At 59.9% G+C, this 55,020-nt stretch carries 60 protein-coding genes and 1 tRNA gene (2 of these 61 running past the window's edge); 24 read left to right on the forward strand and 37 right to left on the reverse strand.

Going from position 1 to position 55,020, the window contains the following annotated elements:
• Positions 1-90 carry the 5' end (the start) of an RNA polymerase sigma factor gene (locus BFN10_RS19325; protein ID WP_071491015.1) on the reverse strand. 462 nt of this gene lie to the left of the window's left edge, so 90 of the gene's 552 nt are visible here — the first part of the coding sequence; its start codon is at positions 88-90; its stop codon lies beyond the left edge, outside the window.
• 95 nt (positions 91-185) lie between these two features.
• Positions 186-353 (reverse strand): hypothetical protein, encoded by a 168-nt coding sequence (locus BFN10_RS29505; RefSeq protein ID WP_156792152.1) that lies wholly within the window; start codon positions 351-353, stop codon positions 186-188.
• Between BFN10_RS29505 and sctW the strand changes: the two genes are divergently transcribed.
• The 11 genes from sctW to sctU are packed head-to-tail and all read left to right on the forward strand — an operon-like array spanning position 352 to position 10,456.
• Positions 352-1,401, forward strand: a complete 1,050-nt coding sequence (sctW, locus tag BFN10_RS19330) for a type III secretion system gatekeeper subunit SctW (protein ID WP_071491016.1) — start codon at positions 352-354, stop codon at positions 1,399-1,401. The two genes, BFN10_RS29505 and sctW, sit on opposite strands and share 2 nt — an antisense overlap.
• Positions 1,398-3,491, forward strand: a complete 2,094-nt coding sequence (gene sctV / locus BFN10_RS19335; RefSeq protein WP_071491017.1) for a type III secretion system export apparatus subunit SctV — start codon at positions 1,398-1,400, stop codon at positions 3,489-3,491. The genes sctW and sctV overlap by 4 nt, the downstream gene beginning before the upstream one ends.
• 37 nt (positions 3,492-3,528) lie before the next feature.
• Positions 3,529-4,428, forward strand: coding sequence for an FHA domain-containing protein (locus tag BFN10_RS19340; RefSeq protein ID WP_071491018.1), 900 nt, complete (start codon positions 3,529-3,531; stop codon positions 4,426-4,428).
• Positions 4,425-5,783: a FliI/YscN family ATPase gene (locus BFN10_RS19345; protein ID WP_071491019.1), complete on the forward strand. Its 1,359-nt coding sequence runs from the start codon at positions 4,425-4,427 to the stop codon at positions 5,781-5,783. The genes BFN10_RS19340 and BFN10_RS19345 overlap by 4 nt, the downstream gene beginning before the upstream one ends.
• A complete protein-coding gene (locus BFN10_RS19350) occupies positions 5,770-6,198 on the forward strand; it encodes a type III secretion protein (RefSeq protein ID WP_071491020.1) in 429 nt (142 codons plus the stop codon). The genes BFN10_RS19345 and BFN10_RS19350 overlap by 14 nt, the downstream gene beginning before the upstream one ends.
• Positions 6,195-6,632 carry a type III secretion system HrpP C-terminal domain-containing protein gene (locus BFN10_RS29510; protein ID WP_071491021.1) on the forward strand — a complete coding sequence of 146 codons (438 nt, stop codon included), beginning with the start codon at positions 6,195-6,197 and terminating at the stop codon, positions 6,630-6,632. Before BFN10_RS19350 ends, BFN10_RS29510 begins: the two co-directional genes overlap by 4 nt.
• On the forward strand, positions 6,629-7,642 hold the full coding sequence (locus tag BFN10_RS19360; protein ID WP_071491022.1) for a FliM/FliN family flagellar motor switch protein: 1,014 nt from the start codon (positions 6,629-6,631) through the stop codon (positions 7,640-7,642). Before BFN10_RS29510 ends, BFN10_RS19360 begins: the two co-directional genes overlap by 4 nt.
• Positions 7,639-8,292, forward strand: a complete 654-nt coding sequence (gene sctR, locus BFN10_RS19365) for a type III secretion system export apparatus subunit SctR (RefSeq protein WP_071491023.1) — start codon at positions 7,639-7,641, stop codon at positions 8,290-8,292. The genes BFN10_RS19360 and sctR overlap by 4 nt, the downstream gene beginning before the upstream one ends.
• A 7-nt stretch (positions 8,293-8,299) precedes the next feature.
• Positions 8,300-8,563: a type III secretion system export apparatus subunit SctS gene (gene sctS / locus BFN10_RS19370; RefSeq protein ID WP_071491024.1), complete on the forward strand. Its 264-nt coding sequence runs from the start codon at positions 8,300-8,302 to the stop codon at positions 8,561-8,563.
• A 10-nt stretch (positions 8,564-8,573) separates the two neighbouring features.
• Positions 8,574-9,362, forward strand: coding sequence for a type III secretion system export apparatus subunit SctT (sctT, locus tag BFN10_RS19375; protein ID WP_071491025.1), 789 nt, complete (start codon positions 8,574-8,576; stop codon positions 9,360-9,362).
• On the forward strand, positions 9,359-10,456 hold the full coding sequence (gene sctU / locus BFN10_RS19380; RefSeq protein WP_071491026.1) for a type III secretion system export apparatus subunit SctU: 1,098 nt from the start codon (positions 9,359-9,361) through the stop codon (positions 10,454-10,456). The genes sctT and sctU overlap by 4 nt, the downstream gene beginning before the upstream one ends.
• A 53-nt stretch (positions 10,457-10,509) precedes the next feature.
• Here the strand turns inward: sctU and hrpT are convergent, their stop codons facing one another.
• The 17 genes from hrpT to BFN10_RS19460 form a co-directional block, all read right to left on the reverse strand.
• A complete protein-coding gene (hrpT, locus tag BFN10_RS29770; protein ID WP_083351535.1) occupies positions 10,510-10,713 on the reverse strand; it encodes an HrpT family type III secretion system protein in 204 nt (67 codons plus the stop codon).
• Positions 10,710-12,845, reverse strand: a complete 2,136-nt coding sequence (sctC, locus tag BFN10_RS19385; RefSeq protein ID WP_071491027.1) for a type III secretion system outer membrane ring subunit SctC — start codon at positions 12,843-12,845, stop codon at positions 10,710-10,712. The genes hrpT and sctC overlap by 4 nt, the downstream gene beginning before the upstream one ends.
• Before the next feature lie 147 nt (positions 12,846-12,992).
• Positions 12,993-13,229: a hypothetical protein gene (locus BFN10_RS19390; protein WP_071491028.1), complete on the reverse strand. Its 237-nt coding sequence runs from the start codon at positions 13,227-13,229 to the stop codon at positions 12,993-12,995.
• Between the two features lie 102 nt (positions 13,230-13,331).
• Positions 13,332-13,922 (reverse strand): type III secretion system stator protein SctL, encoded by a 591-nt coding sequence (sctL, locus tag BFN10_RS19395; RefSeq protein ID WP_071491029.1) that lies wholly within the window; start codon positions 13,920-13,922, stop codon positions 13,332-13,334.
• Positions 13,900-14,472 (reverse strand): hypothetical protein, encoded by a 573-nt coding sequence (locus BFN10_RS19400; protein ID WP_071491030.1) that lies wholly within the window; start codon positions 14,470-14,472, stop codon positions 13,900-13,902. The genes sctL and BFN10_RS19400 overlap by 23 nt, the downstream gene beginning before the upstream one ends.
• Positions 14,465-15,247 carry a type III secretion system inner membrane ring lipoprotein SctJ gene (gene sctJ, locus BFN10_RS19405; RefSeq protein ID WP_071491031.1) on the reverse strand — a complete coding sequence of 261 codons (783 nt, stop codon included), beginning with the start codon at positions 15,245-15,247 and terminating at the stop codon, positions 14,465-14,467. Before sctJ ends, BFN10_RS19400 begins: the two co-directional genes overlap by 8 nt.
• Before the next feature lie 7 nt (positions 15,248-15,254).
• Positions 15,255-15,617 (reverse strand): hypothetical protein, encoded by a 363-nt coding sequence (locus tag BFN10_RS19410; protein ID WP_071491032.1) that lies wholly within the window; start codon positions 15,615-15,617, stop codon positions 15,255-15,257.
• A 72-nt stretch (positions 15,618-15,689) separates the two neighbouring features.
• Positions 15,690-15,878, reverse strand: a complete 189-nt coding sequence (locus BFN10_RS19415) for a hypothetical protein (protein WP_071491033.1) — start codon at positions 15,876-15,878, stop codon at positions 15,690-15,692.
• Between the two features lie 174 nt (positions 15,879-16,052).
• A complete protein-coding gene (locus tag BFN10_RS19420; protein ID WP_071491034.1) occupies positions 16,053-16,967 on the reverse strand; it encodes a sigma 54-interacting transcriptional regulator in 915 nt (304 codons plus the stop codon).
• A gap of 278 nt (positions 16,968-17,245) precedes the next feature.
• On the reverse strand, positions 17,246-18,346 hold the full coding sequence (gene ychF, locus BFN10_RS19425; protein ID WP_003171595.1) for a redox-regulated ATPase YchF: 1,101 nt from the start codon (positions 18,344-18,346) through the stop codon (positions 17,246-17,248).
• 21 nt (positions 18,347-18,367) lie between these two features.
• Positions 18,368-18,952 (reverse strand): aminoacyl-tRNA hydrolase, encoded by a 585-nt coding sequence (gene pth, locus BFN10_RS19430; RefSeq protein WP_071491035.1) that lies wholly within the window; start codon positions 18,950-18,952, stop codon positions 18,368-18,370.
• Positions 18,953-19,119: 167 nt separating this feature from the next.
• Complete coding sequence (locus tag BFN10_RS19435; RefSeq protein ID WP_071491036.1) at positions 19,120-19,716, reverse strand: 50S ribosomal protein L25/general stress protein Ctc; 597 nt, start codon at positions 19,714-19,716, stop codon at positions 19,120-19,122.
• Positions 19,717-19,853: 137 nt separating this feature from the next.
• On the reverse strand, positions 19,854-20,795 hold the full coding sequence (locus BFN10_RS19440) for a ribose-phosphate pyrophosphokinase (RefSeq protein WP_003208392.1): 942 nt from the start codon (positions 20,793-20,795) through the stop codon (positions 19,854-19,856).
• A 46-nt stretch (positions 20,796-20,841) separates the two neighbouring features.
• A tRNA-Gln gene (locus BFN10_RS19445) sits at positions 20,842-20,916 on the reverse strand.
• A 36-nt stretch (positions 20,917-20,952) separates the two neighbouring features.
• Complete coding sequence (ispE, locus tag BFN10_RS19450; RefSeq protein ID WP_071491037.1) at positions 20,953-21,804, reverse strand: 4-(cytidine 5'-diphospho)-2-C-methyl-D-erythritol kinase; 852 nt, start codon at positions 21,802-21,804, stop codon at positions 20,953-20,955.
• A gap of 1 nt (position 21,805) precedes the next feature.
• Entirely contained in the window at positions 21,806-22,423 is a 618-nt protein-coding gene (lolB, locus tag BFN10_RS19455) for a lipoprotein insertase outer membrane protein LolB (RefSeq protein ID WP_071491038.1), read from the reverse strand.
• Positions 22,424-22,427: 4 nt separating this feature from the next.
• Positions 22,428-24,152, reverse strand: a complete 1,725-nt coding sequence (locus BFN10_RS19460) for a tetratricopeptide repeat protein (protein ID WP_071491039.1) — start codon at positions 24,150-24,152, stop codon at positions 22,428-22,430.
• Positions 24,153-24,334: 182 nt separating this feature from the next.
• Here BFN10_RS19460 and hemA point away from each other — a divergent pair, with 182 nt between their 5' ends.
• The 6 genes from hemA to BFN10_RS19490 all read left to right on the forward strand — a co-directional run bounded on the left by hemA (position 24,335) and on the right by BFN10_RS19490 (position 29,701).
• Positions 24,335-25,624, forward strand: coding sequence for a glutamyl-tRNA reductase (gene hemA / locus BFN10_RS19465; RefSeq protein ID WP_058423108.1), 1,290 nt, complete (start codon positions 24,335-24,337; stop codon positions 25,622-25,624).
• Positions 25,621-26,703 (forward strand): peptide chain release factor 1, encoded by a 1,083-nt coding sequence (gene prfA, locus BFN10_RS19470; RefSeq protein WP_071491040.1) that lies wholly within the window; start codon positions 25,621-25,623, stop codon positions 26,701-26,703. The genes hemA and prfA overlap by 4 nt, the downstream gene beginning before the upstream one ends.
• Positions 26,704-27,534 (forward strand): peptide chain release factor N(5)-glutamine methyltransferase, encoded by an 831-nt coding sequence (prmC, locus tag BFN10_RS19475; protein WP_071491041.1) that lies wholly within the window; start codon positions 26,704-26,706, stop codon positions 27,532-27,534.
• A complete protein-coding gene (gene moeB / locus BFN10_RS19480; protein WP_071491042.1) occupies positions 27,528-28,283 on the forward strand; it encodes a molybdopterin-synthase adenylyltransferase MoeB in 756 nt (251 codons plus the stop codon). Before prmC ends, moeB begins: the two co-directional genes overlap by 7 nt.
• A complete protein-coding gene (gene murI, locus BFN10_RS19485) occupies positions 28,276-29,070 on the forward strand; it encodes a glutamate racemase (protein WP_071491043.1) in 795 nt (264 codons plus the stop codon). The genes moeB and murI overlap by 8 nt, the downstream gene beginning before the upstream one ends.
• Positions 29,071-29,182: 112 nt before the next feature.
• On the forward strand, positions 29,183-29,701 hold the full coding sequence (locus BFN10_RS19490) for an acyloxyacyl hydrolase (RefSeq protein ID WP_071491044.1): 519 nt from the start codon (positions 29,183-29,185) through the stop codon (positions 29,699-29,701).
• 58 nt (positions 29,702-29,759) lie between these two features.
• Here the strand turns inward: BFN10_RS19490 and BFN10_RS19495 are convergent, their stop codons facing one another.
• The 12 genes from BFN10_RS19495 to BFN10_RS19550 form a co-directional block, all read right to left on the reverse strand.
• Positions 29,760-30,065: a YkgJ family cysteine cluster protein gene (locus BFN10_RS19495; RefSeq protein WP_071491045.1), complete on the reverse strand. Its 306-nt coding sequence runs from the start codon at positions 30,063-30,065 to the stop codon at positions 29,760-29,762.
• Between the two features lie 54 nt (positions 30,066-30,119).
• Entirely contained in the window at positions 30,120-30,599 is a 480-nt protein-coding gene (locus BFN10_RS19500; RefSeq protein WP_071491046.1) for a DUF2878 domain-containing protein, read from the reverse strand.
• Positions 30,592-31,863 (reverse strand): SAM-dependent methyltransferase, encoded by a 1,272-nt coding sequence (locus tag BFN10_RS19505; RefSeq protein ID WP_071491047.1) that lies wholly within the window; start codon positions 31,861-31,863, stop codon positions 30,592-30,594. Before BFN10_RS19505 ends, BFN10_RS19500 begins: the two co-directional genes overlap by 8 nt.
• Positions 31,850-32,659, reverse strand: coding sequence for a DUF1365 domain-containing protein (locus BFN10_RS19510; RefSeq protein ID WP_071491048.1), 810 nt, complete (start codon positions 32,657-32,659; stop codon positions 31,850-31,852). The genes BFN10_RS19505 and BFN10_RS19510 overlap by 14 nt, the downstream gene beginning before the upstream one ends.
• Entirely contained in the window at positions 32,656-33,903 is a 1,248-nt protein-coding gene (locus BFN10_RS19515) for an NAD(P)/FAD-dependent oxidoreductase (RefSeq protein WP_071491049.1), read from the reverse strand. The genes BFN10_RS19510 and BFN10_RS19515 overlap by 4 nt, the downstream gene beginning before the upstream one ends.
• Positions 33,900-34,682 (reverse strand): SDR family NAD(P)-dependent oxidoreductase, encoded by a 783-nt coding sequence (locus BFN10_RS19520; RefSeq protein WP_071491050.1) that lies wholly within the window; start codon positions 34,680-34,682, stop codon positions 33,900-33,902. Before BFN10_RS19520 ends, BFN10_RS19515 begins: the two co-directional genes overlap by 4 nt.
• Entirely contained in the window at positions 34,679-35,101 is a 423-nt protein-coding gene (locus BFN10_RS19525) for a nuclear transport factor 2 family protein (protein WP_071491051.1), read from the reverse strand. The genes BFN10_RS19520 and BFN10_RS19525 overlap by 4 nt, the downstream gene beginning before the upstream one ends.
• Positions 35,094-36,539: a deoxyribodipyrimidine photo-lyase gene (phrB, locus tag BFN10_RS19530; protein ID WP_071491052.1), complete on the reverse strand. Its 1,446-nt coding sequence runs from the start codon at positions 36,537-36,539 to the stop codon at positions 35,094-35,096. Before phrB ends, BFN10_RS19525 begins: the two co-directional genes overlap by 8 nt.
• Positions 36,540-37,469 (reverse strand): MerR family transcriptional regulator, encoded by a 930-nt coding sequence (locus tag BFN10_RS19535; RefSeq protein WP_071491053.1) that lies wholly within the window; start codon positions 37,467-37,469, stop codon positions 36,540-36,542.
• 3 nt (positions 37,470-37,472) lie between these two features.
• On the reverse strand, positions 37,473-38,432 hold the full coding sequence (locus tag BFN10_RS19540) for a YbgA family protein (RefSeq protein WP_071491054.1): 960 nt from the start codon (positions 38,430-38,432) through the stop codon (positions 37,473-37,475).
• 112 nt (positions 38,433-38,544) lie between these two features.
• A complete protein-coding gene (locus tag BFN10_RS19545) occupies positions 38,545-38,760 on the reverse strand; it encodes a TIGR02450 family Trp-rich protein (protein WP_071491055.1) in 216 nt (71 codons plus the stop codon).
• The gene (locus BFN10_RS19550; RefSeq protein WP_071491056.1) at positions 38,757-39,743 is read right to left on the reverse strand and encodes an NAD(P)/FAD-dependent oxidoreductase; all 987 of its coding nucleotides are present in this window, start codon (positions 39,741-39,743) and stop codon (positions 38,757-38,759) included. The genes BFN10_RS19545 and BFN10_RS19550 overlap by 4 nt, the downstream gene beginning before the upstream one ends.
• A 211-nt stretch (positions 39,744-39,954) precedes the next feature.
• Between BFN10_RS19550 and BFN10_RS19555 the strand changes: the two genes are divergently transcribed.
• Both BFN10_RS19555 and hemH read left to right on the forward strand, forming a co-directional pair.
• Positions 39,955-40,854, forward strand: a complete 900-nt coding sequence (locus tag BFN10_RS19555; RefSeq protein WP_071491057.1) for a TIGR01777 family oxidoreductase — start codon at positions 39,955-39,957, stop codon at positions 40,852-40,854.
• A gap of 14 nt (positions 40,855-40,868) precedes the next feature.
• Positions 40,869-41,894: a ferrochelatase gene (gene hemH, locus BFN10_RS19560; RefSeq protein WP_071491058.1), complete on the forward strand. Its 1,026-nt coding sequence runs from the start codon at positions 40,869-40,871 to the stop codon at positions 41,892-41,894.
• A gap of 60 nt (positions 41,895-41,954) precedes the next feature.
• Here the strand turns inward: hemH and BFN10_RS19565 are convergent, their stop codons facing one another.
• Positions 41,955-44,051 carry a TonB-dependent siderophore receptor gene (locus BFN10_RS19565; protein WP_071491059.1) on the reverse strand — a complete coding sequence of 699 codons (2,097 nt, stop codon included), beginning with the start codon at positions 44,049-44,051 and terminating at the stop codon, positions 41,955-41,957.
• A gap of 112 nt (positions 44,052-44,163) precedes the next feature.
• Positions 44,164-45,318, reverse strand: coding sequence for a Do family serine endopeptidase AlgW (gene algW / locus BFN10_RS19570; protein ID WP_071491060.1), 1,155 nt, complete (start codon positions 45,316-45,318; stop codon positions 44,164-44,166).
• Between the two features lie 101 nt (positions 45,319-45,419).
• Between algW and BFN10_RS19575 the strand changes: the two genes are divergently transcribed.
• The 3 genes from BFN10_RS19575 to cysN all read left to right on the forward strand — a co-directional run bounded on the left by BFN10_RS19575 (position 45,420) and on the right by cysN (position 49,261).
• Positions 45,420-46,178: a Nif3-like dinuclear metal center hexameric protein gene (locus BFN10_RS19575; protein WP_071491061.1), complete on the forward strand. Its 759-nt coding sequence runs from the start codon at positions 45,420-45,422 to the stop codon at positions 46,176-46,178.
• 257 nt (positions 46,179-46,435) lie between these two features.
• A complete protein-coding gene (gene cysD / locus BFN10_RS19580; RefSeq protein WP_005784641.1) occupies positions 46,436-47,353 on the forward strand; it encodes a sulfate adenylyltransferase subunit CysD in 918 nt (305 codons plus the stop codon).
• Between the two features lie 9 nt (positions 47,354-47,362).
• Positions 47,363-49,261, forward strand: coding sequence for a sulfate adenylyltransferase subunit CysN (cysN, locus tag BFN10_RS19585; protein ID WP_071491062.1), 1,899 nt, complete (start codon positions 47,363-47,365; stop codon positions 49,259-49,261).
• A 175-nt stretch (positions 49,262-49,436) separates the two neighbouring features.
• On the opposite strand, the gene BFN10_RS19590 is transcribed toward cysN, so the two are convergent.
• The 3 genes from BFN10_RS19590 to BFN10_RS19600 all read right to left on the reverse strand — a co-directional run bounded on the left by BFN10_RS19590 (position 49,437) and on the right by BFN10_RS19600 (position 52,806).
• Complete coding sequence (locus BFN10_RS19590; RefSeq protein ID WP_071491063.1) at positions 49,437-50,336, reverse strand: acyltransferase; 900 nt, start codon at positions 50,334-50,336, stop codon at positions 49,437-49,439.
• Positions 50,337-52,436, reverse strand: coding sequence for a phosphate acetyltransferase (pta, locus tag BFN10_RS19595; RefSeq protein WP_071491064.1), 2,100 nt, complete (start codon positions 52,434-52,436; stop codon positions 50,337-50,339).
• A 79-nt stretch (positions 52,437-52,515) separates the two neighbouring features.
• On the reverse strand, positions 52,516-52,806 hold the full coding sequence (locus tag BFN10_RS19600) for a DUF3565 domain-containing protein (protein WP_071491065.1): 291 nt from the start codon (positions 52,804-52,806) through the stop codon (positions 52,516-52,518).
• Here BFN10_RS19600 and BFN10_RS19605 point away from each other — a divergent pair.
• Positions 52,805-53,290: an FKBP-type peptidyl-prolyl cis-trans isomerase gene (locus BFN10_RS19605; protein ID WP_027606858.1), complete on the forward strand. Its 486-nt coding sequence runs from the start codon at positions 52,805-52,807 to the stop codon at positions 53,288-53,290. The genes BFN10_RS19600 and BFN10_RS19605 overlap by 2 nt on opposite strands.
• A gap of 176 nt (positions 53,291-53,466) precedes the next feature.
• On the opposite strand, the gene rpsT is transcribed toward BFN10_RS19605, so the two are convergent.
• Positions 53,467-53,745: a 30S ribosomal protein S20 gene (gene rpsT, locus BFN10_RS19610; protein ID WP_016976313.1), complete on the reverse strand. Its 279-nt coding sequence runs from the start codon at positions 53,743-53,745 to the stop codon at positions 53,467-53,469.
• A 253-nt stretch (positions 53,746-53,998) separates the two neighbouring features.
• Between rpsT and murJ the strand changes: the two genes are divergently transcribed.
• On the forward strand, positions 53,999-55,020 hold the 5' portion of the coding sequence (gene murJ / locus BFN10_RS19615) for a murein biosynthesis integral membrane protein MurJ (protein ID WP_071491066.1). Its footprint extends 517 nt past the window's final position; only the first 1,022 of its 1,539 coding nucleotides appear in the window; the start codon lies at positions 53,999-54,001; its stop codon lies beyond the right edge, outside the window.

The raw sequence follows: 55,020 nt of genomic DNA on the forward strand, positions 1-55,020 counted from the left end.
AAGTTTTTTTTGCTGGTCGTCTGTCAGGTGAAGCATGAATTGAGGCGAGCTGCCAACCAGGTGCGCTAAAGCATCAATAGGGATATTCATGGATTTTTCCTTGGAGTAGACGCAGTCGAAAGGTGTCGACGAAAACCCCATTTGCACTGGCTGTGCCAGGCGGAAAAATTTCATAATCTATTGATTTATATGGATAAATATTTTTTGTTGGCGCGCTTTTGTGCAAGTGCTTGCAGAAAGCGTTGAAGGCTTGTGCAAGTTTTTTCAAATGTGCAGTGGGCCATTTGTTGATGGAACTGCTTTGGCTGCTTTTGCCACACAGGGAAATACTCTTCCTGTTCAGGTCCAGTCATGGTTGATTTCCCTTCCGAACTGCAAAAAATTCGCAACGAGGATCGGCAAAGTGTCAGTCATACCTCCACACCTACTGCAAGCCAGGTAGCCGATGACCTGGCTCTTCTGTTCAACGAGGAAGTGGGAGCCAGCAGCCGGGCACTGAATCGGCGGCAGCTCATCCTGCCTGTGGCTGCGGTTCAGTTGCTTAACCAGCTTTATGATCAATGGGGTCATCCCGCCAAGAAGACGTTGGCAATGGCCACATTGCAATTCAAGCAGCAGCTGCGAATGCTTGTCGGGGTTGAAAAGTTGCTGGGGCTTTGCGAGGGCGACCCCGCTCTCACCTTTATTGTGCTCAAGAATGTGGAAGCCCAGTCGGGCACCGAAGCAACCTTGGCACGCGATGCAATCATCAAGCTTGAGGCGCGTTTCAGAGGGGAGATCCAGGCAGGTCTGAATACTGCGGCTGCACTTCGGGCGGGATGTGCCGACCTGCAAGAGCGTCAGGCGCTGCGAATGCTCTATTACACCAACGTGGTTTCGCGCCAATCCCTGGTGAAGATCCTGCAGGCACTGCTGGATGTATACGGTGACGAACGGTTTTCAAAAGGGCTCAAGGTGATGCAAAAAGCCTTGGCGGACGATATCGCGGCGAAGGTGTCATCATTGCCCTCGGCGCATTTGCGTACCTTGCTCCTGGGCCTGCAAAGCTGTTGGCAGTTGGGTGGAGTATTTGCCCTGTGCCAGGCATTGATCGAGCGTCTGAGGATAGAGCGCGTTACGTCGAAGCTGATGCAGCGCTTGTTGGGCTACACCACTACAGGCATCGACTCCCAGGAATTTCAACGACTGTTGGAAGAACTGGAAGCGGGCAGCCAACTCAGCCGCACCTTGATAGCCCTCAATGCCATTTACGCGGTATTCAACAAGTTCCCTCTGGCGTTGTGGTTTGACAACCGGACACGTGAGGAGCTTCTGCACAACCTGTTGGTAAGAGCGGGGGAACTCACGAAAATGGAGCGTGAGTACCTGCAAGCCACGGCAACGCCGGAGACTCTTGCGTGACTGCGCTGTCGGCCATCAACCGTTTTTTGCTGAAAGTCGCGCAGCGCGCCGAAGTGCTGGGCGCCGTGGTGGTGATGGCCATCGTGTTCATTTTCATCGTGCCGCTGCCCACCTGGCTGGTGGACATTCTGATCGCGCTCAACATCTGCATCTCGTGCCTGTTGATTGTGTTGGCGCTTTATCTGCCGGGCCCGCTGGCTTTTTCCTCTTTCCCGTCGATTCTGCTGTTGACCACCATGTTCCGCCTGGCGCTTTCGATTGCGACTACACGCCTGATCCTGCTGGAGCAGGACGCTGGCGACATCGTTGAGGCGTTTGGCAATTTTGTGGTCGGCGGCAACCTCGCCGTGGGGATGGTGATCTTCCTGATTCTGACGCTGGTGAACTTTCTGGTGATCACAAAGGGGTCCGAGCGTGTGGCCGAGGTGGCAGCGCGCTTCAGCCTGGACGCGATGCCTGGCAAGCAGATGTCCATTGACAGTGACCTGCGTGCCGGCTTGATCGACGGTGGGCAAGCACGGGACAAGCGCGAGCAATTGTCTCGCGAGAGCCAGTTATTCGGCGCTATGGACGGGGCCATGAAGTTCGTCAAGGGCGATGCTGTTGCGGGCCTGATCATTGTTGTGGTCAATCTGCTCGGTGGTTTTTCGACGGGTATGTTTCAGCACGGTTTGAGTGCGGCCGACTCCATGGCGCTGTATTCGGTACTGACCATCGGCGACGGTCTGATTGCTCAGATTCCCGCCCTGCTGATCTCCTTGACGGCCGGCATGATCATCACCCGCGTAGCGCCGGACGGGCGCAAGGGCGTCAGTAATATGGGAGCCGAAATCGCCCGGCAAATGACCAGCGAGCCCAAGAGCTGGGTGATTGCTTCGGTGGGTATGCTCGCGTTCGCGGTGGTGCCGGGCATGCCCACCGGGGTGTTTATTCTTATCTCAATGATGACCGGCTCCTTGGGTTATTACCTTGTGCGCCAGCGTCAGCAGCAGGAGGCCCCATCGGCCGAACCGGGCACCGCGGCTCGCCCGGAAGATAACGGCGATGCAGACCTGCGCGGCTTTGATCCTTCCCGGCCTTACTTGCTTCAATTCAACCCGGCGCTGTATGGCACGCCACAGGTCATTGACATCGTGCAGAGGGTGCGCAAGGCGCGAAATGCGCTAGTAGCCAACATCGGTTTGACATTACCCCCCTTCGAAGCGGAGTTCAGCGATTCACTGGCCCTCGACGAAATGCGTTTTTGCGTCCACGAAGTTCCGGTAATGAAGGCCACCTTCAGTGAACGAGTCGCCGTCGAGAGGGTGACGCTGGCCGAGCCTCCGGAACATGCTGAGCTGGGCATGGTCGAGCGGGATGAACAGGACTGGCTGTGGTTCGCTCCGGATGATCCATTGCTGGACGACCCTGCGGTTGAACACTTCAGCGCCCAAAGCCTGATCATTGAGCGCATGACTAGCGCAATGATGCTCAGTGGGCCCCGATTTCTTGGGATCCAGGAGAGCAAGGCAATCCTTAGTTGGCTTGAACAGAACCAGCCCGAACTGGTGCAGGAGCTGCAGCGAATCATGCCGCTATCGAGGTTTTCATCGGTGTTGCAGCGTCTGGCCAGCGAAGGCGTTCCGCTGCGTGCGGTGCGCTTGATTGTTGAGTCGCTGATCGAGTACGGCCAGCATGAACGTGAGCCGGAAGCGCTGGCCGACTATGCGCGCATCGCCCTTAAGGCGCAGATTTTCCACCAATACAGCGAACCTGACGGTCTGCATGCCTGGCTGCTGTCGCCCCAGACTGAAAACATCCTGCGTGAAGCACTGCGTCAGACTCAGACCGGAGTGTTCTTTGCCCTCGACAACGACAGCAGCGCATCGCTGGTCAACCTGCTCAATCAGGCGTTCAGCCAGCGCTCCAAGACCAAGAGCGTGATGTTGGTGGCGCAGGACCTGCGCAGCCCTTTGCGCACTTTGTTGCTGGACGAATTCAACCACGTGCCGGTGCTGTCCTTTGCTGAGCTTGGAAGTACTTCCAAGGTCAGGGTACTGGGGCGCTTTGATCTTGGTCAGGAAGAGTTGATGCGTGGGGCAGTGGCATGAGTCGGTCGTTGCAGTGCGCACGGGGAGAGGCGCGATAATGTACGAGCTACGAGTTCTGGACGGCTTGCACCAGGGCGCGGCACTGCCACTGTTCGGTGAACAGTGGAGCATCGGTGCACACGCGGATGCGGACCTTGTACTCAGCGATCCGGGAATCGCCGAGCACCATGCGCACCTGCATCTGATCGACGCCTGTTGGTCGGTGCAAGCCAAGGCAGGGCTGTTGTCTGATAGCAATGGGCAGGTGCTGGCGCAAATCGGTCACTTGCCACTCAATGCCTTATTCTCGGTGGGTGGGGTGTGCTTGTGTGTAAGCCTGGCCGAACAGCCCTGGCCTCAACCATCGGTTCCCCGCGCCGTGCCGCCTGCATCCAGCATTGAACCGCCGCGGCCACTGATGCTGTCTTCTATCTCTTCGGTCCAGCAAAAACGTTTGCTTAGCCTGGTGCTGGTGTGTGCGGTCGTCATCATGGTTGTCGGCATGGTCTCTTCCGGGGAACGCACGGCCCAGGCGTCGCTGATGCCGAGCGCGCCGAGCAAGACCGAGCTCGCGTCACCGTTCGAAGTGCGCCAGATACTGCTGAAGATGCTTAACGAGCGTGAGCTGGGCCAGCACATCAGTTTGCAAGTGATCAACGGCCAGATTGCACTCGACGGCTTAGTCACTCAAGACGACGTGGAGCTGGTCGCACGCATGCTCATCCGTTTTGGCGAGCAGTTCGAAACCGCAGTGCCCGTCATGAGCCGTGTACGGGTACGTGACAGCACGATTCCGTTCAAGATTTTGCAGATTGTCAGCGGACCCAATGGTCACGTTGTGCTGGAAACCGGGGATAGATTGTTTGTAGGCGATGAGATTGACGGCTTGCGCCTGGTATTGATCGATAACAGCAAAGTGGTATTCGACGGCGAGCAACGCTACGAGGTGCGCTGGTGAGCGACCTGCTGCGGGAGCGCCTGGAGGCTTGGCAGTCAAGGCAGTCGGAGGCGCTGACGCGTTTCGCGCCTGTTTCGATGCGGGGGCGGGTCCAGCGCGTCAACGGCATGCTGTTGCAGTGTCGTTTGCCCCATGCGCGGATTGGAGATCTGTGCCAGGTCGAGAAAAATCCAGGTGAGAACATGCTTGCCGAGATCATCGGCTTTGACCATCAGGACGCAGTGCTCAGTGCGCTGGGCAACCTTGAAGGTGTGCGTGTGGGGGCCAGTGTGGAGCGGCTCGGCGTACCCCATCGGGTACGGGTCAGCGATGAGCTGCTGGGTCAGGTGCTGGATGGGTTTGGTCGACCCATTGTCGGCGACGGCCCGAGTGCCTTCGCCGGCGTCGATACGCCCGACGCAACAACCGTATTGTGCGAAGCGCCGTTGCCTACGGAGCGGCCCCGGATCAGTCGGGCGCTGGCCACCGGAGTGCGTTCGATTGATGGCTTGATGACCCTGGGCGAGGGCCAGCGTGTGGGATTGTTTGCCGGTGCCGGTTGCGGAAAAACCACGTTGTTGGCCGAGATCGCGCGCAATGTGGAATGCGATGTCATTGTGTTCGGCCTGATCGGGGAACGAGGTCGTGAGCTGCGTGAGTTCCTCGACCATGAGTTGGATGAACAACTGCGTGCCAAGGCGGTGCTGGTGTGCGCTACCTCGGATCGGTCCAGCATGGAGCGTGCCCGTGCCGCTTTTACCGCCACCGCCCTGGCCGAAGGCTTCCGAAGCAAGGGCCAACGGGTTTTGTTGCTGATCGACTCCTTGACCCGGTTTGCCCGGGCCCAGCGCGAAATTGGCTTGGCGGCCGGGGAACCACTGGGGCGCGGTGGTTTGCCTCCGTCGGTGTACAGCCTGTTGCCGCGTTTGGTGGAGCGCGCCGGGCTGACACGCAACGGCGTGATTACCGCGATTTACACGGTGCTTATCGAACAGGACTCCATGAACGATCCGGTGGCGGATGAAGTCCGGTCGCTGTTGGATGGACATATCGTGCTGTCACGTAAATTGGCCGAGCGGGGACACTATCCGGCGGTCGATGTGCTGGCCAGCCTGTCGCGAATCTTGAGCAATGTGGCCGATTCTGCAGATATCCAGGCCGGTACGGCATTACGGCGCCTGTTGTCGGCGTATCAACAGATCGAGCTGATGCTCAAGCTGGGTGAGTATCAAGCCGGCAGCGATGCCCTGACTGATATGGCGGTAGACAGCCGCCAGGCGGTCGACAGCTTTTTGCGCCAGGACCTGCGCGAGCCGTCACCCATCGCGACGACCCTGGAGCAACTGAAGGAGCTGACGGCTTATGTGCCCTTCTGAATCGCTTATCGCTGAAGTCGAGATATTGCGACGCTTGCGCAGGCATCGGGCAGACCGTGCCGAGCGAGCACTGAGTGCCGCCAAGAAAGCCCAGCGTACTGTGCTTCGACAGATCGAACAGGCTGAAGAGGCGCTTGAGCAGAGCCGACGCGAAGAGGCGCGGCAGTGTGCGCAGTTGCTCAAGGAGAATCAGGGCCAAGTCATGACACTGCAGGCACTGAAAGCCTGGAGCACCCAAGAGCACAACCTGTCTGCCAGCACCCGACGAGAGGAGAGCCAATTGCAAGCGTTGCACGTGCAAAAAGACCAGCAGACGCTGGCGGTAGGAGATGCCCAGAAGCACGTCACCCGCTGTTTGCTCGAGGTGGAAAAACTTCAAGAGTTATCCGGTTTATTGGCTCAGGAGCAAGCATGACCCAGGTTTCAATTGGCAAGACTGAGCGCATGCGTGAACTCAGTGATACACGTGAGATGGGAATGAGCGCCGTGGTGCCCTTGGAGCAGGCGCTGCGGTTTGCGTTGCTGGTCACCACCGACGTTGGCAGCTCTGCGGCGAGCACGAAAATGGCGAACGATAGCCCCCTGCTCGAATCGTTGACTGAACAACTGGCCCCCCATTTTCAAGGATCATCGCAGTGGCCACTGCAGGTGGTGCTGTACGTGCCTCGTCTAGGGCGCATCAAAGCCAGTATCCGGCGCGAGCCGGGAGTCTGGAGCGTCGAACTGGACGCTGAGTGCGATCGCACGACGAACTGGCTCTGCGGCATGCGCCAGCGTTGTCAGGAGCGCATCGCCAACACGTTGGGACAGCCGGTCGATCTCACGTTGGTTCATATGGCCTCGGCATGATGATGCCGCTGTTGGCGTTACGTCAGGTCAAGGCTGAGGCCGTCGCGGCCCGGCGCCGGTTGGGCTGTGGCATACGTATGCCGTTTCAGGTCTCAAGCCAGCAGGGTGAACTCTTGCTGGAGCCTGGGCGACCACCAGGAAGTGCTACACCTGTCTGCTTCGAAACGGCCTGCGGCGTGCTGGGTTTCAGTGAGCCCGGTCCGCTGTTGAGCTTGCTGGGAGAGTGCCCTGTGACGCTGGCCCTGGCCGACAACGATCCGGATTCGTGGTTCTGGGATCTGTTCCTGTACCACCTCAGCCCGCAGGTCAGGAAGCTGTTGGGGCACCTGCGATTGCTGGGAGGTAGTCACTCATTGCCATTTGGCTGCCGGCTTACTGTGACCTTGGGGATGTCCCAGGTTTCGGCATACCTGTGGCTGACTCACGAGAGCTTTCTGGCGGTGTGTGATGCCGGCCCATGGCGCTCGATCGCCGCTCCGCTGCCTGAGCGTTTTCAGGTGGCAATCGCCGTAACGCTGGGGCGGCTGCAACTGTCCATTGCTCATTTGCGCACCGCTCGGTCGGGCGATGTCGTGGTAATCGAACAGGCCTTTTTCAACGCGCGGGGTGTCGGGTATCTGCAGGTGGGTGAACGCCGCCTGCATGGGCATATCGACGATGCATCCGGGCATTTGTGTTTGACACTTGCATCTCTTGAGGAAACCTCTGTGGACGAGGACTTTGCAGTACACGACTTCCCGAAATCCGGGGATGAACAACCGGTAGCGGACGTATTTGGCCATGAGCCGTTCGATGAATTGAGCATGGCGCTCAACGTGCGGTGTGGAACCTTGAACCTGACGCTGGGGGAGTTGCGCAACCTGTCCCCCGGAGCCGTGCTGGGTATCTCCGGCTATGCACCCGGCATGGCCGGGCTTTACTACGGTGATCGCCCGATTGGCGTGGGGCAGTTGGTCGAGGTTGACGGGTGCCTCGGCTTGCAACTGTCCCGCATGACGTTTTCCCGATGACTTTCCAGGGAGTGGACCCGCTCGTACTCGCCCTGTTTCTCGGTGGGCTGTCGCTGATGCCGATGTTGCTGGTCGTGTGCACGGCGTTCCTGAAAGTTGTCATTGTGCTGATGATCACCCGCAACGCCATCGGTGTGCAGCAAGTACCGCCGAGCATGGCAATCAACGGCATTGCCCTGGCGGCAACGCTATTCATTATGGCGCCCGTAGGCTACGAGATCTCCGTGACGCTGAAGGCGGCACCTCTGGACCTCAGCAGCGTGCACGCGATGCAAACCACCGGCCTGGTAGCCATACAACCGTTGCGCACGTTCATGAGTCGCAACACCGACCCGGACATTCTGACGCACCTGAAGGAAAACACCGTCCGAATGTGGCCGTCTGAAATGGCCCATGAGGTTCAGCGCGAAGACTTGATCCTGCTGATGCCAGCCTTCGTCCTGTCGCAGTTGCAGGCCGGTTTCGAGATAGGGTTCCTGATCTACATTCCGTTCATCGTCATTGACTTGATCGTCTCCAACCTGCTGTTGGCGCTGGGCATGCAAATGGTCTCGCCGATGACGATTTCGCTGCCGCTCAAAATGTTGTTGTTCGTACTCGTCTCGGGCTGGTCACGCTTGCTCGACAGCCTGTTCCTTTCTTATCTCTGAGTAGCTTATGGAGCCGATCGTGCTGTTCAAGCAAGGCATGTTGCTGGTGGTAGTGCTGTCGGCACCCCCGCTTATCGTGGCCGTGGTTATCGGTGTACTGACTTCCCTCCTGCAGGCATTGATGCAGATACAAGACCAGACCCTGCCCTTTGGTGTGAAGTTGGTAGCTGTGGGCGTCACCTTGATTCTGACCGGGCGCTGGATTGGTGTGGAACTGGTGCAATTGATCAACCTGACGTTCGACATGATTGCCCGTTCGGCGCTGAGCTGAGGTAACCCGCGTGCTGCAACTCATTGATTACCTGCCCAGCCTTCTGGTCGCTATGGCGCGAATCTATCCTTGTGTATTCCTGGTGCCTGCCTTCTGTTTTCAACATCTGCGTGGTATGCCTCGGCACATCATCGTGATGGTGCTGGGGCTGATTCCGGCTCCCGGCATTTACACGGTGCTAAAAGCGCACGACTACTCATTGCTGATGATCGGTGCCCTGATTTTCAAGGAGGTGGCTCTGGGCCTTTTGCTCGGGGTCTTATTGAGCATGCCGTTCTGGATGTTCGAGTCGGTGGGGGCATTACTCGACAACCAGCGCGGCGCGCTCGCCGGTGGCCAACTCAACCCGTCGCTGGGACCGGACGCAACGCCGGTGGGGCATCTGTTCAAACAGTTGGCGATCTACCTGTTGATCGCCACCCTCGGGCTCGGGGCGATGACCCAAGTGATCTGGGACAGTTATGTAATCTGGTCCCCGACCGCTTGGCTACCTTTCGTTGGAGTGAACGGTTTCAGTGTGTTTACCACTCTGCTGGCGGACACGTTCACCCATATGATGCTCTACGCCGCGCCATTTATAGCGGTGTTGCTGCTGCTGGAGTTTGGCGTTGCGTTGCTGGGGCTTTATAGCCCGCAGTTGCAAGTCTCGACTCTGGCACCACCGGTCAAATGCCTGGCTGGCCTGATGATTCTGATTCTGTACCTGCCGTTGTTGCAGGATTTGATCGTCGGGCGCATGAGCCTGTTGGGTGATCTCAAGCAATCCCTGCTTGCAATGTTCCAGGTCTCGGCATCATGAGTGATTCAGGTGAGAAAAAACACGCGGCCACCCCCAAGAAACTGCGTGATCAGCGCCAGAAGGGCCAGGTCGCGCAGAGCCAGGATGTCGGCAAGCTGTTGGTACTGACCGCCTTGAGCGAGATAGCCTTGTTCACGGCCGAGCCCAGCATGCAGCGTTTCCAGCAACTGTTGGTCTTGCCCATGTCCCGCATTGGCCAACCCTTTGCACGGGCGCTGGAAGAAGTGCTGCTGGAAGCGCTGCTGATGTTCTTTGCGTTTGCCCTGATGATGGCCGCCGTGGCGATCACGGTGAAATTGATCAGTGCTTGGATGCAGTTCGGTGTTCTGTTTGCGCCCGAAAGCTTGAAGCTGAACTTCAGCCGTCTCAACCCACTCAGCCAGATCAAACAGATGTTCTCCGCTCAGCAGGTGATGAACCTGCTGATGAGTCTGACCAAGGCCGTGCTTTTGGCATTGGTCCTCTATGTGGTGATCAGCCCTTCACTTGGCGTGTTGATCAACCTGGCCAACAGCGACTTGCAGAGTTATGTCAAAGCCCTGATCATTTTATTTCGCCACCTGCTGCATGCCTGTCTGGGTTTGTTGCTGGTGCTGGCGCTGATCGACTTGGCGTTGCAGAAACACTTTTTTGCCAAGCGCATGCGGATGACGCAAGTCGAGGTGATGAAGGAGTACAAGGACTCGGAGGGCGATCCTCACATCAAAGGGCAACGGCGTTCACTGGCTTATCAACTCGCCCAGGAAGAACCGCAGGTCAAGCTGCCCAAGTTGGAAGAGTCCGACATGTTGGTGGTCAACCCAACACACTTTGCCGTCGCCTTGTATTACCGACCCGGTAAAACGCCTTTGCCGCTGCTGGTGGACAAGGGCACCGATGACCAAGCGCGCGCATTGATCGATCGGGCGAAAGCGGCTGATGTGCCGGTGATCCAGTGCGTATGGCTGGCGCGTACGCTCTATGAAAAGAAACTGGGTGCCGGCATCCCGCGTGAAACCTTGCAAGCTGTGGCGCTGATCTACCGGACTCTGCGTGAATTGGACGATGAAGCCAAGCGCGAAACCCTGGAACTGCCCGAGCTTGCGCAGCGGTAATCGACGTCAGGTGCAACTGGCCAGGACCTGAAGGCTTGGCCAGCCGCATTGGCTCATCGTTCCAGCGAGATCGTCTGATAATCCGAACGTTCTCCTGCGGGGCCAGGCTCGGCACGCATGTGCGACGGCCACCAGACCACCATTTTAGACTCGCTCGATTGTGGACGAGAGCATGAATCACCTTTGCACGTTGCAGTACAGCCGACGCTGAGCAATACCGTAATGATGAGAGTGACGCTGAACAGGGTGCGTTTCATCGCATGTCTTTCCGGGCTGGGGTGAGAAGGGACGGGCGGGGCACGCCGATGTGTTCATCTTTCACTACGGGGCGCATGGCGATAAGAACCTCAGCCTCTTCGCCCGGCTTGAGCCAGGCTCGTGGCCACACGGTTACTGCCAGGGTCTGAGCGTTGCTGCACTCCTTTTCATCAATGCGCACATTGCGTTTGAACTGATTGCGCAACACGATGATTGCTACGTTGAAGTGTGGCCCTGTATACCACTGGCTGCGCTGGGTATTGAGAGCCAGCAGCTCACGTGTCGAGCACAATGTATCCAACCCCAGGGGCATCGCGGCCGCCTTGAACGCCTTGGGCACCTCGCCACTCACGAGATGCGCCAGCGTGCTGGTGATTTCGCTTCGCTGGATCACTGGCGGGTAGGGTGCATTGCGTCGGGCCAAGGGGGCTAGTGCAGCCTGTAATTCGGCCTGATCGGCTTTTGGCAGGTAACGTGAAGGGTCGGCTTGGTCTCCGATCACACGGGGTGTCAGGATGAACAGGCGTTCCCGTCGGTTGTTCTCGCGTTTCGTGGAGGAGAACAACGCCTTGCCTAGCAATGGAATGTCTCCCAACACGGGCACCTTTCTCTGGGTGTCGGTGTTTTCCGTTACGTGAAACCCACCCACCACCAGTGAGCTTTTTTCTGCCATTACGGCCTGGGTACTCACCTTGCCTCGGCGCACATCCAGTCCACCGATTGAGACGTTGGAATCGTTAAAATTGCCATCTTCAATATCCACGACCAAATGGACTTGGTGGCTGCCTTTGCTGGTGATGACCCTGGGGGCTACTTGAAAGCTGGTACCTGCGGTGACGGGCAGAATAGTCGCGTTCTCTGTGCCGGCTACCAGGTATTGGGTCCGGTTGAAATCAATCACCGCCGGTTGGTTTTCCAGCGTCAGCACCGATGGGTTCGACACGATAGTGGCCAGGCCACGGCTTTCCAGGGCGCGGATTTCAGCATAGAAACGGTCGCGATTGCCGATATTGATTTGTGAAGAGCTGCCGGGTGCCATGATCGATTCGCCTCGAAAACGGCTGTTTTGAAACCCCCAGTTGACCCCGAATTCGCGCAATTGACTGCGCTCGATATCCAGGATGATTGCGTCGATTTCCACCAGCTTGCGGGCCACGTCGAGTTGCGTGATCAGCTCTCTGTAAAGGGCCTGGCGCTCGGGCAGGTCATAAATCAGTACCGCGTTATTGCGCACATCCGCCTCGACCCTGATTTTGCTGGCGTTCACCGGCGCGCGGGGAGTGAGCGACGCGCCGGTGTCCAATGAGCCCGCGCCCGCGGGTGTTCCCAGCATTTGCCCAAGCAGCGGGTTGCTCAACCGGGCGCCGGTTGTGGGAGCCAGTGGCGAGGGTTGCGCTGCGGTTGTGGAGCGTGTCGCCATGACGGACGTCGGGCGTGGTTCCAACAACCCGCGCAGCATAGTGGCAACCCCTGGGATGGTGATTTTTTCCCCCCGGTAATCGATCACGCGGTCTGCTGCGTTGGCGAACTTCAGCGGGTAGGTCAACACGCTCTGCTTTTCATCTGCCGACTTTCGCTGGCTGCTGAACTGCTTGATCTTCTCTATGTAACCCCTGGGGCCAGAGACCAGAACGACGCCGTCCTCTGGCAACTCGCCCCAGCCAAAGCGGCTTTCCAACAGGCCGATATCGGTCAGTGCCTGCTTCAAGTCCGAGATGGATTCCGACGATACTTCCAGGCGCGCGGATTGCTGCTGATCCAGCGTGCTGATATAGAGCGTGTTGTTGTACAGGTACCACTGGAAGCGATGCTCCACACCCAGTCTGTCGAGTAGGGACTGAGGGGTGTTGGCGCGGATTTTTCCATTGACCGAACCCTCAAGCAGGCCTTCGATCTGAAGCTGCGTACCGAACGTCTGGGCGAAATCTTCAAGTACCTCCCGCACGGGCTTGTGCTCGGCTTCATAGGCGTAGGCCGTGTTTTTCCATTCGTTGGGGATGGCGGCCAATGTGGTTTGCGAAAGCGTCAGCAGCCATGGCAGCGCGAGCAGGTAGCGCCAGGCAGGGCGTTTTTGCGAAAGTCCGGACGAGACATAACGCAAGCAGCCAGGCTTGTAGGTCTTGTTCTTCATAAGTGGTTCTCTGTTTGGTACGAGAGCGGATGCTGCGAAGTCGGGCGCGTGTCTTGGGCGCAGCGTGTGAGACGGGTGATGGTCGGCGGGCAGTGACAGCCCCGAGTCGTCGATTCACGAGTACCTGCATCACCCGGCCTCGCACCATCAGGGGATGCCATCGAAGATGATCTTTCCCTGATCGGCCCTGTAGTTGGTCATGGCCTGTATAGAGGTCAAAAGCTGGTTCGACGTCATTTTCATCTCCAGCGCTTGATCCATCAGTGCTGCGAACGTTTCATTATCGGTCGCCTCGTAGGCGGCCTTACCCATTTGGTCTATGTGTTTTTTGACAGTGTCCAGCTCTCTGTAATGCTGTCGGCTCAGCCGATAATCAAAGGTCATGGGGCATCCTCCAGTGAATTGCCCATGTATGTGGTTCATACCTGGCAACAGTTCCACACACGGCGTCATGAAAGACTGCGTGTGAACATTGTCGGAAATTCCCTACTTGCGGCTCTGTGGCATTTCCAACAGGAACAAGCTGTCAACGGTCGACTTCCAATCAATATGAAAGCTGCCCTCGTCTGTTTCCAGAACCAGCGACTGGACGCTGAGGAGATCATCCACACGCAGACTCCAGGGGGCATTGCTGTTCATTTGCAGCCATTGCACCACCTCCGGCTGATCCTGTGGATGACAGGCCAGCGTGGCGTTAATGGTGGGTATTTCTGCGGCTAGCAGCTTTTTGAGCAGGGCGCTGATTCGCTCCGCGGGAGGCGTCAGCTCCAGCAGACTGCCCACCACCTGATGGGTTACTGACGTAGCGATTTTTTCAAGCTGCTCGCACATGTTCTGCCGCTCGGTCTCCCAGCATTCAAGTTGGCGGTTGGCGCGCTGCCAAAACTCGTCCTGTGCGTGCTTCAGCAACTGCTCACTCTGTTCACGCGCTTGTTGCAGGATCGCTTCAGCCTGTGCCTGGGCGTCGCTCAGCAAATGCTGTGCACGCAGGCTGTCGGCAAGCAGCTCTCTGGGGATCAGAGCGTTTGGCAAGCTTGCAGCGGGGGTCGACAGTTTAATCTTGCAGCGGTACAACATTGGAATGGGTCTCGCCAGCAGTGGGGGCATCGTTGGTCGGGGCGGTAGCGCGCCATATGACGGCCTGCCAGACAGTGTCGAGTTTGCTTCCGGGTGGCGGCGCAGGGATGCCTTCCAGCGCATCAACGCGTTGCGGGGCGAAGCTGAGCCGCAGGCGCTGCCATATCGGCTGATCGACCCAGGCGCGCAGATAGTGCAGAGGGTCGTTGCCGGGTTCATGGGGAACGGCAGGTAATGCCCGGGACAGGCGGGCGCACCACTGGCGTTGGTCGGGGCTCAACGATAGTTCATGCTGAGGATGGTAGATCCCATCGACCAGGGCCAACATCAGTTCACGTTTTGCGGGTGGCGCCAGTACCAGGTGCAGCAGGGCAGGTGATGGCTCAACGGGCAGGCAAGGGGAGATGCCCAGTGCCTGGCTGACCCGCTCATGCTGGCCACGGCAGATCGCAGTGCCGGCGGGTGAGGCGAGGTCGAACGGCGCCCAGCCATGTTGTGCCTGCTCCCATGGGCGGGTCCACCAATTGACCCACCTGAACAGGTCATCCATTGGATTCTAAGCTCGGTGAAGCGTGGGTCGGGTGGCGCTTCCTTCGAAGCCAGACTACGGTCGCCGCGACTGCAAGCACCAAGACTATAAACAGTGATGTCAGGGTTGTTTGCCAGAACATCAGGTCGTTTTCGGGTACCAGAAAAGCTCCGAGATAGACTAGACGCTCCCGTTCAATATAAGCGGCCGCTGGTACAAAGGTAACGGTGAGTTTTTGCGGGTTATCCGCCGTGGTGGTCATACCGGGAATGCTGCTGGCCACCATTCTGCGCACACGTGGCCTGATGTTGTCGGGGTCCAGCCGGGGGTCGTGTTTGATGAATACCGAGGCTGATGCCGGCTGTACGGGTTCGCCGGGCGCCACCCGTTCCGGCAGTACCACGTGGACGCGGGCCACGATGACCCCGTCGATGTTGGATAGGGTTGCTTCCAGTTCCTGGGACAACGCGTAGATGTAACGGGCCCTTTCCTCCAGCGGTGTAGAGATGACGCCTTCCTTGCGGAATATATCCCCCAGGGTCGAGCGCGCGATTTTCGGCAGGCCGGCAGCTTCCAGTGTTCGCACCGCGCGGGCAATATCACGGCTCTTTACCCGAACGACTACGCCATCCTTTTCCAAGGCTTTCTGGGCGCGGATCTGCTTGTCTGCCAGTTCGGCGATGACATCGTTGGCTTCCTGTTCGGACAATTGGCGGTGCAGTTCGATTCGTTCACCGCAGCCGGCCAGGAGCAGTGCCAGTGTGAGTAGCAGGCAGGTGACGAGAGGTTTGCGCATAACTTTCCTACTGCAGGTTGATGGTTTTTTCTACCATCGAAATGCAGTGTTTTATGATTTTCACCGACACGGTCAGGCGCTCTTTGCTCTCGACCAGGGCCATGGGCACTTCCACCGATTTTATCGAGTGCTTGCTTTGCGCCAGATCCTTCAACCCTCTGGAAAACTTCTCGTTCTTGGATTTGAGGAACACCGATTGCTCGGCGAGAAAGTACGTGCCGATGGCCGGCGTCGAAGGGGGGGAGCGGTTCTCCCCGATCAGCGCTGACGCAAAAAAATGACTATCGATGGAGTTATCAACAAGCGTTGTCGCTTCGTTTTTTTGCAGACGCATCTGAGGCTGTGCGCCCCATTCGGTTTTCGAAAGCATTTGAGGCTCCCCAGGCAAAAGCGAGAAAGCGCCCCCTCTGTAAATGAACAGAGGAGGCAAGTGTTTTGATGCTTAGGCCCGGGCAGAGCCGATTTGCTGCATCACTTTGTTGCTGTAGTCGAGCAGCATGCTGTCGACGGTTTGCTTAATGTTTTGCGCGTTCTTTTCTCTCTGCAACTGATCATTAATGATTTTTGCTTCTGCGTTGTCGACGCCGCCATAATTTGCGCCAATGCCCGGATAGTTAGGTTCAATAGGCATAAAAGTACCTTCCTTTCATATTGATAAAGTGTCGAGTGTCAGGCCCGAGTGTTTGCCCTTCTCTAGAGAGCCTTCGCTCGAAACATGGGTGGTGGACGACAGGGGGGTGGTTCCAGCGCGAAAATGATTTGTTATTTCGAGATGTGTCGCAAATGCAGGTGCCGAGCAATCGCGTCATGTAAGTATGTTCAAGTACTTCAAACGGTAGTACAGCGTGCGTTTGGCAACGCCTAACTCAGCGGCGACATGCTCCACACAGTCGGCATGACGTTTGAGCGATTCTTCGATCAATGATTTTTCGAACTGCTGCAACCTAATCTTCAGGGGTATTATCTGTGCATTCGCCTCCGATGAACCAAGAGGTGGCATGCCCAGTACAAACCGCTTGGCGGCAGAGCGCAATTCTCTTACGTTGCCAAGCCAGTGGTGACACAGCAATTGCTGGAGCAGTGTTTCAGACGGCGCGGGGATTGGGCAGTCGAAGAGCTTGGCTTCTTGGGCAACCATGTCCTTAAACAGTGGAATGATGTATTCCAGTCGGCTTCGCAGCGGGGCGAGGTTGATGGTCACGACATTCAGGCGGAAGTACAGGTCACGTCGAAAGGTGCCTTGCTCGACCATGTCATTCAGTGATTGCTGGGCGGATGCTATCACGCGCATGTCGACCGGGATGAAACGGGTCGACCCTAGACGCTCGACGCCACGTGATTCCAGCGCACGCAGAAGTTTGGCTTGCAGGGTGAGTGGCATGCTGTCTATTTCATCCAGATACAGGGTGCCTAGGTGTGCCGCCTCGATAAATCCGGCCCTTGACTGAATAGCACCGGTATAAGCGCCACTGTTGACGCCGAACAGCTGACTCTCCGCCAGGGTCTCCGGGATGGCTGCGCAGTTCACCGCGATAAAGTGACCGCGCCGCCCGGATAAACGATGAATTCGCTGTGCCAGAGTGTCCTTGCCTGTGCCGGTTTCACCCAGTAGAAGAACGTCAATATTCAAGGCTGCCGTAGTCTTGAGCGCGGCGTAAACATCGGGGTTCTCAATGAACGGTATACGTACTTCACTTTCCTGATGGTCAGAGGCAGACATGCTGTTAGTCACTCCACTATTGCTTAGCAGTGCTGCAATGCAGTACTGCTCAGTAGAGCGTAATTTGCCGAGGCCAGATGCAGGAAAAAGCTGTCAGTGGTGAGCGAGAAGTTAAAGCTGAACGAACTTAAAGGCTGCCATGACGTTTATTTGCCGATTTTCTCGTGCACAGAGTAAACACTCAGAGTAAACACATGTGTTTAACCTTGAAAAACGTGCACAAAAAAGCCGATGCAATGCATCGGCTTTTTAGTTGCCGTGTAAATCGCTGCCAGCACTTACACGTTGAAACGGAAGTGCATCACATCGCCATCTTTCACGATGTATTCCTTGCCTTCCAAACGCCACTTACCGGCTTCCTTGGCACCGGCCTCACCCTTGAACTGGATGAAGTCGTTGTAGGCGATCACTTCGGCGCGGATAAACCCTTTTTCGAAGTCCGTGTGGATCACCCCAGCAGCCTGTGGTGCGGTAGCACCGACCTTGACAGTCCACGCGCGGACCTCTTCGACACCGGCGGTGAAGTAGGTCTGCAGGTTGAGCATTTCGTAACCGGCGCGGATCACGCGGTTCAGGCCAGGCTCTTCCAGGCCCAGGGCCTCGAGGAACATGTCTTTTTCTTCGCCGTCATCCAGCTCGGCGATTTCTGCTTCGATCTTGTTGCACACCGGCACCACGATGGCACCTTCTTCGTCAGCGATGGCCTTGACCACGTCGAGCAACGGGTTGTTCTCGAAACCGTCTTCAGCGACGTTGGCGATGTACATCACCGGCTTGGTGGTCAGCAGGTGGAAGCCCTTGATCACGGCCTTCTCGTCAGCGCCCATGTTCTTCATCAGGCTGCGTGCCGGCTTGCCTTCGGTGAAGTGCGCGATCAGTTGCTCCAGCAGACCTTTCTGGACCACTGCGTCCTTGTCGCCGCCCTTGGCGTTGCGCGCGACTTTCTGCAGTTGCTTCTCGCAGCTGTCGAGGTCGGCGAAGATCAGTTCCAGGTCAATGATCTCGATGTCGCGTTTCGGGTCGACGCTGTTGGAGACATGGATCACGTTCTCGTCTTCAAAGCAGCGGACCACGTGGGCGATGGCATCGGTCTCGCGGATGTTGGCGAGGAACTTGTTGCCCAGACCTTCACCTTTCGACGCACCGGCGACCAGGCCGGCGATGTCGACGAATTCCATGGTGGTCGGCAGGATGCGCTTGGGGTTGACGATGGCCGCCAGGGCGTCCAGGCGTGGATCCGGCATCGGCACGATACCGCTGTTGGGCTCGATGGTGCAGAAGGGGAAGTTCTCCGCTGCGATACCGGACTTGGTCAGGGCGTTGAATAGGGTGGATTTGCCGACGTTGGGCAGGCCGACGATGCCGCAATTGAATCCCATGGTGTTTCCCCTCGGTAAGAGTCAGGCCTTCTGGCTGTGCAGGTTTTTCATCGCGCGGTTCCATTCACCGGCGAAGATATCCGGCAGCACGCCGAGGGCAAAGTCGATGCTGGCATCGAGTTTTTCCTGTTCGGCGCGTGGCGCACGACCCAGGACGAAGTTTGAAACCATACTGGCGACGCCTGGGTGGCCAATGCCGAGCCGCAGGCGGTAGAAATTATTCTGATTACCCAGCTGCGCGATGATGTCGCGCAGGCCGTTGTGCCCGCCATGCCCGCCGCCGAGCTTGAGCTTGGCAACGCCGGGTGGCAGGTCCAGTTCGTCATGGGCCACCAGGATTTCTTCGGGTTTGATCCGGAAGAAGCCCGCAAGCGCCGCGACAGCCTGGCCGCTGCGGTTCATGTAGGTGGTGGGAATCAGTAGACGAACATCCTGACCCTGGTGCGAAAAGCGCCCGGTCAGGCCGAAATATTTGCGATCGGCCGCAAGGCTTACACCTTGTGCGTGGGCGATGCGCTCAACAAAAAGGGCCCCCGCGTTATGCCGGGTCTGTTCGTATTCGGCGCCTGGATTTCCCAGGCCAACGATCAGTTTAATGGCAGTCACGACAGGGGCCCTTCCTTTGGAGTTGTGGATAACATCGCCAGACCTGAGTGCGGCGAAAGTGGACGACACTACATCATTTACTCAAGAGTAAACGCCGCGTTATCGCCCGCTTTCTCGCTACGTTTCGGTCCGCGATGTTTCCTCAAGCTCCGGCAATACAGAGTGGATTACTCTGCAGCGCCTTCTTCAGCTTCTGGAGCAACGCGTGGAGCGTGAACGTTGGCAACTGCTTTGTCATCACCGTGAGCCAGTGCGACAAACTCAACGCCTTTAGGTGCCTTGAGGTCGGACAGGTGAACGATAGCGCCGATTTCCAGAGCCGACAGGTCGACTTCGATGAACTCAGGCAGGTCTTTCGGCAGGCAGGTCACTTCGATTTCGTTCAGGACGTGCGAGATCTCGCCGCCTTTCTTGACCGGAGCTTCTTCACCCACAAAGTGCACAGGCACGATGGCGGTCAGTTTCTGGCCAGCTACAACGCGAACGAAGTCAGCGTGCATGATGAATTGCTTGGAAGGGTGACGCTGCATCGCTTTAACGATGACGTTCTGCTTGGCGCCGTCGACGTTCAGCTCGATAACGTGGCTGTAGGCCGCTTCGTTTTCAAACAGCTTGGCGATTTCCTTGGCCAGGATGGTCACGGATTCAGCAGGCTTGTTACCACCGTATACAACGGCTGGGATGTTGGCGGCGTGACGCAGGCGGCGGCTCGCACCTTTCCCCAGGTCAGTACGCGCTTGGGCGTTCAGAGTAAAGTCAGTCATTTTGTATCTCCAAAATAGCCATCATCGAGCGGCGTTTGCGACCAGCGCCGGCCTCGACATGGGCAAAAAAGCCCCGCCCCAACAGAATGTCGGGGCGGGGCGCTTTTCGTCAGTGGGATGTGCCGAAGGTTTGACCCTTAGCGGAACATCGCGCTGATCGATTCTTCATTGCTGATGCGGCGGACCGCTTCGGCAACAACCGGTGCGATATCCAGTTGACGGATACGCGAACAGGCTTGAGCAGCAGCGGACAACGGGATGGTGTTGGTCACCACCAGTTCGTCCAGCATGGAATTCTCGATGTTCTCGATCGCTCGGCCCGACAGCACAGGGTGTGTGCAGTAGGCGAAGACTTTGGCCGCACCGTGCTCTTTCAAGGCTTTCGCCGCGTGGCACAGGGTGCCGGCGGTGTCGACCATGTCATCAACCAGAATACAGGTACGCCCTTCGACATCACCGATGATATGCATCACTTCAGAGTGATTGGCTTTCTCGCGGCGTTTGTCGATGATCCCGAGGTCCACGCCCAGGGATTTGGCAACGGCCCGTGCACGCACGACGCCACCAATGTCCGGGGACACGATCATCAGGTTTTCAAAGCGCTGGTCTTCGATGTCATCCACCAATACGGGGGAGCCGTAGATGTTATCTACCGGAATATCGAAGAACCCCTGGATTTGGTCAGCGTGCAGGTCAACCGTGAGAACACGGTCGATGCCTACCACGGTCAGCATGTCAGCAACGACTTTCGCGCTGATGGCCACACGTGCGGAACGCGGACGGCGATCCTGACGGGCATAACCAAAGTAAGGGATTACAGCTGTGATTCGAGTCGCTGAGGAGCGGCGGAAGGCATCAGCCATCACGACGAGTTCCATCAGGTTATCGTTGGTCGGAGCGCAAGTCGGCTGAATAATGAAGACGTCTTTACCGCGAACGTTTTCATTGATCTCGGCTGTAATTTCGCCGTCGGAGAATTTACCGACAGAGATGTCACCGAGAGGGATATGCAGCTGACGTACGACACGTCGAGCCAGATCGGGGTTGGCGTTCCCCGTAAAGACCATCATCTTGGACACGCGCAGTACCTAGAGGCTGAGGGTAACCTGGATGAGTATAGGAAAATGGCAGGGGCGGCTGGATTCGAACCAACGCATGGCAGGATCAAAACCTGCTGCCTTACCGCTTGGCGACGCCCCTGTATCTGTTGCAACGAGTGCCTGACACTCGATTCCTTTAGAGCAGACTTTGCAGCTTGCGATGCAACATCGAAACGTTGCTTCCCTTTGCTACAAACCCTGTAAGGGTCTCTGTAAGAAGGGCCGAGACTTTATCAGCTTCAGCTTTGCTTGGGAAGCCCCCAAACACACAACTTCCAGTTCCGGTTAATTTTGCTTCGGTAAATTTACCTAACAAATTCAAAGCGTTACGTACCTCTGGATAACGCCTTGCTACAACCGGTAAGCAGTCATTTCGACTGTTTCCCTTGGGAACGGGGCGCACTTTAATGGGAGAAGAGTTACGTGTCAACAACGGATCTGAAAAAATTTCTGCTGTACTTACAGATACTTGCGGAACAAGCACGACATACCACGGCTCCTCGGGGTATTCCGGGCTGAGTTTCTCCCCCACGCCCTCGGCGAAAGCCGCGTGCCCACGCACGAAAACCGGGACGTCGGCACCCAGCGTTAGGCCCAGCGCGGCCAGGCGATCATGGTCCCAACCCAGTTGCCACAAGTAATTCAGACCCAGCAGAGTTGTCGCGGCATTCGAGCTGCCACCACCGATGCCGCCACCCATGGGCAGGATTTTATCGATCCAGATATCGATGCCGAGCGGACAGCCGGATTGCTCCTGAAGTTTTTTTGCGGCCTTCACGATCAGGTTGCTGTCGTGAGGCACGCCTTCGAATTCGGTATGCAGCCTGATCACGCCATCGTCGCGCACGGCGAAGGTCAGCTCGTCGCCATAGTCGAGGAATTGAAACAACGTCTGCAGCTCGTGATAGCCATCTTCACGGCGACCGAGAATGTGCAGCATCAGGTTGAGCTTGGCCGGGGAGGGCAGGGTCAATTTTTGTACGGACACGTTATTGCCCCAGTTTGCGTGGTTGCCAGTCCTTGATCACCAGCGTGACATCAAGGTCGGGACCATGCAGCTTGATGCGCTCGGGCAACCAATAGCCGCTTTGCTCCACGTAGCTCAAATATTCGACCTGCCAGCCATCCTGCTCCAGGCTGGCCAGGCGGCTGTCGCCGTTCAGGCTCAGGCGACTCTTGCTATCAGGCGCTGGCAGGCCACGGACCCACCACACCAGGTGAGACACCGGCAGTTTCCAGCCGATCTGTTCTTCCAGCAACGCTTCCGGCGAGGTTGCCTCATAACGGCCCTGGTTGGCCACTTCAAGGCTGACTTGCCCCGGCCGGCCGGTCAGACGTGCGGCGCCACGGCCCAGTGGACCCGACAGGCGAATATCGTAGTAGTCCTGGCGCTGCAGCCAGAACAAGGTGCCGCTGCCGGAGTCTTTCGGCGCGCGAACCCCCACTTTGCCTTCGATCTGCCAGCCATCGATGCTGCTGAGCTGGTCCTTGTGCTGCTTCCATTGCGCCGAGTTGCCCTGGCCTTCAACGGATTCGCGGCTGCCGATGCCCGCACAACCGGCGAGCAGGGCGATGAAGCTGAAAATAACAACATGGCGCAAAAACATAGGTTTAAAGGGTCTCGGATCCGGTCAGGCGCTTGATGGTGCCGCGCAGGATGGGGCTTTCGGGTTGTTCCTTGAGGAATTTCTCCCAGATTTGCCGTGCTTCACGCTGTTTGCCATTGGCCCACAGCACTTCGCCCAGGTGCGCGGCGACTTCCTGGTCGGGGAAGCGTTCCAGCGCCTGGCGCAACAAGCGTTCGGCCTCATCCAGGTTGCCCAGGCGGTAATTCACCCAGCCCAGGCTGTCGAGCACGGCCGGGTCTTCCGGGTTCAGCTTGTGGGCTTGCTCGATCAACACCTTGGCTTCGTCGTAGCGCGTGGTGCGGTCGGACAAGGTGTAGCCCAGGGCGTTGAGGGCCATGGCGTTGTCCGGATCGCGCTTGATGATCAGGCGCAGGTCTTTTTCCATCTGCGCCAGGTCATTGCGTTTTTCCGCCTGCATGGCGCGGGTGTATAGCAAGTTCAAATCGTCCGGGAATTGCAGCAACGCTTGTTGCAGCAGCTTCCAGGCGCGCTCGCCCTGATTGTTGGCCGACAAGGTTTCGGCCTGGATCAGGTAGAGCTGGATCGCGTAATCCGGTTCGGCATCCCGTGCGGCGGCCAGGCGTTTCTCCGCCTCGTCGGTGCGGCCGTTGCTCATCAGGATATCGGCCTGGCGCAATTGGGCGGGCAGGTAGTCGTTGCCGGGGCCGACCTGGGCGTACTCGAGCAGGGCGGCTTGCGGATCGTTGCGCTCTTCGGCGATGCGCCCGAGGTTCAGGTGTGCCGAATCTACATGGCTTTCACGCTGGATCAGCTCTTCCAGGTAACCCTTGGCCTCGTCCCAAGCCTTGGCTTCCAGGCAGACCAGTGCCAGCGAATAACGCAATTCGTCGTCGTCCGGGTATTGCTGGACCAGGTTGGCGAACTGCACTTTGGCGTCCTCCATGCGGTCCTGTTCGACCAGCATGCGGGCGTAAGTCAGGCGCAGGCGCTTGTCGTCCGGATACTTCTTGAGGCTTTTTTCCAGCAGCGGAATCGCTTCCTTGCCACGGTTGAGGTTCTGAAGCAGGCGTGCACGCAGCAGTATCGGGGCGATTTCGCCTTCTTCCGGCGGATTCTGCTCCAGCAGCTTCAGTGCGGCGTCGGCTTCATCATCCTGTTGCAGCAGCAATGCCTTGCCGAAAATCAGCTGGCTGTTCTTCGGGTGCTTTTGCAGCAGGCGGTCGAAACTCTTCATCAGGCCATTGCGCGTGTCCTGGTCGGTGTCGGCGGCCGACAGCGCGAGGAAGTCGAAATGGGTGTCGCCTTTGCCTTGCAGGACTTTCTCCATATAGACCATGGAGTCGTCATAGCGCCCGGCGCGTGCCAGTTGAATGGCCGCCGCCCGTTGTGCTTCCAGGTCGTCCGGGGCGTTTTTCGCCCAGATCAGCGAGGAGTCCAGCGCAGCCTGATCGGCCCCCAGGTACTCGGCGATGCGGAAGGCCCGCTCGGAAATCCCCGGATCCTGGGTGTTGATGGCCTGGGTCACGTAGTTGTCCAGCGCAATGTCGAAGCGATTGCGTTGGCCGGCCAGTTCCGCAGTCAGCAGGCTGTACACCGTTTCTTCGGTGAACGAAGAATAAACCTTGGGCTTTTCAGGGGCGGGGGCGCTGTCTTCCACCGGTGGCGTACCGTCCGGCGACACGGGGGCCATGGCCTGGCAGCCGCTGAGAAAGACAAAGGCGAGGAGCAACGCGGAAGATCTATTCATATAGGAAGAGGACGACTAACCTGCGGTCGGATCATCATGACACAAGCCTTCGGCCAAACATAACCGAGTCTCAGTTGATGCCTTTATAGACACAAGGCATTAGGACAATAGACGACGGTGGTTGTTCTGAATCTTTCGAAGTAGGACAATTGTCGGCTTCCCGACATCATCAGCGATATTGAATGGCCTTCCTCGCACTCGGTATTAACCACAAGACTGCCTCCGTAGACGTGCGCGAGCGCGTGGCGTTTACGCCGGAGCAGTTGGTTGAGGCCCTGCAGCAGCTCTGCCGGCTCACCGACAGTCGCGAAGCTGCGATCCTTTCGACCTGCAATCGCAGCGAGCTTTATATAGAGCAGGAGCATCTTTCAGCGGATGTCGTACTGCGCTGGCTGGCCGATTACCATCATTTGGACCTCGATGACCTTCGCGCCAGCGCTTATGTGCACGAAGAGGATGCGGCAGTTCGTCACATGATGCGTGTGGCGGCCGGTCTCGATTCGCTGGTGTTGGGCGAGCCGCAGATTCTAGGGCAGATGAAATCCGCCTACGCCGTGGCGCGCGAGGCCGGCACCGTCGGCCCGCTGCTGGGGCGGCTGTTCCAGGCCACCTTCAATTCCGCCAAGCAGGTGCGCACCGACACTGCCATCGGTGAAAACCCGGTGTCCGTGGCGTTTGCCGCCGTCAGCCTGGCCAAACAGATTTTCAGTGACTTGCAACGCAGCCAGGCCCTGCTGATCGGCGCCGGCGAGACCATCACCCTGGTCGCCCGCCACCTGCATGACTTGGGCGTGAAGCGTATCGTGGTCGCCAACCGTACGTTGGAACGCGCGAGCATCCTCGCCGAGCAGTTCGGCGCCCATGCGGTGTTACTGGCGGACATTCCGGCGGAGCTGGTACGCAGCGATATCGTCATCAGCTCCACCGCCAGCCAACTGCCGATCCTGGGCAAAGGCGCGGTCGAGAGCGCGCTGAAGCTGCGCAAGCACAAGCCGATCTTCATGGTGGATATTGCTGTTCCCCGGGATATCGAGCCCGAAGTCGGCGAGTTGGACGACGTTTACCTCTATAGCGTCGACGATCTGCACGAAGTGGTCGCCGAAAACCTCAAGAGCCGCCAGGGTGCTGCCCAGGCCGCCGAGGAAATGGTCAGCACCGGCGCCGAAGACTTCATGGTGCGCCTGCGTGAACTGGCGGCGGTGGACGTGCTCAAGGCCTATCGTCAGCAAGGCGAACGCCTGCGCGACGAGGAATTGATCAAGGCCCAGCGCTTGCTGGCCAATGGCAGCAGCGCCGAAGAAGTGCTGATGCAATTGGCCCGTGGCCTCACCAACAAATTGCTGCATGCACCCAGCGTGCAACTGAAAAAGCTTACCGCCGAAGGCCGCCTCGATGCGCTGGCCATGGCCCAGGAACTCTTTGCCCTCGGTGAGGGCGCGTCAGATAGCTCTTCGGATAAAAAACCGCAATGAAAGCGTCACTGCTCAATAAACTGGACGTGCTCCAGGACCGTTTCGAAGAACTGACCGCCCTGCTCGGCGATGGCGAGGTCATCTCCGATCAGGCCAGGTTCCGTGCCTATTCCAAGGAATACGCCGAAGTTGAGCCCGTGGTCGCCACCTATAAAAACCTGCTGAAAGTGCAGGCGGACCTTGAAGGTGCCCAGGCACTGCTCAAGGACAGCGACCCGGACATGCGCGAAATGGCCGTGGAAGAAGTCCGCGAAGCCAAGGAAAAACTCGCCGAGCTGGAGGGCGACCTGCAACGCATGCTGCTGCCCAAGGATCCGAACGACGGGCGCAACGTGTTCCTCGAAATCCGTGCCGGCACCGGCGGTGACGAGGCGGCGATCTTCTCCGGCGACCTGTTCCGTATGTACTCGCGGTATGCCGAACGTCGCGGGTGGCGGGTAGAGATCCTGTCCGAGAACGAAGGCGAACACGGCGGCTATAAAGAAGTGATCGCGCGGGTCGAGGGCGACAACGTCTACGGCAAGCTCAAATTCGAGTCCGGCGCGCACCGCGTGCAGCGGGTTCCAGCGACTGAATCCCAAGGTCGTATTCACACGTCCGCCTGCACGGTGGCGGTATTGCCCGAGCCGGACGAACAGGAGGCCATCGAGATCAACCCGGCCGACCTGCGCATCGACACCTACCGCTCCTCGGGCGCCGGTGGCCAGCACGTCAACAAGACCGACTCGGCGATCCGCATCACCCACTTGCCGTCGGGCATCGTGGTGGAGTGCCAGGAAGAGCGCTCCCAGCACAAGAACCGTGCGCGGGCCATGTCCTGGCTGTCGGCCAAGCTCAATGACCAGCAGACCAGCGCCGCCGCCAACGCGATTGCCAGCGAGCGCAAGTTGCTGGTGGGTTCGGGCGACCGCTCCGAGCGCATTCGTACCTACAACTTTGCCCAGGGCCGGGTCACCGACCACCGGGTCAACCTCACCCTTTACTCCCTGGACGAAATCCTTGCCGGTGGTGTGGACGCGGTGATCGAACCGTTGCTCGCCGAATACCAGGCCGATCAACTGGCCGCGATAGGTGAATAAATGACCATCATCGCCAGCCTGCTGCGCGCCGCCGACCTGCCCGATTCGCCCACGGCACGCCTGGATGCCGAATTGTTGCTGGCGGCTGCCTTGGGCAAGTCCCGCAGCTACCTGCACACCTGGCCCGAGAAAATCGTCAGCAGCGAGCATGCGCTGATCTTTGCCGGCTACCTGCAGCGCCGTCGTGGTGGTGAGCCGGTGGCCTATATCCTCGGTCAGCAAGGCTTCTGGAAGCTGGACCTGGAGGTCGCGCCTCACACGCTGATCCCGCGGCCAGATACCGAGTTGCTGGTGGAAACCGCCCTGGAATTGTTGCCCGCCACCCTCGCCAAGGTCCTCGACCTGGGCACCGGCAGCGGCGCCATCGCCCTGGCCCTGGCCAGTGAGCGCCCGGCCTGGCAGGTCACCGCCGTCGACCGTGTGCTGGAAGCCGTGGCCCTGGCCGAGCGCAATCGCCAGCGGTTGCACCTCGCTAACGCTACGGTGCTGAACAGCCATTGGTTCAGCGCGCTGCAAGGTCATCGCTATGACCTGATCATCAGTAACCCGCCGTACATTGCCGCCAACGATCCGCACCTGGTGGCCGGCGACGTGCGTTTCGAACCAGCCAGCGCACTGGTGGCCGGTCATGATGGCTTGGACGACCTGCGCCTGATCATCAAGGAGGCCCCGGCCCACCTGAATGCCGGTGGGCGGTTGCTGCTGGAACATGGTTACGACCAGGCCCCGGCGGTGCGCGACCTGCTGTTGAGTGAAGGTTTCGAAGAAGTGCACAGCCGCATCGACCTCGGTGGTCACGAACGCATCACCCTGGGGCGCCGGCCGTGCTGACTGACCAGGAGCTGTTGCGCTATAGCCGACAGATTCTGTTGCAGCATGTCGACATAGACGGCCAATTGCGCCTGAAAAACGGCCGGGCCCTGATCGTAGGTCTTGGTGGCCTGGGCGCGCCCGTCGCGTTGTACCTCGCTGCCGCCGGCGTCGGCGAGTTGCATCTGGCGGACTTCGACGCGGTCGACCTGACCAACCTGCAGCGCCAGATCATCCATGACACCGACAGCGTCGGGCAGACCAAGGTCGACTCGGCCCTGCGTCGCCTGACCGCCCTCAACCCTGAAATCAAACTGATGGCCCATCGCAGTGCGCTGGATGCCGATTCCCTCGCTGCGGCGGTCGAAGCGGTAGACGTTGTGCTCGATTGCAGTGATAACTTCTCCACCCGCGAAGCCGTCAACGCGGCCTGTGTCGGTGCCGGCAAGCCTTTGGTCAGCGGCGCTGCGATCCGTCTTGAAGGGCAACTGTCGGTGTTCGACCCGCGTCGCGCCGAGAGCCCGTGCTATCACTGCCTGTATGGGCACGGCAGCGATACCGAACTGACCTGCAGTGAGGCTGGCGTGGTCGGCCCACTGGTCGGTGTGGTCGGCAGCCTGCAAGCCCTGGAAGCCTTGAAACTGCTGGCCGGTTTCGGTGAGCCGTTGGTGGGGCGCTTGTTGCTGATCGACGCCTTGGCCACACGTTTTCGCGAGCTGCGTGTCAAGCGTGACCCCGGTTGCACTGTGTGCGGGACGCCACATGGTTAAGGGCGCGCCGATCGGTGTGTTCGATTCCGGTATCGGCGGCTTGACCGTGCTGGATGAAATCCAGCAGCTATTGCCCCAGGAATCACTGCTGTACGTGGCCGATTGCGGGCACATCCCCTACGGCGAGAAAAGCCCGGCGTTTATCCTTGAGCGCTCCCGGCAGGTGGCGGCATTTTTCCAGGCGCAGGGCGCCAAAGCCTTCGTGATTGCCTGCAATACCGCTACGGTTGCCGCCGTGGCTGATCTGCGTCGGGATTTTCCCGATTGGCCGCTGGTGGGCATGGAGCCTGCTGTCAAACCGGCGGCGGCAGCCACCCGCAGCGGCGTGGTTGGGGTGCTTGCCACCACCGGCACGCTGCAAAGCGCCAAGTTCGCCGCGTTGCTCGACCGCTTCGCTACCGATGTGAAGGTCATCACCCAGCCATGCCCGGGCCTGGTGGAGCTGATTGAAAGCGGTGACCTGACCAGCCCGGCCTTGCGCCAGTTGTTGCAGGGGTATATCGACCCGCTGCTCAGCGCCGGTTGCGACACCATCATCCTCGGCTGCACCCACTATCCCTTCCTCAGGCCGCTCCTGGCGCAGATGCTGCCCCCCAGCATTATCCTCATCGACACCGGCGCCGCCGTGGCCCGCCAGCTCAAGCGTTTGCTGGGTGAGCGCGACCTGTTGGCCGTCGGCAATCCAGCACCGGCACAGTTCTGGACCAGCGGTGATGTGTATCACCTAAGAAATATCCTACCGACACTATGGAAATATCCGGGCGTTGTGAGAAGCTTCGACTCGTGAAAATTTCGTGAAATGCCTGCGTTATTAGCTGGAACTTCTGGCTACACGCCAGCTTCTATAGCGAGATAGCCTGTACACAACCATATAACTTCGTTCGGAAAGGATGTTTCTTATGAAGCGCTTGTTCTGTTTGGCTGCGATTGCGGCCGCTGTAGTGGGGCACTCTGTTTCGGCACAAGCTGCTGGCCTGGAGTTCGGGGTGGGGAGCACCAGTGATTCGACCATGACCTATCGCTTGGGGCTGACATCGGACTGGGATAAAAGCTGGTGGCAGAGCGATACAGGTCGATTGACCGGCTACTGGAGCGGCGCCTACACCTATTGGGATGGGGACAAGCGAGCCAGCGCCAGCAGCCTGTCGTTCTCGCCGGTGTTTGTGTATGAATTCGCCGGGGAATCGGTGAAGCCTTATATCGAGGCAGGGATCGGGGTGGCGGTGTTTTCCCGCACCAAGCTGGAAGACAACAACATCGGCCAGGCCTTTCAGTTCGAAGACCGTCTGGGTTTCGGCCTGCGCTTCGCGGGTGGGCATGAGGTGGGCATTCGTGCCACGCATTACTCCAACGCGGGTATCAGCAGCAATAACGACGGGGTAGAGAGCTACTCGTTGCACTACACCTTGCCGTTGTAAGCCTTCAGAACACTGCAAAACCCATGTGGGAGTGGGCAAGCCCCTCCCACATTCAGCATCAGCGGTAGGCGGTAGCGATACCCTGTCGCTCTTCCAGGCACTCCGGCGCGCCCATCTCGAATTCCCGGCAAATCAGCGGTCGTCGCTCGTAGATCGTGCACATCATCGTGTCCCGGTCCAGCGCCGCGCACCAGCCGTCATCCAGGCGCAGCATCACTTCACCGCCCCAGTCATCGGTATCGATATAGCGCTCCGGCACGCCGGTGTCGGTGATCAGCATCACTTCCAGCTGGCAGCAGCAGGCCGCACACGTCGAGCAGGTGACGGCGGGTTCGGCGATTTGGGTGTGGGGGATGTTGGTCATAGGCGTGCAGTGTAAGGCAAGCGGGTGACGCACGTGTGAAACGGCTGACGGACGTCAGCGCGCCAGCCGATGCAAACCCACAAACACCATCGCCCACAGCAACGCCAGCGCAACCATTGTCGGCGCGAAGCCGAAACCAAACTGCACCCCGGCCAGTTGGCTACCGGCGTAATAAGACAGCGGGCCGCCCAGCGCGCCCAGCACAGCGGCACGCCACCAGGGACGGGCACTCCAGGCCAGGCAATGGCGCAACGTCGTCGCCAGCAATGCCCATAGCAGGATCAACCAGAAGGGAATCAACGTGCCCGGTTGCGTGAACTCAAACACCCCCAGCATGCGCAACGCGGTGTCCAATAGGGTGCCCAGAACCATCACGGCCAGGATCAACCTGCCGTCTTCAGCCCACGAACTTATCCACAGCAGGTGAACTGCCAGCACGGCAAGCCCCACCATTAACCACGCGCTGTCCCCACCAAGCACACAGGCAAACCAACCGCACTGAAACAGCACGGCATTGGCCAGCGTCTTAAGCATTGAAGCGCCCGAGCAGCGGCGGGTTGATCGCCGATGGCTTAGCCAGCAGCAATTGCGCGGTGCCAATGGTGCGCTCCATGAAGCCGCCTTCGCAGTAGCACAGGTAGAACTCCCACAGGCGCAGGAAATACTGGTCGTAGCCCAGCTCGGCGAGGCGACCGTGGGCGCGGCGAAAGTTCTCATGCCATAGGCGCAGGGTTCGTGCGTAGTGCAGGCCGAAATCCTCCATGTGCAGCAGGTTCATGTCGGTGTCGCGGCTGACGATGTGCAGCATGTTCTGCACACAGGGCAGGGCGCCGCCGGGGAAGATATAACGCTGGATAAAATCCACGCTGCGCTTGGCCTGTTCAAAGCGTTGCTCACGGATGGTGATGGCCTGCAGCAACATCAGCCCATCGTTCTTGAGCAGGTGCGCACACTGTTTGAAGTAGGTCGGCAGGAAGCGATGGCCCACCGCCTCGATCATCTCGATGGACACCAGCTTGTCGTATTGGCCGGTGAGGTCGCGGTAATCCTGCAGCAGCAGCGTGACCTGGCCTTGCAACCCCAGGGCGTCGATGCGCTGTCGGGTGTAGGCGAACTGTTCCTTTGACAAGGTCGTGGTGGTGACCTGGCAGCCGTAATGCTGCGCCGCATAGAGCGCCATGCTGCCCCAACCGGTGCCGATTTCCAGCAGGTGGTCGGTGCGTTTGAGGGCGAGCTTCTGGCAGATGCGCTCCAGCTTGTTCAACTGCGCCTGTTCGAGGGTGTCGTCGGGCGTCAGAAACTGTGCCGCGGAGTACATCATGGTCGGGTCGAGGAATTCTTCGAACAGGTCGTTGCCCAGGTCGTAGTGGGCGGCGATGTTTTTCTGTGAACCCTTGCGCGTGTTGCGGTTGAGCCAGTGCAGGCCCTGGGTGAACGGCCGCGCCAGGCGTGCCAGGCCGCCTTCCATTGCATCGAGCACGTCCAGGTTGCTGACCATCACGCGCACCACGGCGGTCAGGTCCGGGCTGGTCCAGTAACCGTGGATAAACGCTTCGCCGGCGCCGATGGAGCCGTTGGCCGCCACCAGGCCCCACACGGCAGAGTCCAGGATCTGGATTTCCCCCATCAAGTGCGCTTCCCGTGCGCCGAACACTTGGCGCTCGCCGTCCTCGATCACCACCAGTTGACCATGGCGCAGTTGGCTGAGTTGGCGCAACACCGCCTTGCGCAGCAGCGCGGCGGTCATGCCGTTGACGTTCAGGCGGTGAGTCTTGACCGATAAGCTAGGGGATTTCATGGCGGCGATCCTTGGTGTAACCGACTGCGGTGCGAGAGGCGCCATCGGCGGCCCGGTGGGAAAAAATCGGCGTGCGTTTGAGCAACAGGCGCAGGGCCTGCCAGTAAATAGCGAGGCAGGTCTTGGCGGTCATCCAGGGGAAACGCCACAGGTAGCGATGCAGGCTGGCGCGATCCAGCGTTTCTTTCTCCAGGCTCAACGTGGCGTCGAAGATTTTCTGCGTGCCCTGCCAATCGGCCATGTGCACGCCCAGCCTGGCGGCGGGAGGGCTGAAGCTCATGCGGTATTCCAGGTCGCGGGGTAGAAACGGCGACACATGGAAGGCCTTGGCCACGGCGAAATGCTGGTGTTCATCGGCGTCCAGGGCCTGGGCCGGCAACACGTAGTGATAGCGTTCGCGCCATGGGGTGTTGGTCACTTCACACAGGATCGCGGCCAGACGTCCGTCGGCCTCGAAGCAGTAGAAGAAACTCACGGGGTTAAAAGCCAGGCCCCAACTGCGGGCCTGGGTCAGTAGGCAGATAACGCCCCGGGGTGTACGCCCCAGTGCCTTGCCGACTTCCTGGCGCACGGCATCGCTCAAGTTCATGCCGCTGCGCGTCCATTCACGCAGGTAGTCCTGCTGACGAAAACCGAAGGGGGCCAGGCGGCTGCGCCCGGCCAGGGGCGAAAGCCCCAGCACTTGGTGTTCTTCGCTCAAATCCAGGTACAGCAGGCCGATGCGGTAGCGAAAGGCATGGGCCTTGGGCGCAAACCGCCGATGGGCGATCCACCCGCTGTACAGGGCGCTGTTCACAGGGTTTCCCCAAAGGCTTCGGCCACGCGCAGTGCGCTGACCACACCGTCTTCGTGAAAGCCGTTGGCCCAGTAGGCGCCGCAGTAGAAGGTATTGTTCACGCCGGATATTTCTTCGCGACGCGCCTGCGCTGCCACCGCCGCCAGGCTGTATTGCGGGTGGGCGTAGGTGTAGCGGGCCAGGACCTTCAACGGGTTGATCATGGTTGTCTGGTTGAGGCTGACGCAAAACGTGGTGGTGCTGTCGATGCCTTGCAGGATGTTCATGTCATAGGTCACCGCCGCCTGTGCCTGGCGATTGCCGGTCAGCCGGTAGTTCCAACTGGCCCAGGCGAGTTTGCGGTCGGGCAGCAGGCGCGTGTCGGTGTGCAATACCACGTCGTTATCGGCGTAGGGCATGGCGCCGAGGATCTCCTGTTCGGCCTGGCTCGGGTCGGCCAGCAACGCCAGGGCCTGGTCGCTGTGGCAGGCGAATACCACGCGATCAAATGCCTCACTGCCGGCCGGGCTGTGGATAACCACGCCGTCGTCGGTACGTGCCACTTTATGCACAGGGCAATTGAGGCGGATCCGTTCGCGAAAGCTGCGGGTCAACGGCTCGATGTAGCGGCTTGATCCCCCTTCGATCACGCACCATTGCGGACGGTTGTTCACAGAGAGCAACCCATGGTTCTTGAAGAAGCGCACAAAGAACTGCAACGGAAACTTCAACATATCAGCCAGGGACATCGACCAGATCGCCGCGCCCATCGGCACGATGTAGTGCCGGACAAACCGCTCGCCGTAGCCGCCGGCGGTGAGGTAGCTGCCCAGGGTCATGTCGGCGCTGATGCGCTGCTGCTGCAGGTCCAGCGGCGCCTGGCGGTTGAAGCGCAGGATATCGCGCAACATGCCCCAGAACCCCGGCGACAAAATATTGCGACGCTGGGCAAACAAACTGTTGAGGTTGTTGCCGTTGTACTCGAACCGGGTGTGCTCGTCGCACACCGAAAAGCTCATCTCGGTCGGTTTGAACGCCACCCCGATCTGCCCCAGCAAGCGGATGAAGTTGGGGTAGGTCCAGTCGTTGAACACGATGAAGCCGGTGTCGACCGCGTAGTTTTTACCCTCGACAGTGACATTGACGGTGTGGGTATGCCCGCCGATGCGGTCGCCCGCTTCGAACAGGGTGATGTCGTGACGGCGGCTGAGCAGATAGGCGCTGGTCAGGCCGGCGATGCCGCTGCCGATAATGGCGATCTTCACAGGTCGTCCTTTTTCGGCGGCGGGCTGCGCAACATGCGCTTGCCGATGATCAGTTGCGCACGGTTCGGCAGTTTCGACAGGGGCCATAACGTAGCGATGAACAGTGCAGGAAAGGCGATTTCCAGCGGGCGCTTTTCCAGCTTGGCGAAAATGTGCCGTGCGGCTTTATCCGCTGACCAACTAAGCGGCATGGGGAAGTCATTGCGCTCGGTCAGCGGTGTGTCGACAAAGCCCGGGCTGATCACGGTGACGTCGATGTTTTCCGGCGACAGGCTGATACGCAGGGATTCGAACAGGTAGCGCAGACCCGCCTTGGACGCGCCATAGGCTTCGGCGCGCGGCATCGGCAGGTAGGTCACGGCGCTGGCGACGCCTACCAGGTGCGGGGTGCGCCCGGCGCGCAGCAGCGGCAAGGCGGCTTCGATGCAATAACTGCTGGCCAGCAGGTTGGTACGCACCACGTGCTCGATGATCGATGAGTCAAACTGTCGGGCATCCACATATTCACAGGTGCCAGCATTGAGAATGACCGTGTCCAGGGCGCCCCAGGCCTCGCCAATGCGTTCACCAATCTCGCGCACGGTCTGGCTGTTGGTCAGGTCGCCGGCCACCACCAGCACCTGGCCAGGGTAACGGTGGGCGAGCGCTTCCAGCGGGCCTTTCGAGCGTGAGCTCAAGGCGACGTGGGCGCCGCTGTTGAGCAACTCTACGGCCAGCGCGGCACCGATGCCACTGCTGGCGCCGGTCAGCCAATAACGTCGAGGCAATGTACCGCTCATCCCATTCTCCTTTTCAGCCAGCCAACGACGCTGCCCAGCACGGGCACGTGTTCGTACAGCATGGCGCCGGCATCGAAATAATCGCGGTGGCGGTACACCTTGTCACGCCACATCAAGTGCGAACAACCTTCCACCCGGATCACCTTGCCGCTGGCCAGGCGTGGGTGGCAGAAACTCATTTTCCAGCGCAGGTAACCTTCACCTTCGGCCACCTGATCGAAACCGTGGAAGTCGAAGCGTAACTGGCTGACGTTGCTGTACAACTCGGCGAAGTAACGGTGCAGGGCGGGCAGGCCCTGCACTTCATGCAGTGGATCAGCGAAGCGGATGTCCTGGCTGTACAGGCTGTCGAGCAGGTGCAGGTTGTGCTTGTCCAGCGTGGAAAAGGCCTGGGCGAAGCGGCGCAGAAAGTCACTCATACTCGCCCCCAGCGGCTTGTCGCGAGGGCAGGCTGCGGAAGGCGGCCAGGGCGCGTTCACGGGACTTTTTCAGGTCGACAATCGAACGCGGGTAATCGGCCACGCCGAACAAACCACCGGCGGCTTCGGGGTTGTGCACTTCCTTTTTATTCAGCGCGGCCAGTTCCGGCAGCCAGCGCTTGATGAATACGCCTTCGCCGTCGAATTTTTCCGATTGGCTCAAGGGGCTGAAAATCCGGAAGTATGGCGCCGAGTCGGTGCCGGTGGACGAACTCCATTGCCAGCCGCCGTTGTTGGCCGCCAGGTCGCCGTCGATCAGGTGGCGCATGAAGAAACGCTCGCCCTCGCGCCAGTCGATCAGCAGGTTCTTGGTCAGGAACATCGCCACGACCATGCGCAGGCGGTTGTGCATCCAGCCGGTTTCAAGCAGTTGGCGCATGGCGGCGTCGATGATCGGCAGGCCGGTGCGCGCTTGCTGCCAGGCGGCCAGGTCCTTGGGCGCGTTGCGCCAGGCGACGGCTTCGGTTTCGGGACGGAACGCCCGGTGGCGCGACACCCGGGGGTAACCCACCAGGATGTGCTTGTAGAACTCACGCCACAGCAGTTCGTTGATCCAGGTGATGGCGCCCATGTCGCCGCTTTCAAACTCGCCGCCGTTGGTCTGCAGTGCAGCGTGCAGGCACTGGCGCGGCGACACCACGCCGGCGGCGAGGTACGCCGACAGCTGGCTGGTGCCGGGCTTGGCGGGGAAGTCGCGTTCGTCCTTGTAGTAGCTGATCTGTTGGTCGGTGAAAGCGTTGAGGCGGCGCCGGGCTTCGTCTTCACCGGCGGGCCAGAGGGCACGCAGGGTCTCGCTGGGTGGCTCGAAACCGTCGACTGTCTTTGGGATCGGGTCGCTTTTCAGCTTGAGCGCAGCCTGGGCCTTGGGGGCCGGGACTATCCGGGGCAGGGCGCTGTGCAGACGGCTGTAGCAGACCTTGCGGAACTGGCTGAACACCTGGAAGTAAGTGCCGGTCTTGGTCAGCACGCTGCCGGGCTGGAAGAACAGTTGGTCCAGGTAGCTGTGGAAGCTGATGCCCGCCGACTCCAATGCCTTGGACACGGCCGCATCACGACGGCTTTCATGGATGCCGTATTCCTCGTTGACGTGCACCGACTCCGCGGCCAGTTCACGGCACAGCGTGCCCAGCACGTCGGGTGCCTGGTCCCAGGTGGCTGCCGTACGGATCAGCAGGGGAATATTCAGTTCGCCGAGTGTCTTGCTCAGGTCATCCAGGTTGCGCAGCCAGAAATCCACCTTGCACGGTGCATCGTCATGGCCCAGCCATTGTTCGGGCGTGATCAGGTACACGGCGGCGATCGGGCCCCGCTGGCTCGCGGCGGTCAGGGCGGTGTTGTCGTGTAGGCGCAGGTCGGTGCGCAGCCAGATCAAATGCATTTAAACGAGTCCACGCTGGATCAGTAGCTGGTGGGCCGACAACAACTCTTCGGCGACGAACAATTCAGGGATGTCCTGGGCTAATACGGCCAACTCGGCCTGGTGGATGCATACCGTTGGTCCGACGACCAACTTTGGGCAACGGACGCCGCCCAAAAGTTTTTCCAGACCCGACAAATGCAGAGCCTTGCTCGAATACAGCAGCACGGCCCGCGGTTGCAGGTGCTCCACCGCCAGGGCCAGTTCGCCGGCGGGCAACGGCCAGTCGAACACTTCCACCGGGCAATCGGCACTGCTGGCGAGCCAGGCACTGAGCCACAGGTGTGGCTCCAGGGGCAGGTCGGACTGATTGACCAGCAACAACGGTGCGCCGTGCAACTGGCGATTGTTGTGGTAAATGCGTGCGCCGAATTTGCTGCGCAGCCATGAGAGGAAAAACACCCGCTCCATCTGCGCGCCGAACTGGCCTTGCCAACGCTGTTCCAACTCTCGCAGCAGCGGGAGCATCAGTTGCTCGCATAACGTGCGTGGCGGGTACAGCGCCATGGCTTGGTTGAAGGCGTCATCGACCCGGCGTTCGGTCAATTCGCTGATAGCGTGCACCAGGTTCTGGCGCAGGCTGTGCCACTCGTTTTCCACCGCCTCGGGAAGAGACTGGGCCGAGTCGATCAGGCCTTTGACCTGGCTCACCGGCACGCCGCGATTGAGCCAGGTGAGGATGGTATGGATGCGCTGCACATGCTCGGCGCTGAACAGCCGATGGCCCTTGGGCGTGCGCTGGGGCACGATCAGGCCGTAACGGCGTTCCCAGGCGCGCAGGGTCACGGCGTTGACGCCGGTCTGGCGCGCCACTTCGCGGATCGGCAGCCAGCCGTCTTCGAGGGCTTGGGCGATGTCGTCGCCGGGTTCGTCTAGCAGGGCAGCTTTCATGGTCTAGATCGCATTTCGCAGGCTTAGGTTTTCCGGGTGCGGTTGCAGGTAGGCCTGCTGCGCGATGTAGCGGTCCGGGTGTTGGCGAAAGTGGTGTTTGAGCAGGGTCAGCGGCACCACCAGCGGCACGATGCCGTGGCGGTACTGGCCGATGACGGTCTGCATTTCTTGCTTGTCATCAGCGCTTATTACCTGTTTGAGGTAACCGCTGATGTGTTGCAGCACATTGGTGTGGGTGCCACGGGTGGCGCACTTGGTGAGGCCGGACATCAGGTCGCTGAAGTAGCCCGCCGCCAACTCGTCGAGGTTGGCATCCTTGGTCATGCTGCCCAGCAGGTGGCCAAGGCGCTTGTAGTGCGCTGGGCTGTGGGCCATCAGCAGGTACTTGTAGCGCGAATGAAAGGCCAGCAGGCGGTGACGGGTCAGGCCTTCGGCCAACAGTTTCTGCCAGCTGGCGTAGACGAATACCCGGGTCAGGAAGTTTTCCCGCAGCACCGGGTCGTTCAGCCGACCGTCTTCTTCCACCGGCAGGTTGGGATGGCGCGCGCAGAAGGCCTGGGCGTAGATGCCGCGCCCACCGCCGTCCACGGGGGTGCCGTTGTCGCGGTAGACCTTGACCCGCTCCAGGCCGCACGACGGCGATTTCTGCATGAAGATATAGCCGCACAGGTCGGTATGTTCCGCGGCCATCTGCTGGCCGTACTCGTCCAACGGTTGGGTGACATTCAGCTCGCGGTGCACGGTGCCGACGGCCTGCGGGTGGGCGGGATCGCCCACCAGACGGATCGGTTCGCGTGGAATGCCCAGGCCGATGGCGACTTCGGGGCACAGCGGCACGAAGTCGAAATAGTCGGCGAGGGTCTGGCTGCACAACAGGGATTGTTTATGGCCGCCGTTGAAGCGCACGTTCTCGCCCAGCAGGCAGGCGCTGATGGCGATCTTCGGTTTGGTGGTGCTGGACATACACGAACCCTCTGCAAGATTCCTGTACAAGATATAAATCCTGTACAACTAAATCTCATCATAGGTTCGATGCTGTACAAGTCAAATTATTTGTACAAGTTTTGCGAGTGATCTATTTCCAGCCGATTTTCCAGGCTTCCATATCCTGCAGGGTTTGCCAGGGCAGGCGTTCGCTGCGGTGCGTCATCACGGCTTGCAGTTCAATGTCGAGCACCGTGCCTTCTTCATCACGAAACAGCTCGGTGACCAGAAAGTGTTTTTCTTTGTTGCGAGGGTGGGCTGCTGTCCATTTCGACAGCAGCAATTTGGCGGGGTTGATGCGGTTCATTGCAGGTGCTCGATCAAGCGTCGCGCGGCTTCCTGGCCGCTGAGCCAGGCCCCTTCCACGCGGCCCGACAGGCACCAGTCGCCACACACGTACAGGCCCAGGTCGGCATCGGCGAGTACGCCGAATTCGTGGCTGCTGGACGGCCGTGCGTAGAGCCAGCGGTGGGCCAGGCTGAACGACGGCGCCGGCATCGCGCTGTGCAGCAGTTCGGCGAAGGCGCCGTGCAGGTGCTCGATCACCGCCTCTTTGGGCAGGTCCAAGTGGGCCTTGCTCCATGCGCTGGTGGCGTGCAGCACCCAGGTGTCGAGGGTGGTATCGCGCCCAGGTTTGCTGCGGTTGCGGGCAAGCCAATCGAGGGGACTGTCCTGCACGAAGCAGCCCTCCATGGGGGTATCCAGGGGTTTATCGAAGGCCAGGGCGATGGCCCAGGTCGGGTCCATTTTCACCCCGGCGGCGGCACTCGCCAGCTTGGGCGCGGCGGCCAGCAGGGCGGTGGCTTGGGGCGCAGGCGTGGCGATGATCACGTGGCTGAAGGGGCCATGGTTTTCGCTGTCCGCGTCCAGCAGGTTCCAGTGGTGTTTGCCCTGGAACACCTCGGTAATGCGGCAACCGAACTCCACTGGCAGGTCGTCGAGCAGGGCGCGAGTGATCGCGCTCATGCGCGGCGTGCCGACCCAGCGGATCTGTTCATCGGGAGACGGGGTGAGTTGGCCGGACTTGAAGTTGTACAGCTGGGGTTTCCATTGCTCGGCCCAGCCGTTGCTTTGCCAGCGTTGCACTTCGTTGACGAAGCGCCGGTCGCGGGCGGTGAAGTATTGCGCGCCCATGTCCAGGGAGCCGGCATCGCTGCGCTTGCTGGACATGCGGCCACCACTGCCGCGGCTTTTATCGAAGAGTTGTACAGCGTGCCCCGCGTCTCTTAACGCTCGGGCGGCGGAGAGACCGGCGATGCCGGTGCCGATGATCGCGATGGGAACAGTCATGGGAGGCCTCGTTTTACCGTTGTGCACAGACTACGCGGACACCAATAGCTGTACAATATTGTTTTTTGGTATAAGTTTTGGCGTACCAGTTCTAACGGCGTAACCTATGGTTAAAGCTGAGGCTTAAGCCAGCGTTACGCCTGCTAACAAATGATCCCTGTTTATAAAATAGACCAGTGATCGGCGGCGAACGTTACATGAGGAGCGTCCCATGCATATTTTGCTGACCGGCGGTACTGGCTTGATTGGCCGCCAACTCTGCCAACACTGGCTCACCCAGGGCCATCGCCTGACCGTGTGGAGTCGCCACGCGGACCAGGTCGCGAAGGTATGCGGCGCCCAGGTGTCGGGAGTCAGCCGCCTTGAAGAGGTTATCGGCCCGGTCGACGCGGTCATTAACCTGGCGGGCGCGCCTATTGCCGACCGCCCCTGGACCCACAAGCGCAAGGCGTTGTTGTGGAACAGCCGCATCAGCCTTACCGAGACTTTGCTGGCGTGGCTTGAGGGCCTGGAGCAAAAACCAGCGGTGTTGATTTCCGGTTCGGCGGTGGGCTGGTACGGCGACGGCGGCGAGCGCGAATTGACCGAAGCCAGCGGCCCGGTGCAGGACGATTTCCCCAGTCAGTTGTGCATCGCCTGGGAAGAAACCGCCCAGCGCGCCGAAGCCCTGGGGATTCGTGTGGTCCTGGTACGTACCGGCCTGGTGCTGGCGGCGCAGGGCGGCTTTTTGTCGCGGCTGTTGCTGCCGTTCAAACTGGCGCTGGGCGGGCCTATCGGCAGTGGCCGGCAGTGGATGCCGTGGGTGCATATCAGGGATCAAATCGCCCTGATTGATTTTCTTCTGCACCAGCCTGACGCCAGCGGTCCCTATAATGCCTGCGCGCCACACCCGGTGCGCAATCGCGAGTTTGCGAAAACCCTGGGCCAGGTGCTGCACCGCCCGGCATTCATGCCGATGCCGGCCTTTGCATTGCGGGTGGGCCTGGGTGAGTTGTCCGGCCTTTTGCTGGGCGGGCAGAAGGCGCTGCCCGAGCGCTTGCTGGCTGCCGGTTTCACTTTTCAGTTCACTGAGTTGCGTGCGGCTTTGGATGACTTGTCCGGCCGCCTCTAAAGATAGGATGTTGCATGACGGATCACGCGTTGTTACTGGTCAACCTGGGCTCGCCGGCGTCCACTTCGGTGGCGGATGTGCGCAGCTACCTCAATCAGTTCCTGATGGACCCTTATGTGATCGACCTGCCGTGGCCGGTGCGGCGCTTGCTGGTGTCGCTGATCCTGATCAAGCGCCCCGAGCAGTCGGCGCATGCCTACGCCTCCATTTGGTGGGACGAGGGTTCGCCGCTGGTGGTACTCAGTCGTCGCCTGCAACAGCAGATGACCGCGCAGTGGACCCAAGGCCCGGTGGAATTGGCTATGCGTTATGGCGAGCCATCGATTGAAAGCGTGCTGACCCGCCTCGCAGCCCAAGGCATCCGCAAGGTCACCCTGGCGCCGTTGTACCCGCAATTTGCCGACAGTACCGTGACCACGGTGATCGAGGAAGCCAAGCGTGTGGTGCGCGACAAAAAGCTCGACGTGCAATTCTCGATCCTGCAGCCGTTCTACGACCAGCCCGAATATCTCGACGCTCTGGTCGCCAGCGTGCGGCCCTACGTGGAACAGGATTACGACCACCTGCTGCTGAGTTTCCACGGCTTGCCTGAGCGCCACTTGACCAAGCTCGATCCTACCGGCCAGCACTGCTTCAAGGATGCCGACTGCTGCAAGAATGCGTCCGCCGAGGTGCTCAAGACCTGCTATCGCGCGCAGTGCTTCAGCGTCGCCCGCGACTTTGCCACACGCCTGGGCTTGCCCGAAGACAAGTGGTCGGTGGCCTTCCAATCGCGCCTGGGCCGCGCCAAGTGGATCGAACCCTACACCGAGGCTCGCCTTGAAGCATTGGCCCGGCAGGGCGTGAAAAAGCTGCTGGTAATGTGCCCGGCGTTCGTCGCCGATTGCATCGAGACGCTGGAAGAAATCGGCGATCGCGGGCTGGAGCAGTTCCGCGAGGCCGGGGGCGAGGAGCTGGTGCTGGTGCCGTGCCTGAATGATGATCCGCAGTGGGCGAAGGCGCTCAATTCCCTTTGCGAGCGCGCACCGACGGCGCTGTAACCGAACAAAGTGAAGATCAAGGTGTGGGAGGGGGCTTGCCACCTCCCACATTTGGTTTTGTTACAGGTTGAGGGTCAGGCTGACCGTAAGATTGCGCGGTTCGCCCGGGCTGATCCAGTAGTTGCTGTACGACCGCTCGTAATACTTCTCATCAAACAGGTTATTGAGGTTCAAGCCCACGGTAATGTTGTCGGTGGCCTTGTAATGGGCCAGCAGATCAACCGTGTGGTAGGCCGGCAGTTCGAAGCCCGTGCCAGCCTCGCCGGAGCGATCCCCTACATAGGTGAGCGCCGCCCCCAGGTCTGAACCCCGCAACGCGCCATCCTGGAACTCATACACCCCCAACAGGCTGCCGCTGCGCTTGGCCACGCCGAGAATCCGGCTGCCGGCGGGAATGGTCGTGTCGCCCTTGGTGACTTCGGCGTCGATGTACGCAAAGGCACCTATTACGCGTACGGCCTCCGTCACTTGCCCCGTCAGTTGCAGGTCGAAGCCCTGGCTACGTGCCTTGCCCATGGCGCGGTTGGTATTGGTGGACGGGTCCAGCGCGAGCACGTTTTCCTTTTCGATATGGAACGCGGCGAGGGTGGTGCTGAGGCGATCATCGAACAGTTCGCTTTTGATCCCGACTTCGTAACCCACGCCTTCTTCCGGTTTGAAGGTTTTGCCGTTGGCGTCCAGGCCGCTGTTGGGTTTGAACGAGGTGGAGGCATTGGCGAACACCCCGACTTGCGGTGTGAGCTGGTAAAGCAGGCCGGCGCGTTGGGTCAAGGCGTCGTGGGTTTGCCGGCTCTTGATGTGGTTGCGCGTGAAGTCATCGGTGCTCTGCTCGAAATGCTCGAAGCGCGCGCCAACCATGCCGCGCAGGCGATCGGTGAAGACGATCTGGTCTTGCAGGTTCAGCGCGTGGCTCTTGGTCTGTTCGAAGAAGTCGGTGCCGGAGCGCTGGCCGTTGGGCTTGGGTTGGCCGTAGACCGGGTTGTAGATGTCGATGGCGTAGGGGCTGCCGGCGATAGTGGTCACGCGCTCCTTCTTGCGGTAGTCCTCGTATTCGGTGCCGACCAGCAGTTCGTGCTGCCAACTGCCGATGTCGAACAGGCCGCGCAGTTCGAGTTGGGTAATGCTGTCGTGCCAACCGGTTGAGCGTTCGCGGTAGCGGCGGTTAACGGTATGACCGTCGATGTTCAGCGCACGGTTTTCCGAGGCGTCACCCCACAGGCTGCCTTGTTTGTAGTGGCTGGCCAGGCGCAGTTTCCACGCATCGTTGAGGTGATGCTCAAGGGTGGCCTGGAGACGGTTGTTGTGGTTGTCGATATCGCCGTCGTTGGGTTCGCCGAGGAAGGTGGAGCGAGATACGCCGGGGGCGTCGACGATGCCACGGTCGAAGGTAGAGCTGTGGCGGACGAATTCACTCTCGACGAGCAGACTGGTATCCGGGTCCAGTTGCCAACTGAACGACGGCGCGACGAATACCCGCTTGCTCTGCACGTGATCGCGGAAACTGTGGTTGTCTTCCACCGCCAGGTTGACCCGCGACAGCACGTTGCCTTCGCTGTCCAGCGGGGTGTTCACGTCCACGGCGGTGCGATAGCGGTCCCAACTGCCGGCGCTGGTTTGCAAGGTTGTGAAGGCTTCAGGCTGGGGCTTCTTGGTAACGATATTCACCGTGCCACCGGGATCGCCGCGCCCATACAGGCTGGCGGCGGGCCCCTTGAGCACTTCGATGCGCTCGACGTTCGCCGCGTCCGGTGTACTCGGGTAGCCACGGTTGGCGCTGAAGCCGTCCTGATAGAACTCCGACGTGGTGAAGCCACGCACGCTGTACTCGTAGAGGGTCAGGCCGCCGAAGTTGTTCTGCTTGGACACGCCGCCGGCAAATTCCAGGGCCCGCTCCACGCTGGTACTGCCCAGGTCCTTGAGCACAGTGGCGGGAATCACGCTGATGGATTGCGGGATGTCGCGAATGGCGGCGTCGGTTTTTGTCGCGCTGGCGGAGCGGGTGGCACGGTAGCCTTTGACCGGGCCGGTGGTGGACTCATAGGCATCGGTGGTGACGCTGATGGTATCGAGCTCCAAGGTGTTTTCTTCGGCGAAGGCGGGGTCGAGCAACAAACCCAAGGCCAGGCCAGCCAAGGGGGCGATTCTTCGAGACGGCATGATAGAGCGTTCCAATAGCGATATTGAAACAATATAACATGCCTAATGAGAATGAATTGCTTTGAAATATCCGTTTACAGGTGCCCGAGAGCGGGCACCTGTTCAAGGTGGCTTATTGCTCTTCCTTGACCGGCGCAGGCGGCGGACGCAGCCCGATTTCCGCCAGCAGCTTGATCTCTTTGCCGTTGCGCATGACCTGGATCGCCACCTTGTCGGTCGGCTTGATCCGCGCCACTTGGTTCATCGACTTGCGGCCATCACCGGCCGGTTCGCCGTTGATGCTGAGGATCACATCCCCCAGTTGCAGGCCGGCTTTCTGTGCGGGGCCATCGCGGAAGATCCCGGCGACCACGATGCCTGGGCGTCCGGTCAAGCCAAACGACTCGGCCAGTTCCTTGGTCAATGGTTGTACTTCAATCCCCAGCCAGCCGCGAATCACCTGGCCATGCTCGATGATCGACTTCATCACCTCCATCGCCAACTTCACCGGGATCGCAAACCCGATGCCCTGGGAGCCGCCGGACTTGGAAAAGATTGCCGTATTGATGCCCGTCAGGTTGCCATTGGCGTCCACCAATGCGCCGCCGGAGTTACCTGGGTTGATCGCGGCGTCGGTCTGGATGAAGTCTTCGTAGCTGTTGAGGCCCAACTGGTTGCGCCCGGTAGCGCTGATAATGCCCATGGTCACGGTCTGGCCTACGCCGAACGGGTTGCCGATGGCCAGCGCCACGTCACCCACGCGCAAACCGTCGGAACGGCCGAGGGTGATGGACGGCAGGCTCTTCAGGTCGATCTTCAGTACCGCGAGGTCGGTTTCCGGGTCGCTGCCCACTACGCGGGCCAGGGTTTCGCGGCCGTCACGCAGGGCCACCACAATCTGGTCGGCGCCAGTGGTCACGTGGTTATTGGTGAGGATGTAACCTTCGGGGCTCATGATCACCCCGGAACCCAGGCTGGATTCCATGCGACGCTGCTTGGGCCCGTTGTCACCGAAGTAACGGCGGAACTGCGGGTCTTCAAACAGTGGATGGGCCGGTTTGTTGATGACTTTAGTGGTGTACAGGTTGACCACGGCAGGAGCGGCGATCACCACGGCATCGGCGTAGGTCACCGGGCCTTGCACCACCGAGTTGCTTTGCGGCGCCTGTTGCAGGTTCACATCCAGGCTGGGCAGACCCACCAGCCCGGGGTAACGCTGAATAATCAGCATCGCGATCAGCACGCCAGCCAGCAATGGCCATCCAAAAAAACGCAGCGCCTTGAGCATCAAGTAAGTCCTGACAGGTTGCAGGGGGCGGGAGAGCGCCCATAATGTCGCGCATTATACGAGGCTGTGACGCCTGCGAACCGGATATTTAGGAGTCTTTTATGGCCGTCCCCCTTACCACCCTCGTCGAGGAAGCAGACCGCTACCTCGGCAGCGCGAAAATTGCCGACTACTGCCCCAATGGCCTGCAGGTCGAGGGCCGGCCCCAGGTCATGCGCATCGTCAGCGGCGTGACCGCCAGCCAGGCCCTGTTGGACGCGGCCGTCGAAGCCCAGGCTGATCTGGTCCTGGTGCACCACGGTTACTTCTGGAAAGGCGAAAACCCTTGCATCACTGGCATGAAGCAGCGCCGCCTGAAGACGTTGCTCAAGCATGACATCAGCCTGCTGGCCTACCACCTGCCGCTGGACCTGCACCCCGAGGTCGGCAACAACGTGCAGTTGGCCCGTCAACTGGACATTACCGTCGAGGGTCCGCTGGACCCGGACAATCCCAAAATCGTCGGGCTGGTCGGCTCGCTCGCCGAGCCCCTGTCGCCCCGCGACTTTGCACGCCGCGTGCAGGACGTCATGGGCCGCGAGCCGTTGCTGATCGAAGGTAGCGAGATGATCCGCCGCGTCGGCTGGTGCACCGGTGGTGGCCAGGGCTACATCGACGACGCGATTGCGGCCGGTGTCGACCTGTTCCTCAGCGGCGAGGCTTCCGAGCAAACCTTCCACAGCGCCCGCGAAAACGACATCAGCTTCATCGCCGCCGGTCACCATGCCACTGAGCGCTACGGCGTACAGGCGCTGGGCGATTACCTGGCGCGGCGCTTCGCGTTGGAGCATTTGTTCATCGACTGCCCCAACCCAATCTAACAAACACCACCGAACAAATGTGGGAGGGGGCTTGCCCCCGATGGCGGTGGATCAGCTACTCATGCAGTGACTGACACATCGCTATCGGGGGCAAGCCCCCTCCCACACTTGACCGCGATTAACCCCAAACTCCGTGGTATATCCATATACCGTTTCGATCTAGCTGGCTCCCTGAATAGAAGCAGGTGCTGTGCTAGCATGCCCCGCTCGAACACGGCCCGCTGGCCGTCCATAAGATCGTTTTTCCGTGAGTAACCATGGTCGACAAACTGACGCATCTGAAACAGCTGGAGGCGGAAAGCATCCACATCATCCGCGAGGTCGCCGCCGAGTTCGACAACCCGGTGATGCTCTACTCGATCGGTAAAGACTCCGCCGTGATGCTGCACCTGGCGCGCAAAGCCTTCTTCCCGGGCAAGCTGCCGTTCCCGGTGATGCACGTCGACACCCGCTGGAAATTCCAGGAGATGTACAAGTTCCGCGACAAGATGGTCGAAGAACTGGGCCTGGACCTGATCACCCACGTCAACCCGGACGGCGTGGCGCAGGGCATCAATCCGTTCACCCACGGCAGCGCCAAGCACACCGACATCATGAAGACCGAAGGCCTCAAGCAGGCCCTGGACAAGCATGGTTTCGACGCAGCCTTTGGCGGTGCCCGTCGCGATGAAGAGAAATCCCGCGCCAAAGAGCGCGTGTACTCGTTCCGCGACAGCAAACACCGCTGGGACCCGAAGAACCAGCGCCCCGAGCTGTGGAACGTCTACAACGGCAACGTCAACAAGGGCGAGTCGATCCGCGTGTTTCCGCTGTCCAACTGGACCGAGCTGGACATCTGGCAGTACATCTACCTGGAAGGCATTCCAATCGTGCCGCTGTACTTCGCCGCCGAACGTGAAGTGATCGAAAAGAACGGCACGTTGATCATGATTGACGACGACCGCATCCTCGAGCACCTGTCCGACGAAGACAAAGCCCGAATCGTCAAAAAGAAAGTACGTTTCCGTACCCTTGGCTGCTACCCGTTGACGGGCGCGGTGGAGTCCGAAGCCGAAACGCTGACGGACATCATTCAGGAAATGCTCCTGACGCGAACTTCCGAGCGCCAGGGCCGTGTCATCGACCACGATGGCGCAGGCTCGATGGAAGATAAAAAACGTCAAGGCTATTTCTAAGGGGCTGTCATGTCGCATGTATCTGATTTGATCAGCGAGGACATCCTCGCCTACCTGGGCCAGCACGAGCGCAAGGAAATGTTGCGCTTCCTGACCTGTGGCAACGTCGACGACGGCAAGAGCACCTTGATCGGGCGCCTGCTGCACGACTCCAAGATGATCTACGAAGATCACCTGGAAGCCATCACCCGCGATTCGAAGAAATCCGGCACCACCGGTGACGACATCGACCTGGCCTTGCTGGTCGACGGTCTGCAGGCCGAGCGGGAGCAGGGCATCACCATCGATGTCGCCTACCGCTACTTCTCCACCGCCAAGCGCAAATTCATCATCGCCGACACCCCCGGCCATGAGCAGTACACCCGCAACATGGCCACCGGTGCCTCCACCTGTGACCTGGCGATCATCCTGATCGACGCGCGCTATGGCGTGCAGACCCAGACCCGTCGTCACAGCTTCATCGCCTCGTTGCTGGGCATCAAGCACATCGTGGTGGCCGTCAACAAGATGGACATCAATGGCTTCGACCAAGGCGTATTCGAGCAGATCAAGGCCGATTACCTGAAGTTCGCCGACGGTATCGCCTTCAAGCCGAGCACCCTGGCCTTTGTGCCGATGTCGGCGCTCAAGGGCGATAACGTGGTGAACAAGAGCGAGCGTTCGCCCTGGTATACCGGCCAGTCGCTGATGGAGATCCTCGAAACCGTCGAGATCGCCAACGATCGCAACTACACCGACCTGCGTTTCCCGGTGCAGTACGTCAACCGTCCGAACCTGAACTTCCGTGGTTTCGCCGGCACCCTGGCCAGCGGCATCGTGCACAAGGGCGATGAAGTCGTGGTGCTGCCGTCGGGCAAGAGCAGCCGCGTCAAATCCATCGTCACCTTCGAAGGTGAGCTGGAGCACGCCGGCCCTGGTCAAGCGGTGACGCTGACCATGGAAGACGAGATCGACATCTCCCGTGGCGACCTGCTGGTGCATGCCGACAACGTGCCGCAAGTGACCGACGCCTTCGACGCCATGCTGGTGTGGATGGCCGAAGAACCGATGCTGCCGGGCAAGAAATACGACATCAAGCGCGCCACCAGCTACGTGCCGGGTTCCATCACCAGCATCGTGCATCGCGTGGACGTGAACACCCTGGCTGAAGGCCCGGCGAGTTCGTTGCAGTTGAACGAGATCGGCCGGGTCAAGGTCAGCCTTGACGCGGCCATCGCCCTGGACGGCTACGACAGCAACCGCACCACTGGCGCGTTCATTGTTATCGACCGCCTGACCAATGGCACGGTGGCTGCGGGCATGATCATCGCGCCGCCGGTCAATCATGGCGGCTCTGCGCAACACGGCAGCCTCGCGCATGTCGCCACCGAGGAGCGCGCACTGCGCTTCGGCCAGCAACCGGCGACCGTGCTGTTCAGCGGCCTGTCTGGCGCCGGCAAGAGCACCCTGGCCTATGCGGTCGAGCGCAAGCTGTTCGACATGGGCCGTGCGGTATTTGTGCTGGATGGCCAGAACCTGCGCCACGACCTGAACAAGGGCTTGCCGCAGGACCGTGCCGGTCGCACCGAGAACTGGCGTCGTGCCGCGCATGTGGCGCGTCAGTTCAACGAAGCGGGCCTGCTGACCCTGGCTGCGTTCGTTGCGCCGGATGCCGAAGGCCGTGCACAGGCCAAGGCGTTGATCGGCGACGATCGCCTGCTGACTGTCTATGTGCAGGCCTCGCCACTGGTGTGCGCCGAGCGTGATCCGCAGGGGCTGTACGCTGCTGGTGGGGATAACATCCCTGGCGAGTCCTTCCCGTACGACGTGCCGTTGAATGCCGATCTGGTGATCGACACCCAGGCCCTGTCGCTGGAAGAGAGCGTCAAGCAAGTGCTGGAGCTGTTGCGTCAGCGCGGCGCGATCTAACCCTCGCGGCCACAAAAAAGCCCGCCACCGAGTGATCGGTGGCGGGCTTTTTACATATTAACAAATGTGCACACTGCCAATGTGGGAGCTGGCTTGCCTGCGATAGCGGTCTGCCAGTTGATATATTTACAACAGATCCACCGCTTTCGCAGGCAAGCCAGCTCCCACATTTTGATCACTGTTTACCTGGGAAGTCTTTGTGCAGCTTTTCCAGCAGTTGGTCCTTGTCTTCCCACAACCGATTGATCCACCCCTGGAACGCCAACCGATAATCCCCATCCTGCTCATAATTCTTGCCAATGAACTCAGCCGGAATCTGCACTTCCTCAAAGTGCACCACCACGTCCCGCACATTCCCGCACAGCAAATCCCAATAACCTGGGCGCCCAGCCGGGTAGTGAATGGTCACGTTCACCAGTGACTTCAACTGCTCCCCCATGGCATCCAGCACAAACGCGATGCCTCCGGCCTTGGGCTTGAGCAGGTAGCGGAACGGCGATTTCTGCTGGGCATGTTTACCGGCAGTAAACCGCGTGCCCTCGGCAAAGTTGAAAATACCCACCGGGTTGTCGCGAAACTTCGCACAGGTCTTGCGGGTGGTTTCCAGGTCCTTGCCTTTCTTTTCCGGGTGTTTTTCCAGGTAGGCCTTGGTGTAGCGCTTCATGAACGGGAAGCCCAGCGCCCACCACGCCAGGCCAATTACCGGCACCCAGATCAGCTCCTGCTTGAGGAAGAACTTCAGTGGGCGAATCCGCCGGTTCAGCACGTATTGCAGCACCATGATGTCGACCCAGCTCTGATGGTTGCTGGTCACCAGGTACGAGTGCTGGTAGTCCAGCTCTTCCAGCCCGGTGATGTGCCAGCGGGTGCACCGTACCAGGTTCATCCAGCCCTTGTTGTTGGTCACCCAGGCCTCATGGGTGTGGTTCATCAGCCATTCGCTGAAGCGCTTGGCAAACGGCAAGGCCTTGAACAACGCCACGATAAACAGGAACGAACACAACAGGATCGTATTCAGCGCCAACAACAGCGACGCGATCACCCCGCGCACGGCGGCAGGTAGAAAATCCAGCATTTAGATATCCATAGGTCGGTTGGCGGCTTGGATCGCAGTCAGTGCGATGGTGTACACGATGTCGTCCACCTGGGCGCCGCGCGGCAGGTCGTTGACCGGTTTGCGCAGGCCCTGGAGCATCGGCCCCAGGCTCACGCAATCGGCACTGCGCTGCACGGCCTTGTGCGTGGTGTTGCCGGTGTTCAGGTCGGGGAACACAAACACTGTGGCCTTGCCGGCGACCTGGCTGTTGGGGGCCAATTGCCGGGCCACGTTTTCGTTGGCGGCGGCGTCGTATTGCAGCGGGCCGTCGATCAGCAGCGAGCTTTGCTGTTCGTGGGCGAGCAGGGTAGCTTCGCGGACTTTTTCCACTTCCTCGCCGCTGGCCGAATCGCCGCTGGAATAGCTAATCATCGCCACGCGCGGGGTGATGCCGAACGCAGCCGCCGAGTCAGCGCTTTGCAGGGCGATCTCCGCCAGTTCGGCGGCGCTCGGGTGCGGGTTCATCACGCAGTCGCCGTACACCAGCACCTGCTCGGGGAACAGCATGAAGAATACCGATGACACCAGGGTGCAGCCCGGTGCGGTCTTGATCAGCTGCAGGGCAGGGCGGATGGTGTTGGCGGTGGAGTGAATGACGCCAGACACCAGGCCGTCCACCTCATCCAGTGCGAGCATCATGGTGGCGATCACCACGGTGTCTTCCAGCTGTTGCTCAGCCATGGGGGCGTTGAGGCTTTTGCTCTTGCGCAGCGCCACCATCGGCTCGACATAGCGTTGGCGGATCAGGTCCGGGTCGAGAATCTCCAGGCCTTCGGGCAATTCGATGCCCTGGGCGCGGGCAACCGCTTCCACATCAGCCGGCTTGGCCAGCAGCACGCACCGGGCAATGCCCCGTGCCTGGCAGATCGCGGCGGCTTGCACGGTCAGCGGCTCGCTGCCTTCGGGCAACACGATGCGTTTGTTGGCAGCCTGGGCGCGCTGGATCAGCTGGTAGCGGAACACCGCCGGCGACAGGCGCATTTCCCGTGGTGTGCCGCAACGTTGGTGCAGCCAGCGCGCATCGAGGTGGCTGGCGACGAAATCCGTGATGATTTCCGCGCGCTCGCGGTCATCAATCGGGATTTCCTTGTTGAGGCTGTTGAGCTGGTTGGCGGTGTCGTAGGAGCCGGTACTCACCGACAGCACCGGTAGCCCGGCCTGGAACGCGCCACGGCACAGCTCCATGATGCGTGGGTCGGGCAGGGTGTCGCTGGTCAGCAGCAGGCCGGCCAGGGGGACGCCGTTGATCGCGGCCAGGCTGACGGCGAGGATGATGTCGTCGCGGTCGCCGGGGGTCACCACCAGCACGCCGGGCTTGAGCAGCTCCACGGTGTTGCGCATGGTGCGTGCGCAAATGATGATCTTGGTCATGCGCCGGGTTTCGTAGTCGCCAGCGTTGAGGATCTGCGCGCCCATCAGGTCGGCCACGTCGCGGGTACGCGGTGCGTTGAGTTCCGGTTGATAGGGAATGCAGCCCAGCAGGCGGAAATCACCGCTGCGCAACAGCGGCGAATGTTCTTTCAGGCGAGCCGAGAAGGCTTCCATGCTTTCGTCGGTGCGCACTTTGTTGAGGATCACGCCGAGCACTTTCGGGTCTTTCGGGCCGCCGAACAGTTGGGCCTGCAATTCCACGCGACCTGAGAGTTCGGTGAGCACCTCGTTTTCCGGGGCAGACACCAGGATCACTTCCGCATCCAGGCTCTTGGCCAGGTGCAGGTTGACCCGCGCCGCATAGCTGGCGCTGCGGGTGGGCACCATGCCTTCGACGATCAATACGTCCTTGCCCACGGCGGCTTGCTGGTACAGCGTGATGATCTCTTCGAGCAACTCGTCGAGCTGGCCGTCGCCGAGCATGCGCTCTACGTGGGCCAGGCCCAGCGGCTGCGGCGGCTTGAGGCCGTGAGTGCGCGCCATCAGTTCGGTGGAGCGCTCGGGGCCGGTGTCGCCGGGGTGCGGCTGGGCAATCGGCTTGAAAAAACCGACTTTCAGCCCGGCCCGTTCAAGGGTACGCACCAGCCCAAGGCTGATGGAGGTCAGACCCACACCAAAATCGGTGGGCGCGATAAAAAAAGTCTGCATGCGGATTCTCTGGAGGTGCATGGCTTGGGTGGCGCTCTATGGCTGAGCGTCTACCGCGAATCAGGCGCCAAGGTTATCGTTATTCGCGCTCCCGCGCACACCAGCCGCAGGCAAAGGGCTGGCCTATTTTTTCAATACGTTGCACGGGGTCCAGCACCCAGGCGCGTGACTGCCACGGCGGCTGGTGGCGCAGGTGCTGGGTGTGGCCACAGGACAGCTCGGCAACCCAGTGCTGGTCGTCGTCCTGGTGGAACCCGATGATGAAGGATGCCGTTGATCGGCCCCGTCTGTCCGGGTTCTGTTCGCTTTCGGGCAAATCCTTGTTTAGACTTGTCCGTTCTTCATTCTTATGCAAAAGGTCTCGCCCCATGACGATCGCCGCTAACAAGGCTGTCTCCATCGACTATACCCTGACCAACGACGCTGGTGAGGTCATCGACAGCTCAGCCGGCGGCGCGCCGCTGGTCTACCTGCAAGGCGCAGGTAACATCATCCCAGGCCTGGAAAAGGCCCTGGAAGGCAAGAGCGTCGGTGATGAGCTGACCGTTGCCGTAGAACCTGAAGATGCCTACGGCGAGTACTCGGCCGAACTGGTCAGCACCCTGAGCCGCAGCATGTTCGAAGGTGTCGACGAGCTGGAAGTGGGCATGCAGTTCCACGCTTCCGCGCCGGACGGCCAAATGCAGATCGTCACCATCCGTGATCTGGACGGCGACGACGTCACCGTCGACGGCAACCACCCGCTGGCTGGTCAGCGCCTGAACTTCCAAGTGAAGATCGTTGCCATCCGCGACGCTTCCCAGGAAGAAGTGGCTCACGGCCACGTTCACGGTGAAGGCGGTCACCACCATTGATTGTGGTTTGATCAATCGGTAGCAAAAACGCCCCGACTGGTTCGGGGCGTTTTTTTGCGCTTGAAAAAATGTGGGAGGGGGCTTGCCACCTCCCACAACAAAAATGCCCCGGACCTTTCGGTACGGGGCATTTCTTAACTGTTTCGCAACCGGGGCTGCGTGGCAGTTGTTACCACTTAGGCTGCAGCAGCAACGCTCAGAGCCTTGATGTGGCCATTCAGGCGGCTCTTATGGCGAGCGGCCTTGTTCTTGTGGATGATGCCTTTATCGGCCATACGGTCGATAACTGGCACAGCCAGAACGTAAGCAGCTTGGGCTTTTTCAGCGTCTTTGGTGTCGATGGCTTTAACTACATTCTTGATGTAGGTACGAACCATGGAACGCAGGCTGGCGTTGTGGCTGCGACGCTTCTCAGCCTGTTTTGCACGTTTTTTGGCGGAAGGTGTGTTGGCCACCGTCGAGCTCCTCGAAAGACTTTTTAGGAAATAGCAAACAAAATAGGCCGCGAATCATGCCGATGACTTGATGGGTTGTCAAGGGCGGCTGATGCGAACTGCTGAGTGGTCGATCTGAAGAGGCGGGTGATTTATTTCCGGCGCTTGACCTGTAAACTCGCGAGCTTTGGCTCTGTGCTGTTGCAGGCGCGCAGTATCGCATAAGTGGGCGCTTTGTACGCCTGCTCTTTATCTAAAGGCGCAAACTCTTTCAATGAATCTGCTCAAATCGTTGGCCGCCGTCAGCTCTATCACGATGATCTCCCGGGTCCTGGGGTTTGTGCGTGACACCCTGCTGGCGCGCATTTTTGGCGCCAGCATGGCCACGGATGCCTTCTTTATTGCGTTTAAATTGCCCAACCTGCTGCGGCGGATCTTCGCTGAAGGTGCGTTCTCCCAGGCATTCGTGCCGATCCTGGCCGAGTACAAGACCCAGCAAGGCGAAGAAGCCACCCGTACCTTCATCGCGTACGTCTGCGGCCTGTTGACCCTGGTGCTGATGCTGGTGACCATCCTTGGCATGCTCGCCGCCCCCTGGGTGATCTGGGCCACGGCCCCCGGTTTTGCCAATACCCCGGAAAAATTCGCGCTCACCACTGATCTGCTGCGAGTGACCTTTCCTTATATATTGCTGATCTCCCTGTCATCCCTGGCCGGGGCGATCCTCAATACCTGGAACCGCTTCTCGGTGCCAGCCTTCGTGCCGACCCTGCTGAACGTCAGCATGATCATCTTCGCGCTGTTTCTCACGCCGTACTTCGACCCGCCAGTGATGGCGCTCGGCTGGGCCGTATTGGCCGGTGGCCTGGCGCAACTGCTCTACCAACTGCCACACCTGAAAAAGATCGGCATGCTCGTATTGCCACGCCTGAACCTCAAGGACACTGGCGTATGGCGCGTGATGCGCAATATGCTGCCGGCGATCCTGGGTGTTTCCGTGAGCCAGATTTCCCTGATCATCAACACGGCGTTCGCCTCGCTGCTGGTATCGGGCTCGGTGTCGTGGATGTACTACGCCGACCGCCTGATGGAGCTGCCGTCCGGCGTGCTCGGCGTGGCCCTGGGCACGATTTTGTTGCCGACCCTGTCGCGCACCTACGCCAGCAAGGACCGCCAGGAATACTCGCGCATCCTCGATTGGGGCCTGCGCCTGTGCTTCGTGCTGGTGTTGCCGTGCGCACTGGCCCTGGGGATCCTGGCTGAGCCGCTGACTGTGTCACTGTTTCAATACGGCCA

The organism is Pseudomonas extremorientalis (genome assembly GCF_001870465.1).
Lineage (GTDB): Bacteria > Pseudomonadota > Gammaproteobacteria > Pseudomonadales > Pseudomonadaceae > Aquipseudomonas > Aquipseudomonas extremorientalis.

What these genes read in the sequence shown, in the direction of transcription:
- sctW (WP_071491016.1), top strand. Translation starts at nt 352, where the DNA reads ATGGTTGATTTCCCTTCCGAACTGCAAAAAATTCGCAACGAGGATCGG.
- BFN10_RS29505 (WP_156792152.1), bottom strand. Translation starts at nt 353, where the DNA reads ATGACTGGACCTGAACAGGAAGAGTATTTCCCTGTGTGGCAAAAGCAG.
- BFN10_RS19340 (WP_071491018.1), top strand. Translation starts at nt 3,529, where the DNA reads ATGTACGAGCTACGAGTTCTGGACGGCTTGCACCAGGGCGCGGCACTG.
- BFN10_RS19350 (WP_071491020.1), top strand. Translation starts at nt 5,770, where the DNA reads ATGTGCCCTTCTGAATCGCTTATCGCTGAAGTCGAGATATTGCGACGC.
- BFN10_RS29510 (WP_071491021.1), top strand. Translation starts at nt 6,195, where the DNA reads ATGACCCAGGTTTCAATTGGCAAGACTGAGCGCATGCGTGAACTCAGT.
- BFN10_RS19360 (WP_071491022.1), top strand. Translation starts at nt 6,629, where the DNA reads ATGATGATGCCGCTGTTGGCGTTACGTCAGGTCAAGGCTGAGGCCGTC.
- sctR (WP_071491023.1), top strand. Translation starts at nt 7,639, where the DNA reads ATGACTTTCCAGGGAGTGGACCCGCTCGTACTCGCCCTGTTTCTCGGT.
- sctS (WP_071491024.1), top strand. Translation starts at nt 8,300, where the DNA reads ATGGAGCCGATCGTGCTGTTCAAGCAAGGCATGTTGCTGGTGGTAGTG.
- sctU (WP_071491026.1), top strand. Translation starts at nt 9,359, where the DNA reads ATGAGTGATTCAGGTGAGAAAAAACACGCGGCCACCCCCAAGAAACTG.
- hrpT (WP_083351535.1), bottom strand. Translation starts at nt 10,713, where the DNA reads ATGAAACGCACCCTGTTCAGCGTCACTCTCATCATTACGGTATTGCTC.
- sctC (WP_071491027.1), bottom strand. Translation starts at nt 12,845, where the DNA reads ATGAAGAACAAGACCTACAAGCCTGGCTGCTTGCGTTATGTCTCGTCC.
- BFN10_RS19390 (WP_071491028.1), bottom strand. Translation starts at nt 13,229, where the DNA reads ATGACCTTTGATTATCGGCTGAGCCGACAGCATTACAGAGAGCTGGAC.
- sctL (WP_071491029.1), bottom strand. Translation starts at nt 13,922, where the DNA reads ATGTTGTACCGCTGCAAGATTAAACTGTCGACCCCCGCTGCAAGCTTG.
- BFN10_RS19400 (WP_071491030.1), bottom strand. Translation starts at nt 14,472, where the DNA reads ATGGATGACCTGTTCAGGTGGGTCAATTGGTGGACCCGCCCATGGGAG.
- sctJ (WP_071491031.1), bottom strand. Translation starts at nt 15,247, where the DNA reads ATGCGCAAACCTCTCGTCACCTGCCTGCTACTCACACTGGCACTGCTC.
- BFN10_RS19410 (WP_071491032.1), bottom strand. Translation starts at nt 15,617, where the DNA reads ATGCTTTCGAAAACCGAATGGGGCGCACAGCCTCAGATGCGTCTGCAA.
- BFN10_RS19415 (WP_071491033.1), bottom strand. Translation starts at nt 15,878, where the DNA reads ATGCCTATTGAACCTAACTATCCGGGCATTGGCGCAAATTATGGCGGC.
- BFN10_RS19420 (WP_071491034.1), bottom strand. Translation starts at nt 16,967, where the DNA reads ATGTCTGCCTCTGACCATCAGGAAAGTGAAGTACGTATACCGTTCATT.
- ychF (WP_003171595.1), bottom strand. Translation starts at nt 18,346, where the DNA reads ATGGGATTCAATTGCGGCATCGTCGGCCTGCCCAACGTCGGCAAATCC.
- BFN10_RS19435 (WP_071491036.1), bottom strand. Translation starts at nt 19,716, where the DNA reads ATGACTGACTTTACTCTGAACGCCCAAGCGCGTACTGACCTGGGGAAA.
- lolB (WP_071491038.1), bottom strand. Translation starts at nt 22,423, where the DNA reads ATGTTTTTGCGCCATGTTGTTATTTTCAGCTTCATCGCCCTGCTCGCC.
- BFN10_RS19460 (WP_071491039.1), bottom strand. Translation starts at nt 24,152, where the DNA reads ATGAATAGATCTTCCGCGTTGCTCCTCGCCTTTGTCTTTCTCAGCGGC.
- hemA (WP_058423108.1), top strand. Translation starts at nt 24,335, where the DNA reads ATGGCCTTCCTCGCACTCGGTATTAACCACAAGACTGCCTCCGTAGAC.
- prfA (WP_071491040.1), top strand. Translation starts at nt 25,621, where the DNA reads ATGAAAGCGTCACTGCTCAATAAACTGGACGTGCTCCAGGACCGTTTC.
- prmC (WP_071491041.1), top strand. Translation starts at nt 26,704, where the DNA reads ATGACCATCATCGCCAGCCTGCTGCGCGCCGCCGACCTGCCCGATTCG.
- murI (WP_071491043.1), top strand. Translation starts at nt 28,276, where the DNA reads ATGGTTAAGGGCGCGCCGATCGGTGTGTTCGATTCCGGTATCGGCGGC.
- BFN10_RS19490 (WP_071491044.1), top strand. Translation starts at nt 29,183, where the DNA reads ATGAAGCGCTTGTTCTGTTTGGCTGCGATTGCGGCCGCTGTAGTGGGG.
- BFN10_RS19495 (WP_071491045.1), bottom strand. Translation starts at nt 30,065, where the DNA reads ATGACCAACATCCCCCACACCCAAATCGCCGAACCCGCCGTCACCTGC.
- BFN10_RS19500 (WP_071491046.1), bottom strand. Translation starts at nt 30,599, where the DNA reads ATGCTTAAGACGCTGGCCAATGCCGTGCTGTTTCAGTGCGGTTGGTTT.
- BFN10_RS19505 (WP_071491047.1), bottom strand. Translation starts at nt 31,863, where the DNA reads ATGAAATCCCCTAGCTTATCGGTCAAGACTCACCGCCTGAACGTCAAC.
- BFN10_RS19520 (WP_071491050.1), bottom strand. Translation starts at nt 34,682, where the DNA reads ATGAGCGGTACATTGCCTCGACGTTATTGGCTGACCGGCGCCAGCAGT.
- BFN10_RS19525 (WP_071491051.1), bottom strand. Translation starts at nt 35,101, where the DNA reads ATGAGTGACTTTCTGCGCCGCTTCGCCCAGGCCTTTTCCACGCTGGAC.
- phrB (WP_071491052.1), bottom strand. Translation starts at nt 36,539, where the DNA reads ATGCATTTGATCTGGCTGCGCACCGACCTGCGCCTACACGACAACACC.
- BFN10_RS19535 (WP_071491053.1), bottom strand. Translation starts at nt 37,469, where the DNA reads ATGAAAGCTGCCCTGCTAGACGAACCCGGCGACGACATCGCCCAAGCC.
- BFN10_RS19540 (WP_071491054.1), bottom strand. Translation starts at nt 38,432, where the DNA reads ATGTCCAGCACCACCAAACCGAAGATCGCCATCAGCGCCTGCCTGCTG.
- BFN10_RS19545 (WP_071491055.1), bottom strand. Translation starts at nt 38,760, where the DNA reads ATGAACCGCATCAACCCCGCCAAATTGCTGCTGTCGAAATGGACAGCA.
- BFN10_RS19550 (WP_071491056.1), bottom strand. Translation starts at nt 39,743, where the DNA reads ATGACTGTTCCCATCGCGATCATCGGCACCGGCATCGCCGGTCTCTCC.
- BFN10_RS19555 (WP_071491057.1), top strand. Translation starts at nt 39,955, where the DNA reads ATGCATATTTTGCTGACCGGCGGTACTGGCTTGATTGGCCGCCAACTC.
- hemH (WP_071491058.1), top strand. Translation starts at nt 40,869, where the DNA reads ATGACGGATCACGCGTTGTTACTGGTCAACCTGGGCTCGCCGGCGTCC.
- BFN10_RS19565 (WP_071491059.1), bottom strand. Translation starts at nt 44,051, where the DNA reads ATGCCGTCTCGAAGAATCGCCCCCTTGGCTGGCCTGGCCTTGGGTTTG.
- algW (WP_071491060.1), bottom strand. Translation starts at nt 45,318, where the DNA reads ATGCTCAAGGCGCTGCGTTTTTTTGGATGGCCATTGCTGGCTGGCGTG.
- BFN10_RS19575 (WP_071491061.1), top strand. Translation starts at nt 45,420, where the DNA reads ATGGCCGTCCCCCTTACCACCCTCGTCGAGGAAGCAGACCGCTACCTC.
- cysD (WP_005784641.1), top strand. Translation starts at nt 46,436, where the DNA reads ATGGTCGACAAACTGACGCATCTGAAACAGCTGGAGGCGGAAAGCATC.
- cysN (WP_071491062.1), top strand. Translation starts at nt 47,363, where the DNA reads ATGTCGCATGTATCTGATTTGATCAGCGAGGACATCCTCGCCTACCTG.
- BFN10_RS19590 (WP_071491063.1), bottom strand. Translation starts at nt 50,336, where the DNA reads ATGCTGGATTTTCTACCTGCCGCCGTGCGCGGGGTGATCGCGTCGCTG.
- pta (WP_071491064.1), bottom strand. Translation starts at nt 52,436, where the DNA reads ATGCAGACTTTTTTTATCGCGCCCACCGATTTTGGTGTGGGTCTGACC.
- BFN10_RS19605 (WP_027606858.1), top strand. Translation starts at nt 52,805, where the DNA reads ATGACGATCGCCGCTAACAAGGCTGTCTCCATCGACTATACCCTGACC.
- BFN10_RS19600 (WP_071491065.1), bottom strand. Translation starts at nt 52,806, where the DNA reads ATGGGGCGAGACCTTTTGCATAAGAATGAAGAACGGACAAGTCTAAAC.